Below are 57,671 nucleotides of genomic sequence, written 5' to 3' on the forward strand. Positions count from 1 at the left end.
AAATCAAGCATAATTTGCTGTCTAATTATTTAATACAGCAACTCAAACGCCCAAGTATTCCTATGTGCTTGGTTTAATTGAAATTGTCCCGTGGCGCGGCTCCCTCCGCTCCCTATTTGTGCCAGTTGCGTAAGTCCTGAATGATATTATTCATAGGGTAATAATTACCGATATTGAGATCATACTTAGATACATTTATATATCAAACAGCGATGGCCAGATATGAAAAAAATCATACCTGTGAGAGGATGTTTGTCAAGTCATGATTAGTGTATCAACTATTGTTTGACCCCACACTAACCCTCCCCTTGTAAGGGTAGGGGACTGGATTTTATTGTTTTTTGTGTGTTTCCCATTTCCCATTTCCCATTTCCCATTCCCTGTTCCCTGTTCGGTGTGTTCGGTGTGTTCCCTGTTCCCTAAGATAAAAATTACCTGTTGAAAACTTATCAAACATCCTCTGAGAAATTACAACTAACGTTATTTATTTGAGGCTATACATAAGTGATGTAGTACAAAAAAATACGCAATCCCTGAAAAAAAAGGAAGAGTTAGGAGAAAGAAGTTATATTTCAGAGGAAACATGAATGATTTACTGATAAAAACTCCCTGAAAGGACGTATAACCCTAAATATTCCTTAATATAGCTATGATTGATACTTATTTAATTTTTATTAATCCAGCCATGTCCTCAGATACACTCAATGTTTACTTAGTAGTTTAGCATACAATATTGCGTGCAATAACTAAAAAAAGATGAACCTGTTGTCTCAAATACCTGATACAGGGTAATTTTAGCTTATACAGCGGCTCTGTCTATAGGGCAATCGCCATAGTCATCTAACTAGCTTGGTAAGCAATAAAGAAGAAGATACAGATGTTTATTGAGTCTTTTGGACACATCAAATAGAGTCTTCTTAGCTAAACTTGTGAGATTTAAGAAAAATTTATTTATATTTGTTTAACTTTTAGCCGACAGATAAGAGTCAAATTTTAATATACTAAGTACATACTTGTGAGTAATCCATAGACTTAAAAATGTCTTTAGTGTAAACTTTATCAGCGATGGAAAGAATCACTATCAATGCTGAACAAAGTTATTTACACACACAGTCAAAAGAATTGGCAACATTGAGTATAAACAGCAATAAATACATAAACAATACCGAAAATTAAACTTGGAGCTTTACCAAACTATGCAGCCGATTCGCACATTTAATGTTTCCCCTTCCTTACCCTCGCGGCTCGAACCCCTGAGACGACTAGCATATAACTTGCATTGGGATTGGAATGTTGAAAGTAAAGATTTATTTCGTCGATTAGACCCTGATCTATGGGAATCTAGCCATCATAACCCCGTATTAATGCTGGGTACCATCAATCAAGGGCGGCTCTTGGAAGTTGTGGAAGATGAAGGCTTCCTAGCACAAATGGATCGGGCGGCTCGTCAGTTAGAAGATTATTTACAAGAGCGTACTTGGTATCAGAAACAGCGCAGCTCAAAGCCAAAAGAATGCTATGCCTATTTTTCGGCTGAATTCGGTCTGGTAGATTGTTTACCGGTTTATTCTGGCGGGTTGGGTGTTCTAGCGGGGGATCACCTCAAATCTGCCAGTGACTTGGGTTTACCTCTTGTGGGTGTGGGGTTGTTGTATCAGCAAGGATACTTTGCTCAATACCTGAATGCGGATGGTTGGCAACAAGAGCGCTACCCCATCAACGATTTCTATAATATGCCCTTGCACCTAGAGCGTAATCCAGATGGTTCAGAACTAAGGATTGCGGTGGATTATCCAGGGCGCAAGGTCTACGCGAGAGTGTGGCGTGTACAGGTGGGAATGGTACCACTGTATATGCTAGACACGAATATTGAACCCAATAACCCTTACGACCACGACATCACAGACCAGCTATATGGTGGTGATATTGATATGCGGATTCACCAGGAAATTATGCTGGGGATCGGTGGTGTACAGATGTTGAAAGCACTGGGTTACAATGTCACGGCCTACCACATGAATGAAGGCCATGCAGCATTCTCTGCTTTAGAACGGATCCGGATCTTAATTCAGGAAGAAGGATTAAGTTATGCCGAGTCCCGACAAGTGGTAGCTTCGAGTAATATCTTTACTACCCACACACCAGTACCAGCTGGGATAGATTTGTTTGCTCCTGATAAGATTTTGTATTACCTGGGGTATTATGCAGAAATCTTTGGTTTGCCTAAAGAGCAATTTTTAGGACTGGGGCGGGAAAATACGGGTGATTTATCGGCACCTTTCAGTATGGCGGTGTTGGCCTTGAAGATGGCGACATTTTCCAACGGTGTGGCACAGTTGCATGGTGTGGTGTCACGGCAGATGTTTAAGGGTTTGTGGCAAAAAGTCCCTGTGGAAGAAGTACCAATTGCGGCAATTACTAACGGTGTTCATGCCCGCAGTTGTGTAGCAAAGTCAACTCAAGAGTTGTATGATCGGTACTTGGGTCCTAACTGGTCATCAGCACCACCAGATAGCCCATTGTGGGAACGGATGGATGCGATCCCCGATGAGGAATTGTGGCGCAATCACGAACGCTGTCGCTTAGACATGGTTTTATATGTCCGAGAACACTTGGTGAAGCATTTGCGCGATCGCGGCGCGGCGGCTGCAGAAATTAACCAAGCTCAGGAAGTTCTCGATCCCAACGTTTTAACCATTGGCTTTGCTCGACGTTTTGCTACCTACAAACGTGCGACCCTGTGGATGCGCGATTTAGACAGAATCAAGCAGATTTTGCAGGGGAACAAACATCGCAAGCTACAATTTGTGATCGCTGGTAAGGCTCACCCCAAAGATATCCCCGGAAAAGAACTAATCCGCGACATTAATCACTTTATCCGTGAACAACACTTGGAAAAACAAGTAGTGTTTGTTCCTAATTACGACATTTATATTGCTCGGTTGATGGTAGCTGGTTGTGACGTGTGGTTAAACACGCCACGCCGTCCACGGGAAGCCTCCGGTACTAGCGGTATGAAAGCCGCCATGAATGGATTGCTGAATTTAAGTGTTCTCGATGGCTGGTGGGATGAAGCTGATTATGTCCGCACTGGTTGGTCAATTGGACATGGCGAGAATTATGATGATCCTAATTATCAAGATGAGGTAGAAGCTAATGCCCTCTACGAATTACTAGAGAAGGAAGTGATACCTCTGTTCTACGAGTATCACGATGTGGATGGCTTACCCCGTGCGTGGATTGCTAAAATGAAAGATGCAATTCGCTTGAATTGTCCTTTCTTTAATACAGCCCGGATGGTGGGAGAATATGCTCAACGGGCTTATTTTCCAGCTAGCGATCGCTATCATATTCTCACTGTCGATAATTACGCCCCTGCTAAAGAATTAGCTAGTTGGAAATCAAAACTCCGAGATCACTGGTTCAATATCAGAATTAAAGATATTGATGTATCTGAAGATACGGATATTGAGGTAAATCAAACCGTTGCTGTGAAAGCTAAGGTTGACTTGGCCACGTTGACTAATGATGATGTGCGGGTGGAGTTATACCAAGGTAGCATTGATGCTAATGGTGAAATTGTGAATGCAGTGCCTGTAGTCATGGATTACCAAGGACAGGATGCAACAGGGTTGAGTGTTTACACAGCTAACATTACTTATACTGTCTCTGGTTTGCAAGGCTTGTCTTTGCGTGTGTTACCGCACCACCAACATCTATCTAGTCCTTATGAGCCGAGATTGATTGCTTGGGCGGAATAAGCTCAAGGATGAGGGAGTAGGGGTTTCAATATTCCCCGCTCCCCACATTTGTGGGGATGACAATATAACCGGTTGTGCGATCGCCTAACACTAAGTTATGTTTTTTACCCCAATACCACCAGTGCGCTGCTACATAAGCACAAATTACACTATCTAGTTTGTCTTCAGCTGCTTTAAGTGCTGCGCCTGTGGTAGGGATTTGGGAAAATGAACCACCCAAGGGTACAGGGATCAGAGAAGGTTCTATGGTGGGTAAAATATCAATAATGTAATTGTAAAGTTTAATTAATTCTAAGCGGCGCTCACTGATGCGTCCTTTTTTATATTTCAGGATGCGTTCTAGGTTAAATAAGTTAACTATTGCGGGATGGGGAAAAACTTCTATTTGATATCTACCGGGTCTTCGGGGTTCAATTGTGGGTGCATGGACAAATCCACGAGACTCTAATTCTAAACCAAAATTTACAGTACGTTCTGCAAAGGGTAAATTTTGATTAGCTGGGTAACATCCGGCGTGATATTTGCCAAAGTATTTATGTGTGAGTTGATCGGGGAGACGACTCCCTACAGCATTGGGGATCAATGTGGGCGCGTCTACGGCCATCATCCCCGGTTGATTTGCGGGTACATGGTTATCTATCCAGGCGAAAATGTCTGTAATACATTCGCGCCGATCTAAATCGATGATGTGCAGTTTTTCTGCTATTAATTCTAAACAGCATAAGCCGCTTGGTTGGGATTTCCAGCCTAAATCAATGCCGATAAATTTCATTGACGTAAAGTTATATGCCTGGTTATTATGGCATTTTTTCTACATTTTCTCAGCAATCAGCTTGATGTGACACATCGTCCGTAGACTGATAGTCACTAGAGATTAACAATCGGTAAATGGATGAGTCACATAGATACATAACAAAAGCAGCAATGAGCAATTAGCGAGTTATCCCAGAAAGTGTCAAAATTGAAGGAGTTTTGTAACCGCCATATTCTTCGGGCGGATTTGAGATAAATTGGAAATTTATGGGCAAGCAGCGTGTTCTTTCTGGAGTTCAACCAACCGGTAATTACCATCTGGGTAACTACTTGGGAGCCATTCGCAATTGGGTAGAAGGTCAGAGCGAATACGAAAATTACCTGTTCGTGGCTGATTTGCACGCGATTACGGTACCACACGATCCCACAAGGTTAGCATCTGATACTTATACCCTGGTGGCGCTTTATCTGGCTTGTGGTCTGGATTTAAATCACTCGACGATTTTTGTGCAATCTCATGTTTCTGCCCACAGTGAGTTGACCTGGCTGTTTAATTGCATTACACCTTTAAACTGGTTACAAGACATGATTCAGTTTAAGGAGAAGGCGATTAAGCAGGGTGAAAATGTCAATGTCGGCTTGTTGGACTATCCTGTGCTGATGGCTGCTGATATTTTGCTGTATCAAGCTGATAAAGTACCAGTGGGTGAAGACCAAAAACAACATTTGGAATTGACTAGGGACATTGCAGCGCGGTTAAATCATCAATTTGGTAAACCTGATCAACCAGTGATCAAGTTACCATCCGCTTTAATTCGTCAGGAAGGCGCTAGGGTGATGAGTTTGGCCGATGGTACACGCAAAATGTCCAAGTCTGATCCGTCTGATTTAAGCCGAATTAATTTACTGGATACACCAGAGCAGATTCAATACAAGATTAAGCGCTGTAAAACTGACCCAGTTCGGGGTTTGACTTTCGGTGATCCAGATCGTCCAGAGTGTAATAACTTGTTAACGCTGTATATGCTGCTGTCTGGGAAGAAGAAGGAAGAGGTAGCAGCAGAATGTCAAGATATGGGCTGGGGACAATTTAAATCACTATTGACAGAAACGACAATTAATGCGTTAAAACCCATACAGGAAAAATATCAAGGGATAATAGAAGATCAAGCTTATCTCCAGTCTGTTTTGCGTGAGGGACGGGAGAAAGCCGAAGCCATTGCTAATCAAACTTTGGCACAGGTAAAAACTGCTTTGGGCTACTCCCTACCTCTGTAAAGGTTTCACTTTTGGGCGTAATTCGTTATACCCTTGAAGAAAAGTGAAACATTAATGTTATGCAGGATACCCAAAATACCACAATTTTAAACTCATTTCGTCGGGCAGCCCAATCCGGCGAATTTTTAGTTACCGCGGAGGTAGCTCCACCAAAAGGGGTGAATGTAGCACACATGATTTCAATGGCGGCGACCCTTAAGGGGAGGGTTCATGCTGTCAATATTACCGATGGTAGCCGCGCTGTATTACGGATGTCTTCTTTGGTAGCGTCAGTAATTCTGTTGCAAAATGGCATTGAACCGATTTGTCAGGTTGCTTGTCGTGATCGCAATAGAATTGGTTTACAAGCTGATTTGATGGGTGCTCATGCCTTGGGTATCCGCAATATTTTAGCTTTAACTGGCGACCCGGTGAAAGTAGGTGATCACCCCCATGCGAAAGCGGTGTTTGACTTGGAATCTGTGCGGCTCCTGCAAATGATTCGGAAAATGAATCAAGGCGTTGATTCTGATGAGAAGCCCTTGACAGATGGGGGGACTGATTTATTTGCTGGTGCGGCTGTGGATCCACAGTCTCCGAGTTGGTCAGGTTTGCAAAAGCGATTTGAACGCAAAATTGAAGCTGGAGCGCAGTTTTTCCAAAGTCAGATGATTACAGATTTTGAGCGCCTAGAAAAGTTTATGGATATCATAGCCTTGAGTCATAATAAACCCATTTTGGCTGGAATTTTCCTGTTGAAATCGGCAAAGAATGCTGAGTTTATTAATCGGTGTGTTCCGGGTGTAAATATTCCTCAGTATATTATTGATAGGTTGGCTACCGCAAAAAATCCCCTGGAGGAAGGAATGAAAATTGCTGCTGAACAAGTGCAGATGGCGCGACAACTATGTCAGGGTGTCCACATGATGGCGGTAAAGCGGGAGGATCTGATTGCACCAATCTTAGATTTGGCGGGAATTACACCAGTTAGTAATGTCAATTAGATTACCTCTAAATCAAGGGTTTTAACCGGCATTAAAGTCTCCCCTCTCCAAACCTGTGGAGAGGGTTTGAGGTGAGCGGAAAACAGCGAACTGACAAAAGCCCCCCATGTCATCAGCTTGGGGAGGTGCATTTATGGGGGTATGAAGCGAAGAAAGTTTGAAAAGGATATAACCTCAGATACCAGTACCAGCCACCATTTTGGTAACTGTGCCGAAAAATGACAAAAATGTCTATCACCTAAAATTTATATTTGTCCAGATTGTGGCAAAAATTTTGAAGATAGAAATATTAACGTGGTTGTCTACATCTTGCATCAGGGAATAAGTACGGTGGGACAGACTGGATAATATGGAAAGCGGAGTTTTGCTCTTGCACATTTCATGGAATTGTCAACAGTTACAGGGAGGTCATCGGTGAGTTGAAGTGAAGCGCGTAGGGTTTTCCACGCCGCTGCAAGCAGATCGCCCCGGTGGATTGGAGGAACATGAGTGTTAATGGGACTCAATGGCTACGCCACGCCAGCTATCGGGTGAAATTAATGACCACGGCATTAAGGATTTGCTCTTGTTTACCACCGTGGATCAGTTACTGGACATTGGAGTAACCAAATTTCTATGCCTATGGCTACGCCACGCAAGCTGTCAGATGCCGAACTGTCTTTGGAAGCCGGTTTAGTAGCCCTCAAACAAGGAAATTACCAAACTGCGATCGCTAAACTTACACCTGTGGCCACTAGTCAAGTAAATCCTAGAGCTAACTTACAGGCAAGGGTTGGTTTAGTCATGGCTTATGCACGCACTGGCCAAATTCGCAAGGCTACTATTCTGTGTCAGACTCTCAGAGAGAGCCAAGATACACGAGTTAAACAATGGGCTGAACTTGCTCTCACACACTTGGCAAAAAGCCGTAAAAAAAGTAGTAAATCTATGGCTACGCCACGCCAGCTATCAGATAATCCCGGAGGTGAGTTTGTAACTGGTGAGAATTCTCAAAACGCTACCGCATCAACAACTAAGACCCCTGGGGTGGTGGAGTCCCAGAAACAGAGAGTAGCAGAAACTAGTCAATATTCGCGAGCCAGTCTGAGTAGCGTGCCGAATACGGTGATCCCGCAGAATTTGTTCAGATCCTCCAGCTATATAAAAACTCCTCGGAGTGAGATTAGTCCCAGCTTTCATCGGTGTATTTATTGGCGACAAGCCAAACGTGCTAAGGTATGGCAACCCCTGGGTAAGCCTCAGTTAATTCCCTTGCGGTTGCTAGGACTGGGAACATTCATGGCTTTGCTGTGGTTACTGGGAGTAATACTCAATTTAACCACGGCATTGATTAACTTTGCTTTAGACAAATTACCTTACCTAACAGTCCAAAAGTTGCCGCACAGCAACCCTGCGCCATTGTTATTGATAGTTTTATTGATTATGATGGGACTATCACCTTGGTTGTTAGATAGGCTATTAGGAAAGTCTTATGGACAGACTGAATTGTCCAAGGATTTATTAAATCGCCACAGTCGCGAAACGGCTAGAGTCATACAACGTTACTGTCAACAGCGTCGCTGGCACTGTCCTAAACTCCGAATTTTACCCATAACAGCACCAATGGCGTTGACTTATGGTAGTCTGGCTAACAACGCTCGGATTGTAGTCACTCAGGGACTATTAGAGCAACTGGCAGATGATGAAATTGCGACTATTTATGCCACACAGTTAGGACATATTGCTCATTGGGATTTTGCGGTTATGTCTCTGGTGTTGCTGCTTTCACTACCCATTCATCGACTATATGAGCAAATATCGACATGGGGAAACAGGAAGTCAGAGGGAATTTGGTATAAGCCCATCAATGTTTTGGCGAGTGTGATTTATGGATTGTGGTATGTGCTTACTACTATTAGTTTATGTTTGTCGCGGTTGCGGCTTTACTATAGCGATCGCCTAGCTGCGGAAATTACCGGTAATCCCAACGCTCTGACTCGTGCTTTACTGAAAATTGCCATGGGTATTTCTGCTGATATCCAAAAATCAGAACAAACAAGTTGGCATTTGGAAAGTTTAAATTTCTTAATACCAGTCGGTTATGAGCAGAGCCTTTGTTTGGGTAGTATTGCTGGTCAACGCCCCTTTGAATCTCTATTGATGTGGGATAGTCTTCATCCATATCGCCACTGGTTTACTATTAATAATAGCCATCCTTTAATAGGCGATCGCATCCAACGTCTGAGCCAAATTGCTCGCCATTGGCATATAGATACTGAAATAAATCTCAATAGCCTGGGGTTGACCGTAGCCGAAGCCCAAGCAACTTATCAGGTAAAGAGTCAGTCATTCTTATTGCAAATCGCTCCTTTTTTGGGTATTCCCCTGGGTTTGGTATTTGCGGGTTTCACTTGGCTGATGTGGCAAACTGCTGTCAATCTGAGGTGGTTAAATCTCCAGTGGACATACAAAGATTGGACTGTGATTACGGGTTTTCTACTAATGGGCTTTAGCATCGGTATGGTGTCGCGGATGAGTTCATTTTTTCCAGACATCAAAACTGCTACTGTCCAGGATGATCAAAGCCTGATCAACCTCTTAACTAATCCATCTGCGCTTCCTATTGATAGTATAAGCGTGCAACTTGTGGGTAAGCTCCTGGGTCGTCGAGGTACGGGTAATTGCTTAGGACAAGACCTAATACTTCAGTGCAGCACGGGGTTAGTGAAATTACACCACATTCCTCTGGGACAGTCAGTTAATCCCCAAGATTTAATTGGTCGGCAAATTATAGTTACAGGCTGGTTTCGCCGAGGAGCAACACCCTGGATTGATATTCACACAGTGCAAACTCAAACTGGTAAAAATATTTATAGTCCTCATCCCATTTGGTCTACTTTTGTGGCTGTAGCTGCACAGGCTTGGGTTGCATACATTTTTCTCACCGGCTAGTACTACCTTGAACTCAACAGCCAAAAGCCAAACTCACCTCCTAGGGAATGTGGATAAAAATTGCACCCTGAGTCAATGAATCTTCTTTTGCTCCAGAAGCCCGGCTGAAAACCCTACTAGAAAATCCAGGGGGGTATATCCCCAAAGTTAACCCTTGTGGGGATAAGAACCTCTGGACTAGATCACCCATGCAGTCACAAATATACCAGCCAATGGCTGGTTTTTGTTTATGATGATCCCCCTTGAGGAAAAAAAAGTATTTTATGCTACGATATACAAATGTTGTTATTAAAAATGTATGCTTTGAACTAGTTACGTAGATGATACCATGGTAATATAAGAAATGGTATTTAATTCTGCGGACAGAGCTATCCTAAGCAAGCATTAAAACTTGTGGGTGATCACATCAAGATTCCTTTGGTAAACACCGTTAAACGTTGGTTCAATTTTGATAGTTTCCTATCCTAATGCCATCCAATTTGCAGTTTGAAGACATTAAGGAAGTGCGAATCTTGCCAATAAATCAGTTTTTATTGCTGATTTCGTCTATAAAAAAAGAATCCGCAATCAACCACTATCTTAATCCAGACAACGCTTTAGCAATTGACCCTGGCATCAAGAATTGGTTAAGCTGTGTTTCCAACAGTGGAAATAGTTTTATCTTTGATGGACGCAAAGTTAAAAGTCTTAACCAATGGTAAAACAAACGTCTTGCAATGCTCACACAGGTCTGTATGCAAGTTTTGACCCTTGCTCCCAGATTTCGGATCTGGGAAACGAAAACTAAAAGCGAAGTGGCAAGGTTGATACCTGTCACGTAGCAGCAGTTGACAATTCCCGGCTCTTAAGACAGGGAAGAGGTGAAGAATCTGATAATTGAGGTGCTGTTAGCTGAGTATTGTATGCGCTTTTGTATTAAACAAGCCTGATCCCAACAAAAAATTGTATTGTATAGGTTGACAGTTTGGAGTAAAAAATTTGGTTGATAGCAGTTTTGGTAAAGTAATACTTTTCTTGCCTTGCCATATTCGTTCAAATCTGGAGGTATAGTTCATGTCCATTCGCCTATATATAGGCAATTTGCCAAAAGAAGAAATAGATCGTCAAGATTTGCAAGCAGTTTTTGCCGCTGAAGGCGATGCTGTGACTACAAAACTAATTAAAGACCGCAAAACTGGCAAATGCCGTGGTTTTGGTTTTCTCACGGTCAACAATGACGAGCAAGCTGATCAAATTATTGAAAAGTATAATGGTCAATTGTTCAAAGAGACGCCCCTCAAGCTAGAAAAAGCATTACCTCGAACCAAACCTGAGGAAGCTGAAGAGCAACCTGCTAAAGCAGCTAGTGGTGTTAGTGGTCATCCGGCTCCTACACCAAAAGAAGGCGGTCGTCGTGAGAAAGGTTCTAAGAAGTCACGGCGTGGCGGCGGTGGTGCTGTGCGGGAAACCAGCACAAGTGCTGAATCAGATGCAATTCGTCCAGATCCACGTTGGGCTTCTGAATTAGAAAAGCTCAAGCAGATGTTAGCAGCACAAAGCTAATTGAGTCTAGAGGGGAGAGGAATTAAAATTAAAAATCGCGGTTTTTAGGTTTTAATTCCCTATAAATCCCCCTTTGTCGAGTTTTTCTAGGAAATGATTATTAGTGTGGTGCCAAATTTTTCTGAAATTTATCTATGATCTACGCACATGGAAAAAAATTTCACAGGATTCTTTATGCCCATGTTGTGTGAATTATATCAAGAATCGCGATGTCTACCCTGAGCTAGGCCTAGGCAATGTCAGCAGATCGGGTCATGACGGACATATCTTCATACCCTCCTCTAAGTTAACTTTGGGGGAGGGTTGCTTTTATGAGAATTAGATTTGCAGTTATCTACTGGCATTAGATATCAATGTACAGTAGATTACATCTGAGTGAGGTACAAAAGGCTGGGAAAGATGCCCAACCCACAAGATTTATAATATTAAACTGTGTATTTTATACTTCACAAGTGCTGTATACGCAAATAACTATAGACTGAGTACCCAAAAGATTAAATTGTTGGACATAATTAAATTAAAATAAAGATTACTCAAAGTTCCTAAATAATCATGTAAGAGGCGAAACTTTGACGATACATTCTCAGAATAAGCAACAGACAAACTATGAAACCTACTACCGACAAATGTATTGCCTTAATTTCTGTTCATGGAGACCCGGCGATTGAAATTGGTCAGGAAGAGGCAGGTGGACAGAATGTTTATGTGCGTAATGTGGGTGAAGCACTCGCGAAGCTGGGATGGCAAGTTGATATGTTTACCCGGCTGAGTAGAGAACAAGATAAAATTGTGCAATTGAGCGAAAATTGCCGCACTATTCGTTTAAAAGCAGGTGCTGTAGAGTTTGTACCCCGAGATAATCTGTTGGCATATATGCCGGAATTTTTGGATAATTTCCTGGAATTCCAAAGACACAATGGTATAACGTATCAGTTGGCGCACACAAACTACTGGCACTCTAGCTGGATAGGGATGCAACTCAATAAAATCCAAGGTACGGGGCAAATTCATACTTACCATTCACTGGGAGCCGTTAAGTACAGTACAATAGAAAATATTCCCATAATTGCTAGTCAGCGATTGGCAGTGGAAAAAGAAGTGTTGGAGAGGGCAGAAACAATTGTGGCCACAAGTCCCCAGGAAAAGGAACATATGCGATCGCTGGTTTCCCCTCAAGGTAATATTGAAATTATTCCCTGCGGTACAGATATTCGTAGCTTTGGTTCTATTGACCGTCAAACAGCAAGATTACAATTGGGAATTGCACCGGAGACTAAACTTGTATTCTATGTGGGACGTTTTGATCGACGTAAAGGAATAGAACACTTGGTGCGTGCGGTCAACGAATCCCAATTACGTGGTGATCAAAACCTGAAATTAATTATTGGTGGTGGTAGCACTCCCGGTAATAGTGATGGGATGGAGCGCGATCGCATCGAGAATATAATTAATGAATTGGGGATGAGTGAATTTACGACCCTCACTGGTCGCCTGAGTCAGGAAATATTGCCGACTTACTACGCTGCGGCTGATGTTTGCGTAGTTCCGAGTCACTATGAACCCTTTGGACTAGTGGCCATTGAAGCCATGGCTAGTTATACGCCTGTAGTAGCCAGTGATGTAGGTGGGCTGCAATTTACTGTAGTTCCCGAAATCACAGGTTTATTAGCTCCACCCAAAGATGTAGCCGCCTTTGCAGCTGCAATAGATCGGATTTTGTTAAATCCACAATGGCGAGACGAATTAGGTAAAGCTGGAAGAAAACGGGTAGAAAGTAAGTTTAGTTGGGATGGGGTAGCCACCCAGCTAAGTCAACTCTACAGTGAAATTTTGCAGAAAAAAGTTAAAGAACCAGCATTGATCCAGTAATTAATAGGTCATCATAACTCTTGTGCAACCAGTTGACTATACTACCCTAACTGCTGCTTGTAGCGAACTACGCGCTCACTGGCTGCCATCTCGATTAGAACAAGTTTATCAGCGCGATCGCTATACTATTGCTGTAGCATTACGCACCCTCAAACAAAGGGACTGGCTAGAGATTTCTTGGCATCCCCAAGCGGCGCATATTTGTATTGGCGAACCACCCCCAAGATTACCAGATACATTTACCTTTAGCCAACAATTAGTACATCAATTAGGTGGCTTGGCCTTGGTGGAAATTCAAGCCATCGCCCCTTGGGAGCGTGTTGTTAACTTACAATTTGCCCGCCGTCCTGGAGAGGAGGCATTGTACCATATATATGTAGAGGTGATGGGCAAATACAGCAACGTTATCCTCACCGATGCTAACAATATGATGATCACAGCTGCCCATCAAGTTGGTCAGCATCAATCTAGCGTCCGTCCCATTCAAACCGGACAACCTTATGAAACCCCACCCAAACTCACTGGACCTGTTCCTAGTTTGAATGAATCCGCTCAACGCTGGCAAGAACGGGTCAGCTTAGTACCAGGAGCAATTAAGCCTCAGTTATTAAAAAGTTATAGCGGCTTGAGTTCTGCCTTAGTGGAATCCATGTTAATTGCGGCAGATTTAGCCCCGGAAACCAGCACAGAGCAGCTCCAACCTGACGACTGGGAACGACTATTTAGACGATGGCAAGAATGGCTACAAGCATTGGATTTGAATAAATTCCAACCAGCTTGGACAGCAAAAGGATATACAGTCATGGGTTGGGGCGCAGTTGCACCAGAAAAAGATATCCAAACCTTAGTTAACAGATACTACACTGACGAATTAAATCAGCAAGTATTTTCTCAGTTACGGCATCAATTAAATCAAAAACTATATACTATATTAGTAAAAATACGTACTAAAGCGCAAACCTTTGCCCAACGCCTGCAGCAATCAGAACAAGCAGATGAATATCGCAAAAAAGCGGATTTGTTGATGTCTCACCTGCAAAAATGGCAACCAGGGATGACAGAAATTATCCTGACTGATTTTGAGACAGAACAACCAATAGCCATCGCCCTCTTACCAGATAAAAACGCCGTCCAAAATGCCCAACGCCTTTACAAACAGCACCAGAAACTTAAACGCGCTCGTAGTGCTGTGGAACCATTGCTTGGGGATGTCAACTCAGAAATTAACTATTTAGAGCAAGTAGAAGCCGCCGTCGCTCAGATAGAAAACTACCAAACAGCAGCAGATTTGCAGGCTTTGGAAGAAATCCGTGACGAGTTAATTGCACAGAAATATTTAGAAGACCCAGGATATCGCAGTCGCGGCGAAACCACAAGCACGAATTTTCATCGTTATCATACCCCCAGCGGGTTTGAAGTCTTAATCGGTCGTAATAATCGTCAAAATGACCAATTAACCTTTCGTGTGGCTGGAGATTATGATTTATGGTTCCACGCTCAAGAAATACCCGGAAGTCATGTACTACTACGTTTAGAACCGGGTGCAGTTCCCGAATCCGTAGATTTACAATTTGTGGCTAATCTTGCAGCCTACTACAGTCGTGGCCGTCAGAGTGACCAAGTACCAGTAGTTTATACTCAGCCCAAGCACGTTTACAAACCCAAAGGAGCCCAGCCGGGTATTGCTATTTATAAGCAGGAGCGCATCATCTGGGGACAGCCGCAATTAGTCATTAGTGATTAGTCCGTGAGAATTTTTCGCCATTTCCACCTGCGGGAATTTTGAATTTATGCTCTTAGATAGAGGCTGATTGTCGGGGGATATATGTTTTTTTAGAGATTTTTATCAAAAAACTGTGTTGACTGTTACAATAATGTTAAGAAAGGTTGCCCGTTAGTTTTGGGAACGTGCAATTTGGTTTTCACTCTATTGAGAAGACAACGCGGAAAAAGATATTTTAGACCAGCTGTGGAAAGCTGGTCTTTTTTGTGGGATATGAGATTGGTGATCTTTAGAAACTAAATCTAGTTCTCAGGGCACCAATCACAACATCATTATTGTTATTGTTATGATTGGGGGATGTTAACCAGATCAGACCGGGGGTAATGGTAATGTTGTCACTGAGTTGATACTGGTAGAAAGCTTCCAGGTGATAGGAGGTATCTGGATCTGTACTTACTCCTAGAATGGTGGAAGTTGTAACTTTAGGTTCTACACCAGCAATAATCCCGGCTAAGTTACCTCTTTTACCCAAATCCGGGAAGCCCAGGGTAACGGCATAATTCCAAATTTCAGCCTTTCCGGGGTTACCTGTTAACTGACTGTTGGTGTATCCAGCCCAACCACCTAAGACAAATCTTTCACTGATACCAATGGATGCTTGAAGGCCGTAGGAATTGCTGGAGAATGGTGTGTCTATGTTTTGGAAGATGGCATTAGTGCTACCACTAACTAGGGGCTTGCGGTAGGAGTTGATATAAGTTAAACCTAGGCTAATGCGATCGCTTGGTTTAAGAGTCAGCTGTGCCAAAGCGCCGTAAGGACCATTAAATAAACCGCTCCCATCTGAGGGTTCGTTAGGAGTAGTAGTTAAATATCCTAAGTTGAGTGCTAATCTGTCACCGAACTGGTGGCTGACTCCCAACCCCGCACCACCTAGCTGGTTGTAAATTGGGTTACGTGTACCAAAGGTAGACAAGGCACCACGACTACCATCACCGTCAAGTATATTGACTGTATTGGTGATGTCATCTGCAGCGCCATTATTGGCGATCGCAACTACTTGTGTGTTTGCACTGAGGGGAAATTTGTAAAATACAGTATCTATCTGGGCATCAGTAGTGCCAGTCCCACCAGCAAAGGCTAAACCACCCTCTGGTGTACTAATGTTAGGGCTGAGAAGATTGTTAGCGGCGATGCGGGTAAACAGGGTATCTTGCCCTGTAAAACTGGTAACAAATTCAATGCGCGATCGCAGTCCCAGGGTTGTATTCTTCTGTGTGATGCTTTGATCATCGCCCAAAACACCACTCATAACTGCCACTACTTCCCCTTGCAGCTTAGTAGTAGTGGAAAACTGATTTGCTTCCAATTTAGATGTGCGTGCTTCTAGTAAATCTACGCGCCCTCTTAGTGTTGCTAGTTCTGCGGAGAATTCTTCTTGCAACCTTTGTAGTCTGAGTATATCTTGTTGTGTGACTACGTTGGTAGTAGCCTCAGCAATTAATTCATTTACCCGATCTAAACAAGCATTCAAAGCCGCGGCGAACTCATATCTGGTTAAAGTGCGATTACCGCGAAAAGTGTTATCTGGATAACCTGAAATACAACCATAACGTTCAATCAATGAGCGCAATGCTTGAAAAGCCCAATCAGTAGGTCTGACATCAGATAACTGAGAAACCGAGGTAGTTTGGGCTATTACCTCACCTGTTGTCAAGTTATGAGCTTGAGTTTCTTGATTCTGTATTACTGATGTTGTCGGTATTTCCCCTGCATAGACAGAGCCACTAAACAACAGGATATTACAGGCAAATACTGGGCTAATCGGTAGATACTTCCAGAATTCTCGCATTTCCTTCCTCACACTTATTTATCGTAGATTGCACTCACACTCAGCATTTTCGAGAATAATTTGCTGAAAAAGTATATTCAGGATATTAACAGGAGTTTAAGAATTTTCCTATCACTACAACTTAACAACCTCTTTTTATACTTAAGGCAAAAATTAAAAAAAACAGTATCTTAGGTAACACTTATTAGTTATTCCCGTGCCGACAATATCAAATAATTAACATATTTTATACTCTATTCGATTGACTGCACCAAGATATTAGTTGGGTAACTCCTGCATATTGTGTGAGAATGAGACTTATTCTATAATATCCAAGTAAGTTCATTGACAAAAGTAGAGTAATCATTAAGGGTTATAAAAACCGTGATCTGGAATCTTTTAAGACCTATAACAGGTAGACACAGCCGAGGTATCCTGACTTTAATAGCTCTACTGACATTTTCAGTGGTTATTGGCTGTAACCAATCAAACACAAGTACGGTAGAAGAACAGACACCCCAAGTACAGCCAGAAAAAACCAAAGTTGTCGCTACAATTTTGCCGACTTATTTGTTTACTAAGGCTGTAGCTGGAGAAGCAGCAGATGTATCAATTATCGTGACCCCAACTACCGATGTGCATGATTACCAATCAACACCGGATGATGTGAAAGCGATTTCTACAGCCGCAATATTAGTAAAAAATGGGTTGGGATTAGAAGAATTTCTGGACAATACTATCAAAAATGCCGAAAATCCTGACTTAATCAAAATCGATGCTAGTCAAGGTCTTAAAACGTTAAATGCCATTTCCGCGGTTGATAAAACGGTAACAGAACATGGTCATAGTCACGGTCACAGTCATGACCATGGTGATGGAAATCCTCACGTGTGGTTAGACCCGGTTTTAGTAAAACAGCAGGTAGTAAATATTCGGGATGGATTAATTGCTGCGGATCCTGCTAATCAAGCTACTTATGAAGCCAATGCTGCGGCTTATCTGCAAGAATTGGATAAATTACATCAAGAGTTTGAGCAAACTTTACAGAAGACTCCGAACTGTACCTTTATTACCTTTCATGATGCCTTTCCATATTTAGCTCAACGCTATAATCTCAAACAGGTTGCTGTGGTGCAAATTCCTGAAGACCAACTTTCACCAGCAGATGTACAAAGAGCTGTTAACGCTGTGAAAAAGTATAATGCTAAGGCTGTATTTAGCGAACCAGGGGTAGATAATAAGTTATTAACTAGTCTTGCTCAAGATTTGAATGTAACTGTGCGTAACTTGGATTCTCTAGAAACTACTGGGGGTGATACAAATCCACAGTATTACTTCCAGGCTATGAGAAACAACTTGCAAATTCTTGAGGCTGGGTGTCAGTAATTGCATGGCAACGCCAGTGATATTAATGATTAATTACCGATAATCCAGGACTAATGATGTCTCCTATTTTAAAGGTCGAAGGATTAAATGTATATCAAGGCAGTTATTTGGCTGTTAGAGATGTGACATTTGAATTGCTAGCAGGAACAGATACGGCTATTGTTGGTCCTAATGGTGCCGGTAAAAGTACCTTGGTAAAAGCAATTTTAAATTTGATTCCCCACAGTAGTGGTCAGATTGAAATTTTTGGTCGCCCGATGACCAAGTTAGGAAAGTTGCGTCACCGATTGGGTTATATGCCCCAAAATTTTATCTTTGACCGCAGTTTCCCTATTTCTGTAGGCGAATTAGTGGGACTGGGATGGGAAAACCCCAACAAAAAGCAAAATTTATTTTTTCCCTTGTGGAGAAAAGATAGGCAAAAGTCCGTAGCAATAGGGGAGGCGATGCGGCGAACCGATGTTTATCATCTCAAGGATAAAGCTATTGGAACTCTCAGCGGGGGTCAGTTGAAGCGGGTATTGCTGGCTTATTGTTTGGTCACTCCTCGGCAATTATTGATACTAGATGAAGCCTTTGCCGGCGTTGATGTCCAGGGTATAACAGATTTTTACGCGTTGTTAAATGAGTTAAAGCACGAAGAAGGTTGGACTGTGCTACAGGTTTCCCATGATATTGATATGGTCAGTCATCATTGCGATCGCGTTCTGTGTCTGAACCAAACTGTTGTATGTACTGGTAAACCTGAAATTGCCCTTTCACCCCAAAATCTATTAGCAACCTATGGGCCAGGATTCAGTCCTTACCATCATCAGCATTAATATTTTCAGATGGGGTATTTATAGGCTTTTTCAGGCTCATGAAGTACACACCAATTCCCTATTCCCTATTCCCTGTTCCCTGTTCCCTCAAACTAAAAAAAAATGTACCTCACGAGCATGGGAAATGCTATATTATGGTAATTTACTGCTAATGAAATTCTGCCATAACTTTGATTTTTGTTTTTATTCTGGTTCATCTAAATGTTCAGCAACAGCCTGATAAAGATGGAAAATATGATGATCGTGGAGGTGATAAAATACATTACGCCCTTGTTTACGATAGCGGACTAGTCGCATTGCTCTTAGGTTTCTTAGCTGATGGGAAACCGCCGATTCGCTTATGTTTAGTAATCCTGCTAAATCACCTACACACAGTTCTTTGGTCGCTAAAAAAGAAAGAATCCTCAGACGATTAGGATCTCCTAAAAAGCTAAAAAATTCTGCCATACGTTGAGCTTTTTCGGGGCTGATAATTTGTTCTGCTAAGTCTTGCACAATACTAATATCTATAGTGATCTTTCTTAAATTATACTCAATGTTTTACAGTTTCAAAATTAAATCTAATTTTAATCATCTTATTTGTTTGATGGGAGTTTTTCAAGATTTACCTTATATAGATTGTCGTTATGTACTTATACTCGATTTTACTGACAAACTTAGTAGCGATCGCCCCTGGAGGTGATTTAGTAAATTTGTTACAATTTCCTTTCATGCAGCGAGCGATCGCCGGTGCTGTATTAATGGGAATACTAGGAGGATTACTGGGCAGTTTTGCGACATTGCGCCAACTATCGTTTTTCAGCCATGCTGTGGGTCATGCAGCATTAATTGGTGTGATCTTAGGGGTATTGCTACAGTTGGATCCAACTTTGATGCTACTACCCTTTACATTAGTATTTGGGGTGGTTGTCCTTTATTTGATTGATAAAACCGATTTAGCCAGCGATAGCGTTCTGGTAATAGTGCTATCAGGAGCATTAAGTATTGGCTTGCTCTTGACTAGCTTCGTCCCCGGTTATCGGGGAAATTTAATGAGAGTATTGTTTGGGGATATTCTGGCCATCGACAATACAGATTTGATTGTGACGCTAGTCTTGCTGGTAGTCAGTGGCGTATTTTTATTTTCCACCCTGCAACAGCAAATTTTGCTGACCATTAACCCGGATGTAGCTCAAGTACAAGGGGTTCCGGTGCAATTGTATCGCTATACCTTTGTAATGCTACTTTCCCTAGCTGTGGCTGTGACAATTACAGCCGTTGGTGTTTTGCTAGTCAATGCTTTTTTAGTGATTCCCGCTTCTACAGCCAAGTTGATGAGTCATCACTTTCACCGCTTTTTGGTGTTATCAATCATCATAGGTTCTACCACAAGCATTGCTGGTATTATGGTTTCGGGTGTTTTTAACCTGGCATCAGGGCCTAGTATTGTGGTGGTGCAGTTTTTGTTTTTTTTGGCTGTTTTCTTGTCAGTGAAGTTGAAGTTGAAACTAAATTGAAATCTTGGGAAATTTTTTTCCTCCAACCCCTTGCCAAACTCTTTTGCCTGTGCTAAATTAAATAATCGTTGGTTAAATAAATCAACCAGCCGGGATAGCTCAGTTGGTAGAGCAGAGGACTGAAAATCCTCGTGTCACCAGTTCAAGTCTGGTTCCTGGCATTTTATTTTATTATAACCCTTGAGGCTGATTAGTTTCAAGGGTGTAATCATAACGGTAAATCATCAGATAGGTCAGATGGGTGAATCCTCAAAAGAAAAAAACGATGGTTTTGGCAAATTTATTAAATATAGCATTTCCCATGCTCGTGAGGGACAATTTTTTTTAGTTTGAGGGAACAGGGAACAGGGAACAGGGAATAGGGAATAGGGAATAGGGAATAGGGAATAGGGAATAGGGAATAGGGAATTGGTGTGTACTTCATGAGCCTGAAAAAGGCTTTATATCAAGATATCAAGTCAGATTGGGTGCTAAAAGTTTTAATACTTGCCCCTAATTGTCTATGTAGGGGTGTAGGGAATTATATCACATCATCCATTCCGATGCGCGTTCGCCTAAATCAAGAGGAATACTCACAGCCTTACCTAAACGGGGACGCTCCCGGGTTTGGGTAATAAATGTTTGCACTTGCACAGCACCACCCAAGGCATGAAGATAATTAGCAATGCTATCAAGATGTTCTTGGTACTCCGCCTCAGTCAAGGGAAAAGAAGCTTGCTCAAGATACTTCCACATGATTTGTAGAAATATCTTGCCTTTTGTGCGGCGGAACTGCAGATCATAGGAGTATCCCCACTTGTCAAGTAATAATTTGCGTAATTCCTTTCCTGTCATAGCTTTCCTCCATTAGATTTTACATTTAGTTATGATGTTACGTTCCGTGACTCAAGTATGATAGAGATATAAAGAAATGTAATGCTAAGAGAACAGATGCTCAATATATCTTGAAATAAAGAAATTTAGCATCATTGTAGTCCTTGGCATTTCGACTTAAACAGGAGTTGCTCAAGTGTTGGTACTCTTGTAAGCATGATGAACAAAATACACAAAGAGCGCGTAGATTATGGCTCAATTTTCTGAATCAATGGACGTACCCGATATGGGGCGTCGTCAGTTCATGAATCTGTTGACTTTTGGAACTGTAACTGGTGTGGCTCTGGGTGCATTGTACCCTGTAGTCAAGTACTTTGTTCCACCTGCCAGCGGTGGCGCGGGTGGCGGTACCACTGCAAAAGACGAGTTGGGTAATAATGTTAGTGTAAGTAAGTTTCTGGAAAGCCATAACGTAGGCGATCGCCCCTTAGTTCAAGGACTCAAGGGAGACCCCACCTATATTGTGGTAGAAAGCAAAGAAGCTATTGCTGATTACGGTATTAATGCTATCTGCACACACTTAGGCTGTGTTGTTCCCTGGAATGTAGCAGAGAACAAGTTTAAGTGTCCTTGTCACGGTTCCCAGTACGATGCAACTGGTAAGGTGGTCAGAGGCCCAGCACCGCTATCTTTGGCTCTCGCACACGCCAAAGCAGAAGATGACAAAATCGTCTTGACCCCTTGGACTGAAACCGACTTCCGTACCGGTGAAGAACCTTGGTGGTCTTAATTAAGTGCCGCGACTAATCACCAATGACCAGTTAACCAGAGAATCATTGTCCTTATAGAGATGAGAAATGCCTGTACCACAGCGAGTGTGACTCGCACTGCTAAAGCAATGGTCAAAACATTGCTCATAGCGATCGCTACCTTGACATTTTACTTGACTAGCGATCTAGCCTTACCTCAAAGCGCTGCCGCTTATCCCTTTTGGGCTCAACAAACCTATCCTGAAACTCCCCGGGAACCGACAGGGCGGATTGTTTGCGCTAACTGTCACCTAGCAGCTAAACCAGCAGAAGTAGAAGTTCCTCAATCAGTTCTACCTGATACTGTGTTTAAAGCAGTGGTGAAAATCCCCTATGATACCAGCGTCCAACAGGTTGGGGCTGATGGTTCTAAAGTTGGCTTGAATGTCGGCGCTGTACTGATGTTACCCGAAGGGTTCAAAATTGCACCAGCAGACCGCATTCCTGAGGAACTTAAAGAGGAAGTAGGTGATGTTTACTTCCAACCCTACACTGAAGACCAGGAGAATGTGCTGCTTGTAGGACCCATCCCCGGTGAACAGTATCAAGAAATCGTCTTCCCAGTTCTTTCTCCTAACCCAGCTACCGATAAAAATATTCACTTCGGTAAATATTCAGTTCACCTAGGCGCAAACCGTGGACGTGGACAAGTTTATCCTACTGGCGAAAAGAGCAATAATACCATTTACAATGCTTCCGCTACTGGTACAATTACTCAGATTGCGAAACAAGAAGATGAATATGGTAGTGCCAAATATCTAGTTAACATCCAAACAGAATCTGGCGATACCATTATTGATACCATTCCCCCCGGTCCAGAATTGATTGTTTCCGAAGGACAATCTGTTACTGCTGGTGATGCTTTGACTAATAACCCCAATGTGGGTGGATTTGGTCAGAAAGATGTAGAAATTGTATTGCAAAATTCCGCAAGGGTTCAAGGATTGATTGCCTTCATTGCTCTTGTGATGTTAGCTCAAGTTATGCTTGTGCTCAAGAAGAAGCAAGTGGAAAAAGTCCAAGCTGCTGAACTTAATTTCTAAATTCTTTGCTAAATCAATGAGTATGAGGACAGGCAAAATGCCTGTCTTTTTTTGTATGTTAACTTATTTACCGGCGTAGAAAAAAGCGATTTCTTTGGGTTTGAGGGGCGCAAAACCTGCTTCTACTAGCATTTGATCTAGTTCTGGTTGTGGAATGTGTTTAGCGCCAATGCGCACAATCCGCGATCGCATGGTATTCGATACACCACTGCGTTGTCTATTGGCCTCTAATCCCATCACCTGATTATACAGTTCTAGTTTTTCTGGGGGAATGGGGGAACCATCAAAATCAATTCCCTGGGCGATCGCTTCATCGATGGCATCAGCACCTTTAGTTGTACTCATGGTATTTTATTCTCAATTCTCTGGGTAGATTTTACCAGTCTTTCCCGGATCAAGAAAAAATATCGAGTCTTGCGGATGAATGAGCTAGTTTTGAGGTAACTTTACTTCACAATCAGATACAAAAAATTACGAGGTACTAATTAAATGCCTTTGTTTGTGAAAATTGAAGCCGGTAAAGTTGATAAATCCACCTTTGACCAATATGTCCCCGCCCATAAAGCCTATGTTGAGGATTTGATTGCTCAAGGACACAAAGCCCGCACAGGCTATTGGGTAGAAGACCGGGGCGGAATGTTACTGTTTGAGGCGGACTCTAGGGATGAAGCAGAGTCCATTGTGGCTCGTGACCCATTGGTGCAGCATGGCTGTGTGACTTATCAGCTTTATGAATGGAAAATTGTTGTGGAATAACACACACTTTGGGTATTTTAGTGTTATAGTAGTCGTAGACCTGGACATACGCGACTGTAACGCCCAAATCTTGTCAGGACCGGAAGGTAGCAGCAATACGGGATGCTTATAGTAGGCGTATTATCCGGGTCGCCCTATTTTTTAGCAGCGCTGAGTAACAATGCCTGGTTTTGGAGATATTGTTCAAAAAGCTTTTTACTTGGGTGTAGGATTGGCTGCTTACGCCACTGAGAAAGCAGGGGGTAAGTTGGGTGAACTGCGATCGCAAATCCAGAACCTGGCGGATGACATGGTGGCTAAGGGCGAAATGAACACGGAAGAAGCCCGGCGTTTTGTCGAAGATATGATGAAACAAGCCCAACAGTCGCCGAAATCTAGTGAAACTCCGGCGGAGCAAAAACCAGCCTCTGAACCCCGCCGCATTGAAATTTTAGAAGAAGATGAAGGGGAAACCGTCAAAGATTCCCAAGATGCAAATAATAATGTTGATAAACTGCGTGAGCAAGTTCTCCAACTAAAAGAAGAGTTGAAAAACCTGCAACGTGATAAGTAGTATTTAATACTAGCGATACTTAAACTAGGTGTATTCTTGTTTGAGTTAAGATAAATGAATCATCCGGTTTACCAGAGATAGTGAAGTTTCACAGAAAACCGGGAATCTTAAGTGCAGAAATTTGATAATATACATTGACTAGGATGTATTATAGTGGTGCAAGCCTGGTAGCACTAAACGTCCTGTTGACATTCAGTAAGGGCGTAGGTTTATGGAAGAATGGCAAAAAAACTTAGGGGAAATCCTGGAAACTGTAGCTGATGAAGTAGAGCGTTTTTTACTGGAAGTAAGTGACATGATAGATGGATTTTTTGAAGTTAGCGAAGAATTATCTGATCAGGTACAAAATTATATAGCTACGGAAATTGACCAGTATTTACAGGAACTAACAGATCCTATTTTGGAGGTTTACTGGGAACTGGAAGATGTGATGATAGATACAGATATTGGTTTCCCCTACGGAGTAGAAGCAACACCACAAAGGAATGCTGCTTGTATAGGTTGTCAGAATTATCACGGTCAAGTTTACGGTGGTAATTTGTTAGTCTGTGCTATGCATCCCCATGGGTGGGATGATGAAAATTGTCCTGATTGGGAAAAAGAAAATTAGAGCCATTATTTATATATCTTTGAAAGTATGAACAATTATTCATCGGAAACGGTATCTGAGTCACAGTCAGAAATGAAGTATGGAGAACGGGAAATTGCAGAAGGTCAATTAATTACTTTTCCTAATCCCCGTGTGGGTCGGCGATATGATGTGAGTATCACTTTACCAGAATTTACTTGTAAATGTCCTTTTTCTGGTTATCCTGATTTTGCTACGATTTATATTACCTATGTCCCAGATCAACGGGTGGTAGAGTTAAAGGCTTTGAAGCTCTATATTAATAGTTACCGCGATCGCTATATTTCCCATGAAGAGTCGGCTAACCAAATTTTAGATGATTTTGTGGCTGCTTGTGACCCGCTAGCAGTGACTATTAAGGCAGATTTTACCCCCCGTGGTAATGTCCATACTGTGGTGGAAGTGCGTCACCAGAAGGATGTTTAAACGCAAAGGTACGCAAAGGTCAGCGCAGAGGTACGCAAAGGGTTCCTCTGTCTGCTTTTATGTTTTTGCTGGGGATGAGAGGGTTTCTAGTATTTCTAAAATCTCTTTTTCAAATGCTACTTGGGCTCGGTTGGTTTTACCTCCAATATACAGGCGATCGCTTGTTTTTAATGCCCAAATTTGGGAATGGGAAAAATAACTCATGGTTGCGCCTAACATTAATAGGGCAAATCCGCTGTATACTATGGGGATGCCAGGGTCTGATTTGATTTGTAATCCGGTACTACCTATAACATCGACTATTTTTAAGTTAACGCCATTAATGTTAGTGGACATTCCTGTGCGGACTGTATCTACTAGTTTACCTGTGGAATCATAAATTAATACCATTCCTTGCAAGTCTTTGGCGATGACGGAAACCCCCTCACTTAAGTCTGGTTTGGTGGGTATCCAACTTCCCCACAGTCTTCCTTTACCTTTTGTGTCTAAGGAAGCCATAGGTAATTGAAAGATGGGGCTATTATTAAATTTAATCTGAATCGCGGAAATTCCCCAATCGGTTTGATAAAATGTGACTCCATGGTAGCGCAGGGGTTGATTCACGAAAATTTTTTGATGATCAATTTCTTCTCCCTGGTTATTCACTACCGACATATCGGAATAAAATTGGTCAATTCCACCGGTGGGAGTGTAATCAATCCAAAACCGATTTACACGCACAGACCAATCTTTGAGGTTTTGGAAGTTTGCCCATGGTCCCGCGTCTATAATGTTTTTTACTTGAAATGTATCACCACTAGATATCATTTCTTGGGCAATAAATCCAGTCATCGCTCCCAAAATTCCCCCCAGGAGGATGGTGACAATCCCCACATGGACGATAATAGGTCCGATACGTCCCATAATTCCTTTGCGGGCGTAAAGAATATCCTGTTTTTCCGGTTCTTGAAATATTGTATACTGGCGCTTGTGTAAGATTTCCTTTAAGGATTGCACAGAAATATCATCTAATTCCGCACTCAATGCTAACTTTTGAAATTGTCGCGGTTCTTGGTAATATTTCCACCGACGAGCGGTTTTTAAAGCTGGTAGTTGACGGGTGAAGGTACAAGCTGTCAGACTAGCACCAAATACAATCAGTAACCCCAGGTACCACCAAGTGCGATATACATGGTCTAAACCCAGGACTTGAATTACTTTCCAAGTTAAGAAACCAAATAAAGCTGGGTGTTCGGGGTAGTTAGTCTGATAAAATGCCGGTGACTGACCTTGTTCGATGACTGTACCGCTAATGCTAAAAACAGCAATTAATAGTAAAAGTGCGATCGCTAGGCGTAAATTAGTGAGTACAGGTAAAACCTCCCTGCGCAATATTCGCCCCGGTACTGACCACCAAGATGCTGTAAATGCTGAATTTTCTGTAGTCATTGCTTAAAAACTGCTCAAGGGAAACCGCGAAATTAAAGAAAATACACCAAATCCCACCAATAGCACCCCACTAACTGGATTAATCCAACCAGACCACCGCCGGAGTTCCAGCAGCTTTTTGATAGTAGCAGTAAAAGTACCGGCTAAAATCAAAGGTACTACATAGCCGGCTGTGTATGATAGTAACAACACAGCGCCCATAATTAAATCTTGTGTACTAGCCACCCAACCCAGTAAACTGGCTAAAACTGGAGTACTACAAGGAGAAGCAACCAAACCAAAGGTTAAACCCAGGGAATAAGACCGCACACCCGCTGGTAAATCTGAGGAAATCCACTTAGTTTCACCTAAAGATGGAAATTGTAGGGGTAATGCTTCTAGTAAGTTCAACCCCATAAGAATGGCGATCATACTGACGATAATTGGTAAACCGATTCCCACTTGACCATAGACTTTACCAACAAAAGCTGCTACAATCCCTAAACCTGCCAGGGTAGTCGCTAAACCTAAAGCAAACCATGTAGATTGAGCTGCTGCTTGTACGCGGCCTTTAGCTTCATAACCCCCAATGTAACCAATAGTAATTGGGAGCATAGAAAGCATACAGGGGGTAAGACTAGTAAGTAAACCAGCTGCAAAAATTATGCCAATACTTAGTAGACTGATGTGGGTAAGTTGGGAAGATACTAATCCGTTGGCAAATTGTTCTAGTTCGTAAAATCGTGTTTGTAGAGTCTCCAGCATGGGATATTTAACCGGCAAATGCTTGTTATATTAGCATTCTAGTTGATTATGGGATTAATGTTGAGGCTAAAATTCAGATGGTTAACTATCACCCTACCAGCCATAAATATATTCTACTTCTAGAACAGGTAAACCTTTGCTTACCTTTGCGCGTACCTTTGCGTACCTTTGCGTTAAAAAACCCGAACCACCACCCCATAAACTCATAAGCAACACCGCCAAACCCCAACCATCACACACAGATAAGAGTGAGTACAAAATTAATTTACAACAGATGTCAAAATTTAGCAAATGATAGAATTCCCAACAGAGTCAAAATTATAGATAAATACATATAAAATCTGCCAAATTCTCTATCGCTACACACAAAAGAAAGAGAACACACATGAACCAGAACTTTGCAACCATTGACGGTAATGAAGCTGTTGCGCGTGTTGCGTACAAATTAAACGAAGTAATTGCCATTTATCCTATCACACCCTCCTCAGCCATGGGTGAATGGGCAGATGCTTGGTCAGCTGCAAACCGTCCCAACCTGTGGAATACTATTCCCAGCGTCGTCCAGATGCAGAGTGAAGGTGGCGCAGCTGCTGCTGTACACGGGGCGTTACAAACGGGTTCTTTGAGTACCACCTTCACCGCTTCCCAGGGGTTGCTGTTGATGATACCTAACCTCTACAAAATCGCCGGTGAATTAACTAGTACTGTGGTTCATGTCGCCGCGCGTTCTTTGGCTACCCACGCTTTATCAATTTTCGGTGATCATAGTGATGTCATGGTATGCCGTGCTACAGGTTTCGCCCTGTTTTGTTCCGCTTCGGTGCAGGAAAGTCATGATTTTGCGTTCATCGCCCAAGCTGCTACTCTGGAAACACGTGTATCATTTATGCACTTCTTTGATGGTTTCCGCACATCACATGAAGTGCAGAAAGTCAATTTATTATCAGATGAACAATTGCGATCGCTGATTAAAGAAAATCTAATTTTAGCCCATCGCGCCCGCGCCCTCACCCCAGACCGTCCGCTATTGCGGGGTACAGCCCAGAATCCAGATATTTACTTTCAGTCCCGGGAAGCTGCTAACCCCTATTATAACACAACTCCTGCTATTGTCCAACGCCTCATGGATGAATTTGGGGAAATTACAGGCAGATATTACCAAATCTATGAATATCACGGTGCGGAGGATGCACAACGGGTAATTATTCTCATGGGTTCGGGTTGTGAAACTGTCCATGAAACTGTAGATTATCTTAACGCCTCGGGGGAAAAGGTGGGAGTAGTGAAAGTGCGACTCTATCGCCCCTTTGATGTGGAAAGATTTATGGCGGTCTTACCTAAGAGTGTAGAGGCGATCGCCGTCCTTGACCGCACCAAAGAACCGGGGAGCGCGGGGGAACCCTTATATTTAGATGTAGTCACCGCCATTCATGAAGCAGGGGGAAACAAACTCAAAGTGATCGGTGGTCGTTATGGTCTGTCCTCCAAGGAATTTACCCCAGCTATGGTCAAAGGAGTTTTTGATCATCTGGCGCAAGCACAACCGCAAAATCACTTTACTATTGGCATTAATGATGATGTCAATCATACATCTTTGAGTTTTGACCCCAACTTCTCCACGGAAGCAGATAACGTTGTTAGGGCGATGTTTTATGGTTTAGGTTCCGATGGTACAGTAGGTGCTAACAAAAACTCTATTAAAATTATTGGGGAAGAAACTGACAACTACGCCCAAGGTTACTTTGTCTACGACTCCAAAAAGTCTGGGTCAATGACGGTTTCTCACCTGCGCTTTGGTCCGGTACCAATTCGCTCCACTTACCTCATAGACAAAGCTAACTTTATTGGTTGTCATCATTGGGGCTTTTTGGAACGGGTAGATGTATTAAAAGCTGCCATTCCGGGAGCCACTTTACTGCTGAATAGTCCCTATAGTGCGGATACAGTCTGGGAACATCTACCCCCCAAAATCCAGGAAGAAATTATCAGTAAACAACTGAAATTATACATTATTAACGCCAACCAAGTCGCCCGTGACAGTGGTATGGGTGGGAGAATTAACACTATTATGCAGGTGTGCTTTTTCGCCTTAGCAGGTGTGTTACCCCAAGAAGAAGCAATTAGTAAAATTAAAACAGCTATTAAAAAGACTTACGGTAAGAAAGGGTCGGAAGTTGTCCAGAAGAACTTACAAGCAGTAGATAACACCCTGACTAACTTACATAAAGTTGATATACCCCCAACAGTGCAAAAGTCAAAGGTCAAAACCCAAAAGCTCGAATTACTAGACAGTGCGCCGGAATTTGTCCGGGATGTCCTGGGTGAAATCATGGCTTGGCGTGGTGATGAATTACCTGTAAGTGCATTACCTGCTGATGGAACCTTTCCCACTGGTACGGCTAAATGGGAAAAACGTAACGTTGCTGAAGATATACCTGTATGGGAACCTGATATCTGCGTACAATGTGGTAAGTGCGTGATGGTTTGTCCCCACAGTGCTATTAGGGCTAAGGTTTATCTACCGGATGAGTTAATTAATGCTCCGGGTAGCTTTAAATCTGTGGATGCTAAGGATAAGAGTTTTAGTCAGCAGAAATTTACTATTCAAGTCGCCCCAGAAGATTGTACAGGATGCGCTATCTGTGTACATATTTGCCCGGCTAAAAGTAAGGTTGAACCGTCCCAGAAAGCCATTAATATGGCTCCCCAGTTACCTTTACGGGAACAAGAACGCCAAAACTGGGATTTCTTCTTGAGTTTACCTCACCCTGACCGCAGACAGTTAAAAGTGAACCAAATTCGCCAACAACAACTACAAGAACCACTGTTTGAGTTTTCCGGTGCTTGTGCTGGTTGTGGTGAAACACCTTATTTAAAGTTATTAACACAATTGTTTGGCGATCGCGCGGTGATTGCGAATGCGACGGGTTGTTCTTCTATTTATGGGGGAAACCTCCCTACTACTCCTTGGACAACCAACGCTCAAGGACGCGGACCCGCATGGTCTAATAGTTTATTTGAAGATAACGCCGAGTTTGGTTTTGGCTTCCGTCTGTCCTTGGATAAACAGGCGGAATTTGCAGCGGAGTTATTGCAAAGTTTGGGAAGTCAACTAGAAGACAAACTTGTTAATTCTATCTTGACAGCTACACAAACATCAGAGGCGGAAATCTGGGAACAACGGGAAAGGGTAGAGTTACTCAAACAACAGTTAGAGCAAATTACCACTTCTGACCCCCGTCTCATCTCCCAAGTTCACAGTCTCAAGTCCCTAGCTGACTACTTAGTCAGGAAGAGTGTTTGGATTGTGGGCGGTGACGGTTGGGCTTATGATATTGACTTTGGCGGTATTGACCATCTGTTAGCCAGTGGGCGAAATGTGAATATTTTGGTCATGGATACAGAAGTTTATTCTAACACTGGGGGGCAATCATCCAAAGCCACGCCCAAGGCTGCGGTGGCGAAGTTTGCTGCTAGTGGTAAACCCGCACCTAAGAAAGATTTAGGTTTGATGGCTATGACCTATGGTAATGTTTATGTGGCTAGTGTGGCTTTGGGTGCCAAAGATGAACATACCCTCAAGGCTTTTCTGGAAGCAGAGGCTTTTGATGGTCCTTCATTGATTATTGCTTACAGCCATTGTATTGCCCACGGCATTAATATGACTACAGGGATGAATCATCAGAAATCTCTGGTAGAATCAGGTAGGTGGTTGTTGTATCGCCATAACCCAGACTGGCAACTTCAAGGTAAAAATCCTCTGCAATTAGATATGCGATCGCCTACCCAATCGGTAGAACCATCCATGTATCAAGAAAATCGCTTCAAGATGTTGACCAAGAGTCACCCGGAACTTGCTAAACAATTGTTAGACCAAGCTCAAGGGGAAGTTAACGCCCGTTGGCAAATGTATCAATATTTGGCTAATCGGTAATATTTCCTTGTTGATGACAATTGATACCCCAACCCCGCCCCTGCTCCCTGTATGAATAATCAAACTTTTGTGGGGTGGGTATTTTTTCCGCAATATGCTGTATAATAGTTACTATTAGTTAAAATACTTTGACCCATGATGGGTATATAATAAAATATCAAAATATCGTGCTGCAATATCCAATCCGGTCTCACAAATTCTCATTTAATAGTAATTTCATATAGATGCAACAAGAAACTTTTCCTCTCTATCAGCAGCAAAAGCAAGACAAGCTTTACTATCTTCAGCAAAATTGAGAAGCCACAGTTATTAACGATACAAAATCCGGCGAAGTTTTGGCTACTTATGCTACGGTATATCGTCACTGCTCAGGCGTTTAATCCTCATGCTTTTTCAGATGAGTATTAATTGAATTGTAATTTAAATCTAATACGTAAATCATAATAAAAATGATGCTAGGTAAAATTGATTGGTTTGGTGGGGTTAATAGGAATAACATTCAAGTGAATTTTGGTTATATTACTCCCTTGGGAGAAGAAAATACACGAGGTATTCGTGTTGAGCGATATGATGTTCCATTGGATATACAAGAAATTATAGAGGGAAACAGAGGAAAGGGAGTTTATGTTCAGTTTGATACTGATTCACGGCGTAATCGAGCAATCAACCTGAAAGTACGAACCTTTATTGGTGTTATTAAGAGGTCTGAATTTGGGGGGACATGGCAGATTATCTATGATGATAACTGTCAAATCAATTACAGTAGAAACACTTACTATCAAAGTGGAAGTCTTGTTGCTTTTAACATTAAGGAAACTAAGGATAAAGAAGCTATGGAAATGGCTGAGATATTGGGAGAGGAACAAGAAATAAGATATAAACTAGTGCCATTCCTATTAAGAACAATTAATGACGTCAGAGAAGTTGATAATGATGAAGGAATAGTTGAGAAGTATGCTAATAGTAATATATTCCCAATATTTAAAAATTTTATTATTGAATATTTATTGTCTTTACCATTAGAGACAGCGGAAAATTTTGTTGTTAATAAACTACAATATGCAGATGATATCCAAAAAAAATTTATAATTAGTGAAATTGCTGTAAAACTGCCAAATATTTTAATTATTTCTTCGACATTACGTTCGTACTTAAGATTGGATTCCTCCGGTGCAAATAGTTATATTTTATTTATAAATAAATATATTAATTTAGTAGAAGAAGATGTAAGACAGAAATTAATAGATGAACTAATTACAAAAATAGAACAAGCTAATGAAAGAGAACGTCAGATTTATTGGGATCAAGTTCAATATCTACAAGAAAATTTAGCTTATAAAAATTTTCTCTGGCATATTGCACCCATAGAAAGAAAAAGAACTATTATCAGAAACCGATTTCAAAAACTACTTAATATGATTTCTCGTTTTAAGGAAAGTGATTATCCTTACAAGAGATATATTTCTCATAATTGGAATCAATTATATCAGTTGAATGAACTAGATAGGTTGTTAATAACACAATGGGATTCTAGTGTAGATTATAATAATCATACGGCAGGAAAAATGATTTCAGCCCGTGGTGCTGAGAAATTAGTAATCCAATTTTATCAAGCTTTAGGGTATCAGGTAGAAGATATTTCAATTCACCAAGTTAATTCACAAAGTCAAGACTGGAGATTGGGTGATATTAGATTAGATTCCGAATATTTACTTGATGTTAAAAATAGTAGAAAAAGCTTTAATTCAGATTCTTATTCAGAATTTTGTGTTCCCCAATTCAAAGAGTCCCGTCTTAATGATGTCAAAATCGTTGGTGTTTTATCCCCGTACCTTCAACAAAGATATATGGGTGGGACAGAAAAACCTAATTTTAATGTTCAAGATCCTCAAGTATTAGGTAGTTTTGATAGAACAAAGCTAACGGAACTAGAGCAAATCTTTAATGACCGATTGATAAGCATAAATATGCCCAGGGGATCTGATACTAATAAATACTTACCTCCTTGGCTATTTGATTATGATGAGCGTTTTTATCGGGAACAGTATACAATCTTAACAGAATTACAAAATTTACATTATCAGGATATACCTACTTGGGAAGAAGTATCATCTGTAGCTCAAAATTTTCTACCTTTATTTATTGCAGCAAAACGTCAATTACCACGGAGTTGGGTTGATAATTTACCGCAGTGGCAAGTCGAATTCATCAATCGGTTGATTAATCTTCCTACAAAACGAACTACTCTGCCATATTTATTCCTGTCTATATTGACGCATTTTTTATCAATGCTCTCTTACCAAGCAGGTGATTATAGTCCTCAAGCATATTTAAAACTTATATACACAAGCGACACAGACAGAAGCAATCCTCTCAAACTATACGACCCTTTACACATTATCAAAGATTTTTGTGATACATTAACAATCCTTTGGGATAATCGTCAATCATCACAAATAAATGAATTCAAAATATTTAAATTCTCTGGTCAAGGATTACTACAAGGAAAACGTTCAGAATTGGATAACCTAACAACAATTTTGGCATATTGTGGTGGATGGATAGATGGGAAAGGAAAATGTGGATATAGACCATTGGTAATTGGTAAGGAGAAAAATTGCCGTGAGTGTGGTCGTCTGATATGTCGTAAAGATAACTGTGGTTTTTGTAGTCATGGATGCTCTGCTATGTCACTGCGAGTGGAACGACTTAGAACCGAGCGATTGCGAAACTCGGCTGCAAGCAGATCGCAATTACTCTGGGATGAGATATGATATAGCAATCCTACCCAAATCGTGAGAAAATACGTAGATAAAAATCCTTATTTTATAAGCATTTGAGGCTTGTTGAACTCTCACGTATCATTTAGAATTGCTATATTATTGATTTTTGATTCGGATGCAGTTAGAAATATATGAATAAATCTATATCCAGTCTCCATCTCTAAAACTTATGGACATCTCCCAAGGCGTATCAATTCGCTACAAAGATACGTCTTATAACAGTAATGAAATTCGCCTGAAAACTTTCCGTATTGGGTTGAAAATATGGGACGAACAAACTAAACCGCGACAAACTGAGCTTTGATGTGTATCTAATAAAATATGGCGCTGCAATATCCACCAAATATAATTAAGTTAATACCAGAATACTTTCAGTGTCACTGCTATCAAATTGGGTAATTGTGCTCAAATTATCTCTTAAAATATGCACAATCTTTGATGTGGGACTATTACCAATACGCAGATAAATAAATTTAGGTGGATGACCATAAAGTAAACTACGTTGATGAAAGTCAGAATCTTTGGATATAATCACAAAACTATTGATTTTGGCAAATTCCCATATAATGGCATCATCAGTATTTGTAAGTTGTAAAGTTTTAACGTGTTGAGAATCAGGATACAAATCGATAATTTGATCAACAATCCGGTCTGACAAATTTTCATCTAATAGCAATTTCATATAGATGCAACAAATAACTTTTTCTCTCTATCAGCAGCAAAAGCAAGACAAGCCTTAATATCTTCAGATGTCAGTTCTGAAAAATCTGCGAGAATTTCTGCTTCTGTCATCCCACCTGCTAAATATTCCAAAACATCGTACACTGTGATCCGCATTCCTCTAATGCAAGGTTTACCACTGCGTTTTCCTGGTTCAATTGTAATAATGTTTTGATAAGTCATGATATCACCTACTGTTTAATCTTTTGTCATTATATTCTCAATGCCCAAGCCATTAACAGGTCATCTTATCCGCCCATGATCATGTAAACTACTAGTCAAACACCTGACTGTTTGAATAGGTTGGTCTTTGGGTAGAGTATAGGTTATACCTTGAGTGTTATGAATTATTCATCAGCAGTTCTTACAGTTATGTAGTTAGGTAGCGATATCCTTACCACCTAATTTGTAAGTGAGGTAAATAATTATGACATTAGCAGTCATCGCACCAGAATTTATGGTTGAATTGACCACAGAGGAGCAACAGCTGCTCTGTGGAGGAAGACGACGCTGTCCTCGGCGTGTCATCGTCCCCCGTTGTGGTTCCTACTTCCGTGAAAGAGACGGAGGTGGCGGCTTTGGCGATGGATTTGAGGATGACTTTGGTGATAGATTTTAACTTAGCTAACCCTACACACTCCCTGAGGTAATCAGGGATAGGAGATAATCTAGTGTAGAGATGTAGAGATGTAGAGATGTAGAAATACCACATCTCTACATCAAAAAAAGTCTGGATTGACCAAAAAACATTTGATGTGGGACTATTACCAATGCGCAGATAATTGACACTCTCAGGGCTGAAGCCTTGGATATGCGATCGCCTACCCAATCGGTAGAAGCATCCATGTATCAAGAAAATCGCTTCAAGATGTTAACCAAGAGTCATCCGCTTGCTAAACAGTTGTTAGACCAAGCCCAAGGGGAAGTTAACGCCCGTTGGCAAATATATCAAATTTGGCTGAGTTTAAAATCATACTAATCTCCTCCCCTGCTGTGCTGCATTAAACGCTTTTTGATAGATAACTAAATAAATCTTCATGGGTTTTAATTCTTCGTCTGCCTTGTCTTTCCCGATTATAAGTCTCAATGTAAAAAACCTACCCTTGTGAGGGGGGTTAAAGGCTTCTGATATATCTCTGATATCATTGAGTTGATCAAAAGTAACTGTCAAATTAAATCATAAAACTTAAATAAAACTTAAATAAAACTTAAAAAATCTTGAGATTATGGATCAAATATTACAAAAAAACATCAATCGCTTAATCATATTTATTGCTATTCTATTTCTGGCTTTTATTCCCACACTGTCTGTCGCGGCTGAGAATATCAGTGGTACAGTGATTAGTGTGAGTGACGGAGACACAATTAGGGTAAAAACTAGTACCGTAATTAAGACAATCCGTTTGGCTTGTATCGATGCACCAGAAACATCCCAACAACCTTGGGGAAATGAATCCACAGCCACACTAAAGCAACTGCTTCCCATTGGTCAAGTAGTCACTCTCGAACCTGTAGACGCTGATAAATATAACCGCTTAGTAGCAGAGGTATTAATTGGCGATCGCAACATTAACGTTAATATGGTAGAAGAAGGAAAAGCTGTTGTGTATCTTCGGTATCTCAAGAATTGTGTAAAGCATCAAAATAGCTTCATACAAGCTGAAAAATCCGCGAAAGAAAAAAGTTTGGGTTTTTGGAGCCAACCTGACCCCCAAATGCCTTGGGATTTTAGGCATGCAGTCAGAAATTTAGAAATTTCTGCTCAAAAGACAAGCGGCTGTGACCCTGCTTACCCAGATGTTTGCATTCCTAAATATCCACCTGACCTTAATTGCAGCGATATTACTGAACGGAACTTCAAAACATTACCTCCCGACCCCCACGGATTTGACCGTAATCACAATGGTATTGGTTGCGAAAAAAGAACTTCTTAAATCATGGAATAAATATACCATCCCATGGTCTGTGACGAAGACACTTCCCAACAGTTAAGCAGCTCATCTGTTGGGAAATATTGATTATTTTTGATCCGGATGCAGTCAGAAATACATGCATAAATCTATATGCAGTCTCCATCTCTAAAACTTATGGACATCCCCCAGCGCGTATCAGTTCGCTACAAAGATACGTCTTATAACAGTAATGAAATTCGCCTGAAAACTTTCCGCCTTGGTTTGAAAATGTGGGACGAACAAACTAAACCACGACAAACAGAGCTTTATAGTTTTATCTTATCTTGTTTAAAACAAGTTGACCGCCAAGACCGTTATATGTTTTCTTTGCTGTTTGTGGAGTTAGCTGATATCATCCGCAACTCTCGGTTAGACAGAAGCATGAAAGAGATGTTAATTAAAACTGCTTTTAGTGAATTTGCTTACGCTATAGCCGATTTGGAAGATGGGGGTAAATAACTAATCATAACTAATCCAATCGCTCCAACTACCAGCATAAAGTTTTCCGGTGTGAATATTAGCTAGTTCTAAGGAAAGTAAATTTACACAGGCAGTGACACCGGAACCACAATAAACTATAATTTCTGGGGATGTTGCTAGTTTATCCCATCTTTGGCGTTGCTGTGAGGGTGAAAGTAAATAGCCGGATGAGTCGGTAATTTCCAACCAAGGATAGTTAACTGCACCGGGAATGTGACCAGCAATTTTATCTATTGGTTCTCGTTCCCCCCTGTAGCGATCGCCTTCTCTGGAATCTACTAAGCTGACTGTGGGTAGGTCTTTGCGAGTTTTGACGGTTTCATAGTTTACTAATAAGTCCGGATTTACCATTGGTTCAAACTGTCCTGGTCTGGGTTGGGGTATGATATCGGTGACAGGATAACCAGCTTGTTGCCATGCTGTAAACCCTCCATCTAATACGACTACTTGCTGATGTCCTAGGTAGCGTAATAACCACCACAGACGGGATGCAAAGGCGAAGCGGGAATCATCATAAGCTACAACTAAAGTTTTTTGAGAATTTACCCCGATTGCTGCTAATTTCTCGGCGAAATCATGGACATTTGGTAAAGGATGTCTACCGCCATGTTGACCGACAGGACTAGAAAGGTCTAAATTTAAATCTAGGTAATAGGAACCCTCGATATGAGTGGCTTGGTATTGTTGTTTTCCCAGTTGTGGATGAGCCAGAGAAAAGCGACAATCAACAATAACGATATCTGGATCGTTAAGATGTGCAAATAACCAAGCAGGGGAAACAGCAATTTGGGTGTTATTCATGACAAGTGCAACGCCAAATTTAGAAGAATTTAAACCACAAGTAACAGCAGATGGTTCATTCACCTTTATCTCTGATGAGTTTGGTGAATTGTTTCATAGCCATTTTGGAGCTAAACAGGAAAGTTTTTTAAAGTTTGTAGTTCCTACTGGATTAGAAACCTCTGCTGTTAAACCAAGTTTGCGAATTTTAGATATTTGCTATGGTCTAGGATACAACACAGCCGCCGCTTTGCAGACAATTTGGGCAGTGAATCCCCATTGTAATGTAGAATTAATTGGCTTAGAACTGAATCCATCTGTACCACAAGCGGCGATCGCCCATGGGCTATTTGATAATTGGCACTATGAGTATACGGCGATTTTAACTCAATTGGCTGTTGAGCAGCAAGTGAAAACAAGTCGGTTTCAGGGGAAACTGCTGATTGGTGATGGGAGAAATTTAATTACCCAGGTACATCAATCAGGGTTTCTCGCTGATGCAATTTTTTTAGACCCCTTTTCTCCTCCCCGGTGTCCTCAGTTATGGACTGTGGAGTTTATGCAAAAGGTAGCTGGGTGTTTACATCCCCAAGGTTTGCTAGCAACTTATTCTTGTGCTGCTGCGGTGCGCACGGCGCTATTAGCTGCGGGGTTAGAAATCGGTTCTACTCCTCCTGTGGGCAGGCGATCGCCTGGTACAATTGCGGCATATCCTGGGAATAGTCTCCCTCCGCTTGGTGAATCGGAAAAAGAGCATTTACAAACCCGTGCTGCTGTTCCTTACCGCGACCCACAATTAATAGATGCTGCTGATGTCATCCTCAGACGACGGAACCAAGAACAGGAAGTTTCTCCCCTAGAACCTACTTCTAGTTGGCGCAAACGCTGGTTTTCAGGAAAATAGTCTCACATCAGCTATATGACATCACATTGATAAGCTGGTATGATTTGAGGCCAAATCTATGATAACTAAATTATGGTAGTTGTAGCAATTCTGGCGGCGGGACGGGGTACAAGGATGAAATCACACTTACCCAAGGTTTTACACCATTTGGGGGGGCGATCGCTAGTACAAAGAGTTCTTGACAGTGTAGAACCGCTTTTACCCTCTCGACGGATGGTGATTGTAGGGTATCAGGGTGAAGAAGTAAAAACCGCCATCAAATCCCCGGTTTTAGAGTTTGTGGAACAAACCGAGCAGCTGGGGACAGGTCACGCTATCCAGCAACTACTACCCCATTTACAGGGTTATACTGGGGATTTGCTGGTTTTAAATGGGGATGTACCTTTATTACGCACTCAGACTCTCAAAAACTTATTACAAACTCACCAAGACAATCATAACGCCGCTACTATCCTGACTTCTCACGTTCCTGAGCCCCAAGGCTATGGGCGGGTTTTTTGTAATAGTGAGAATGTAGTACAGCAAATTGTGGAACATAAGGACTGTACCGCTGCTCAAAGACAAAATCGCCGCATTAATGCGGGGGTTTATTGTTTTAATTGGCCGCAATTAGAGCAGGTTCTACCCCACCTACAAGCAAATAATGCTCAGAAGGAATATTATCTCACTGATGCTGTGACTCAAGTGGGTCAGGTGATGGCTGTGGATGTGGAAGATTACCAAGAAATTTTAGGCATTAATGACCGCCTACAATTAGCCACAGCATACGAAATTTTACAAGGGCGAGTCAAGGAAAAATGGATGACTGCTGGTGTTACCCTGATTGACCCCCACAGTATCACTATTGATGATACGGTAGAGTTACAGGCAGATGTGATTATTGAACCTCAAACCCACCTGCGAGGTCATACTTTTATTAATACCGGGAGTCGCATTGGACCTGGGTGTTTAATTGAAAATAGCCACTTGGGTGAAAATGTCAGGGTGCAGTATTCGGTAATTACTGATAGTGTGGTGCAGACTGGTAGTAAGATTGGTCCCTATGCTCATTTACGCGGTCATGCTGAGGTAGGTAGTCATTGCCGGGTCGGTAATTTTGTAGAATTGAAAAATACTCAGTTAGGCGATCGCACTAATGCGGCACATTTATCATACTTAGGCGATACAACCACCGGTCAACAAGTCAATATTGGCGCTGGGACAATTACCGCTAACTATGACGGTGTGAACAAACATCATACCACCATAGGCGATCGCACTAAAACCGGTTCTAATAGTGTTTTAGTAGCACCGGTGACTTTAGGTGATGATGTTTACGTAGCCGCAGGTTCCACTGTCACAGAAGATGTTCCTGATAATTCCTTGGTAATTGCTCGTAGTCGTCAGGTAGTCAAACCAGATTGGCAGATAAAAAAGGATGGTTAAATTAGTTAGATTAATATTTTAGCCCAAATTCTCGTCTTCAACATGGAAGAACTACTAGAACTCAGGCGACTTCTAGAACAAGGCAAAATTGAGCAAGCTTTACTGCTGGTGGATGAGTTAGAAGAAATGAGCCTCAGCGACAAAATCAATAAAATTGATAGTTATGGGGTTATTCTTCTCATCCACTTAATTAAACAGCAAGCAGAAAAACGTTTAACTCGCTCTTGGGAGATTTCCATGGCCAATGCTGTGCGGGAAATCAAAAAAATCAATCAGCGGCGCAAATCAGGGGGTAATTATCTCAACTATGCACAAATGCGCGATATTCTCCAACAAGGATATGAAATAGCACTCAAAAAAGCATCCGTAGAAGCCTTTGAAGGGCGTTATGAAGCTGAAGAATTAGCCGCTATGGTTGAAGAATCAGAAATATTAACGCAGGCTTTACAACTCATTCATGGTTGAAGTCTCACCCCTGCCTAACCCTCCCCTGACAAGGGGAGGGGACTAGATAGCCTTCCTGTCAATTTAACAATAGCCGATTAACTGGCCATCATTCCATTCTAAAGTATCACCAATCGCCTCACCATTATGATAGGCAGCAAGTAAGACTTGACTGGTTTTACCCCATGAGATTACCCCAGTCGCATCTAGTGCGATCGCCCCTAAATCCCGATGATTTTGACTCGCCTCCGTAAAGGAGCGCTGCATTGCATCCTTGAGCAACATACCATCATTTACCCGCACCACAATCTTAGCGGCTAAACACTCATCAATAATATCCTCCCCAATACCGGTACAGCTAACCCCAGCATAACTAGAAGCATAATTACCAGCCGGCATAGCAGAATCACTGACTCTACCAATGCGCTCAAAGCCTTTACCGCCGGTAGAAGTACCCGCAGCCACACAACCATAAGTATCTAAAACTACTACGCCAATGGTCCCCCGCCCTGCATTACTACTTGGGGCTAATTCCGGTTCTGCCACCACACCAGCCATAGTGCTTTGAAAATTATCCTGGCGTTCTTGTATCCATTCTTGTAATCTTAAATCAGTTAAAGCATTATAACTGGGAATTTGTAACTCCCGTGCTAGTTCCGCCGCCCCATAATCCGACAGTACCCTGTCTGGAGAACTTTGTAAAAATTGTGCCAACTCAATGGGATTTTTTACCCGTGAAACATTAATTACACCACTAAAGCGCCCCGATGCGCCATTCATCAAGGAAGCACTCATACGAATTTGACCATCCGATTGCAGTACCGAACCAGTACCAGCATTAAAGCGGGGGTTATCTTCTAACATTCTGCAACCTTGCAACACCGCCTCAGATGCAGTTGCGCCTGACAGTAGTAGAGAATAAACCGCCTCGACTATGGTATGTAGTGAACGGCGTACGGACTCTAAACCTCCTTTACCTTGGAGAGAACTACCAGCTCCCCCATGAATAATTACTTTTGGTTGCACCCTCATGATTTATCACCCTTGCGCTATGTGCGTGTGTATTCCCATTAATGTAACTAGGAAATAGTGTTTTTTGCAGTCCCTTTAATTTTGAACTTGAGAACGACGACGACGACAACGTTCTGAGCAGTATTTCACCTCATCCCAACAATCTTGCCATTTTTTGCGCCAGGTGAAGGGACGTTGACATACAGGACAGATTTTTTCAGGTAGGTCAGATTTAGATACTTTACGCCCCATATATATTCAGATTTGTAAGAGGATGTGTCAAAGTTCCGGTGTATGTATTGATGTTTTATAAAAGTTTTATAAAACATCTGGGTGTTTAGTCCAGGTTTAATTGACGATAGCATGTATCAATGTGGTGAATTAGATTATGAATGACTGTTACGGGTGGGGAAGTCAGACTAAGTTATTCTGAGATATTTATGAGTAAAACCGACAATGGATTTTTACCAAGTAATTCGTCCCGTATTATTTAATGTCATCAAGGCTGACCCAGAGTGGTTACATCAGCAAACTATTAGTACTTTAAACTGGCTCTCCCACACTCGCAACCCTTCTGCTCATTGGGTTAATCAACGTTTACAGCAGTCTTTATGTCTGCAAGACCCACGCTTAGAACAAAATTTATGGGGGCTAAGGTTTCCCAATCCTTTGGGGTTAGCTGCGGGTTTTGATAAGGATGGGGTGGGGGCAAAAATCTGGTCTAGTCTGGGTTTTGGTTTTGCAGAACTAGGAACTGTGACTTTTGTACCCCAACCAGGAAACCCCCGTCCGCGGTTATTTCGGTTACCATTGGATCAAGCTGCTCTCAATCGCATGGGTTTTAATAATAGTGGTGCTGCAGCAATGGCTACCAGAATCAGCACAGATTACCAAGATTTAGGGCGAACAATTCCCATAGGGATAAATTTAGGTAAATCTAAGGTGACACCCCTAGAGGAAGCAGGGGAAGATTATTTACATAGTTTTCGCTTACTCAAGGACTTGGGGGATTATTTTGTGGTTAATGTTTCTTCTCCTAATACTCCAGGTCTGCGATCGCTCCAAGATGCTGCAATGCTGAGTACCATCTTGGAGTTATTACAGCAGGAAAACCAGACACAAAAGCCGGTTTTTGTCAAGATTGCCCCAGATTTAACCTGGGAGGCGATCGCAGACATTATCAGTTTAGCGAAAACTTACCAATTAGCTGGGATTATTGCCACTAATACTACCATTAGCCGGGATAGATTGAGAACTCAATTAATTGAGCAAACAGGCAAATCACCCCAGGAGGAGCCTGGGGGAATTAGCGGTGCGCCGGTACGCGATCGCTCCACTGAGGTAATTAGGTATATTTGGCAGCAAACCCAAGGAACCATCCCTATTATTGGTGTCGGTGGCATTTTTACCCCCCAAGACGCTTGGGAAAAAATCACTGCAGGTGCTAGTTTAATTCAAGTATACACCGGTTGGATTTACCAAGGACCAATGATGGTGCGCCGTATTCTGGAAGGTTTGCTGTTAGAACTGGAAAAACATCAGTTAAATTCCATCACCGAGGCTGTAGGTATCAACAATTGTGAATAACTAAACATCAATCATGTTTCACCTTCCTCTAGGGGAAAAAACTCCTTAGTTTTTTCTGAGTATTTCCAAGCAATACTATCAGGGTCTCTGTTGCGACTCCACTCCGAAAAGTCTGGATCATTACGCCGTTTATACACCGTGCTAGAATACACATTTAGTCGCTTGGCTAGTTCCGATTGGATGAGAGAACCAAACATTAACTGTTGTTCTAGTGAGCGCTTAACTGCTTGATGGGTTTCTGGTGGTGGTGCTTCAGTTTCTGATTCTAAATTTACTGGTGGGGTTGCTGGTGGGGCTAAAAGAGATAGGTTTCTTTGAGTGACTGAGGAAGGTGAAACTTGTGTAACCGGTTCGCTACTGTCCAGGATATCGCCGAGAATACTGGCGCTGATAAAGTAATAAACCTCACCGCCATCCTGTGAAGGCTGTATACTTGCACCGAACTCACTAGCTTTACTATCTAAATAGCGTTTTGCCGTTGTTCCGGAAAAATTACCCTTAATTGCTAAATCCATGGCGGTAATTTTGCCTTGGGTTTCCCAGAGCAACTCATTAAAAATCGGATTAACTTGCTCAGTCCACTTTTGCCATTGATATTCTTGCACAGCCCGGAAGCCAATGATTACCATTAACATAACCAGCAAAATTTTCCAGGTAGCAACCAGGAAAATAATTAAAAACGAGATTGGCAAAAGCAGAACGAGAAAACCTTTCCCGCTGCTGTCTATTATTTTTTCACTCATGCCGACCATTGCCAATTGAAGTTTGGGGAAATAATACTATCATCTTGGCAAAAAGTGTGACCTTTTTTTGTATCTTTTAGCAAAACTCCCGGTAATTGGCTGTGAAGGGAGAGGGAAAAACTGCCTCCCCCCTTAAATTCCTGAAAATTTATGCTTGTAGCTGACAAAGCAATAAACCAAACCAGCCATCAGCATCAGTCCACCCCTGGATGGGTACTAAACCCCCGGCGGTGAGCTGTTCTTGCATCATGTTAAGATTAAACTTGCGGGAGATTTCTGTGAGGATAGTTTCCCCCGGAGCAAAATCAACGGTGAGGTTGAGGGCGCTTAATTCTACAGACTGCGATCGCAAAGAGCGTAAATGCATCTCAATTTGACTTTGAGCTTCATTGTAAAATGCCCAGTGTTCAAACTGGGTGGTGTCAAAATTCCCTTCAAACTGGTGATTTAAATGCTCTAACATATTCAGGTTAAAAGCTGCTGTCACACCTTGGGCATCATTATAAGCTGGTTCTACGATATGTTTGGGCTTTTGTAAATCTATACCCAGGAGAAAATAATCACCCACTTGTAAAGCGTTGGTAATTTGAGTAAAGAACACATCACATTCTTGGGGATTGAGATTACCTAAACTGCTACCGATAAAACTAATCATTCTGTTGGGTAATTCTGTCGGCGATATTTGTGCTAATGCTAACTCATAGGTTGCCACCAGGGCATGAACATTTAAAGAGGGATAATCTGCTAATAGCTGTTTAGCACTGGTTTCTAATATCCCTGCACTGACATCAATGGGCATATACTGCAGGGTGTGGCCTAGTTGTGCGTAGGCATCCAAGATTATACGAGTTTTAGTAGAGCTACCACTACCCAACTCTACCAATTCACAAGGTCCGGTGATCCTGGCAATTTCACCAGCATATTGCTGTAAAATTTTGGTTTCTGTACGTGTGACATAATATTCTGGTAACTCACAGATTTGTTCAAATAAATCAGAGCCACGGTCATCATAAAAATAACGAGCGGGAAGGGTTTTGGGTGTTTGAGTTAATCCCTTAATTACATCACTCCCAGCACTGGGAACAAATAGGGGGTTTTTGGGGATTAAATGCTCTATTTGTAAGCGCTCTTCAATACTATGTTCAGAAGTGAAGCTACTAGCAACCTGAGATATTGACATTCAACCTCCAACTTAATTCCTCATTGAGCATACGGGATACTGTGTATTTCGGCACTAAATAAGTTCGGGTAAGCTTTACCCCACCCAATGAAACACATATTCATAGCCCATCACATCACGCCTGAGCTAGATTAATCAAGTTTTTTTCACGACTTTACTGATTTTATATAAAAAACGAATCGAGTTGAACTAAGTCAAGTTGAAATTTATCGGATAAGTCAGTACAAACAGCTAAACTCAACATTAGACCCAACTAGTTTATGTAACATGAACCAGTTACCCCCGCAGGATTTGCTAGAGATTATTGATCAGCAACTACTACCTAGCTTAGAAATTGAAAGTGTGGACTCACGTAATCCCATCAAGGTCAGGTATCTACCACAACCCTGGCGGCTGATTGGCAAAGGGAATTATGCTGTAGTCGTTTATCATCCTCATCACCCAGATTTAGTCGTGAAAATTTATGCCCCTAATCGCCCAGGCTTTACAGAGGAAATAGAGGTCTATCGTCTTCTGGGTTCTCACCCGGCTTTCTCTGAGTGTTTATATGCTAAAGATAACTTTTTAGTTTTGAAACGGCTTTATGGCACAACTCTGTACGACTGTCTACACCAGGGATTATCTATTCCCAAACAAGTCATACGGGATATTGACCAGGCTCTTGAATATGCTCAAAGTCGTGGACTACGACCCCATGATGTCCACGGTCGTAATGTGATGATGTACCAGGGTAGAGGATTGGTAGTAGATATCTCAGATTTCCTACATCAAGAACCCTGTTCAAAGTGGAATGACCTCAAAACGGCTTATTACTGGTTTTATCTCCCTGTGTTATCCCCATTACGACTGCATGTATCATACTCTACATTAGATATGATTCGTAAATCCTATCGTCTACTAACTGCTGTGAGAAATTCCTGTCGTCAAGTACTCCTGAGATTACCTCAGTGGAAATTGTTCAAACCTTAACTAGTAGCACAGCGAAACCCAGCAAAAATTTGTCGTACATGGGGATGATACCAGTTACGAAAACTAGCACGTAGTCCCCAAGGGCGTGTAGCCCAACTCCCGCCTTTTAAAACCCGGTGCTGCTGGTCAAAATAAACCTGGGAGTAACCAATATAAGGGTAGCTCTGGAAACCATTGTAACCATCAAACCAAGTACTAGTCCACTCCCAGACATTACCGAGAGTGTCGTATAATCCATAACTACTTTTTCCCGCAGGGTAGTCATTGACTGGTGTCGTCTCACCAATGGAGCGATCGCAGTTACAATATTCAGATGTGGGGAATTTATTCCCCCAAGGATAAACGCGACTACAACCAGCTTTTGCATCCCAACTCGCCGCTTTTTCCCATTCAGCTTCTGTGGGGAGGCGTTTACCCACAAATCGTGAATAGGCTTCGGCTTCATACCAACTAACACCACAAACCGGATGATTGTCCCCATGGCGATCGCCACTCCAGTATAATGGCTGAATTACCTGCTGATTTTCCCGCCATTTCCACCCAGCGGCTGACCACCACCGAGAATCATCATAACCGCCGGCTGCCATAAATAAGCGATACTGTCCACAAGTCACCGGATAGCGGTCAATATAATAAGTTTCTAAATATCTCTTATGGGCGGGGCGCTCATTATCCAGAGCATATACATCATCGCTTCCCTGTTCAAATTCACCAGCGGGGATGAGAATCATCTCAGTAATATTGCTGATTTCACCCCCAGAAATCATCTTTGTCATCTTCACTTTTTCCCGATTCATCAATTCCAGCACAAAGCTGATAATTTCACAGTGTTGGCTTTCATGCTGAATCAAAAAGCGCCAAAGACGTTCTTCTTTTTCAAGATCAATCACTTCCAAACGTTCCAAAACCTGTTTTCTGACCGTTTCCAAGAAATAAAGTATTTCCTGAAGATGGGGTAACCGCACACGTTGTGATTTAGGTAAACCATCAGCTGCAAATAGTTTGCGGTATTGGGGGAAAGGACAAGGGAGACCCCCGCTATGTTCTAGTAACCATAAAGACTCAATAAAGCCAATATGCCCTAAGTGCCAACCCACAGGACTAAAATCAGGATGAGGTTGACTACAAAATGTCGATTCCTCCATACCCTCAAACAGGGTCTGGGTTTTAAGGCGACATTCCACCAAAGCGTTAAAAATAGCCTCTTTGAGACTAGATTGATTTAATCTGGATATCACGGTCTTCTCCCACACTGATAATGCTATTTTCTGGACAAGCAGTCCAATTACCAGTAAATAACGGTTCGGAGCTAATAATCACAGATTGGGGAAAATTGAGGTCATCTTTGAGCCAATATAGAGATGGTGCGGGGGTACTGCTAGAAAAGCGCGAAGCAATCAAACGATGACCATCACTCAAGACTATGTTGGCGGAAACCGTTACTTGATGCAGTTTTGCCATTTCTAATAAGATGACTAAGGTACTGTGTAAAGCATCTTCGGGAGGTAGCTGTTGATTGATTTGACCTTGAGACAGTAGCAGGGCGAAAATATGTTCTGAGTCCGTACTACCATGAATGTGGTCGTAAAAATCAGGAGTTAATTGATTACGGATTTTTCGGTATATTGATTGACGAAAGTTCTCAATATATCCATTGTGAATAAATAGCTGTTGTTGGTGGTGGAAGGGCTGACAATTGGCAAAATCTAGGGCTTGTCCCGGTGTGGCGCTGCGAACATAACCTAGTATACATTGAGATTCTACATAACGGCTCAGATGAGGCAGGTTTAAATCGTTCCAGATGGGTAGGGTATTTCTGTAGGTAAATGGGGCGGTATCTTTTTGGCGATGATACCAACCTATACCAAAGCCATCTGCATTCACTACCCCAGCGGTCATTTCCCGCGGTTGGTAACTCTGAACTATTAAGGAATGTTCCGGTTTATATAGTATGTCTTCTAGGGTGACGGGTTGACCCAGGTAGGCAAGTAAGCGGCACATAGGGGAATTTTACTGTATAAGAGCTAATTTTGCTCTATTCTACCCCGCCGGGTATAGACGTTCTCCCTCAATGTCTCTACTGATTAACTATATTGTCCTATTTAGTACCTTCTGCAAGATGCGATCGCTTGATTTTGCTGGACAATATCCCCGACTTCTCTGGAGATTTACAGCGCATTTTATCTGAGTGAGGTATTGAGGGGCGGGCAGGATGCCCACCCCACAAGATTTATGATGTTAAGGTGTGTATTTTATTTACTTGAAAACTGCTGTATGGTCAGAAGTGGGGGATATGAGGATTAGCTCTTAACCCCTGACCCGTCAACCGTCAACAGTCAACAGTCAACAGTCAACGGTTCGACTCCGCTCACCGACCACCCTCAACAGTCAACCGTCAACGGTTCGACTCCGCTCACCGACCACCGTCAACAGTCAACCGTCAACACCATGACCATTAACGCCCCCGCCAAATCTTGATGGTACCATCCACACTCCCAGAGGCTAAGGTTTGACCATCCGGGCTGAAGGCTACTGAACGAACCCAAGATGAATGTCCGGTGAGGGTGGCGATTGACCTCCCGGTGGCGACATCCCACAGTTTGATGGTTTCATCTCCACTCCCAGAAGCTAAAGTTTTACCATCCGGGCTGAAGGCTACTGAAGTAACAAACCTTGAATGTCCGGTGAGGGTGGCGATTGACCTCCCTGTGGCGACATCCCACAGTTTGATGGTTGTATCCCAACTCCCAGAAGCTAAGGTTTGACCATCCGGGCTGAAGGCTACTGAACGAACCCAAGATGAATGTCCGGTGAGGGTGGCGATTGACCTCCCGGTGGCGACATCCCACAGTTTGATGGTGTTATCATAACTCCCAGAAGCTAAGGTTTGACCATCCGGGCTGAAGGCTACTGAATCAACCCCATATGAATCTTCGGTGAGGGTGGCGATTGACCTCCCGGTGGCGACATCCCACAGTTTGATGGTGTTATCCCAACTCCCAGAAGCTAAGGTTTTACCTATGGCTGCGCCACGCAAGCTATCCGGGCTGAAGGCTACCGAAGTAACCCAAGATGAATGTCCCGTGAGGGTGTTAACTAAGGTAGGATTAGGCCAGGTAACTACAGTGGCGATGGTTTGTAAATTGGGTATCCTTTCCAGGGAAATACCCTGCTGGTACATATCTAGTAAGTTCGCTTGACCATAAATACCAATCACAATTCCCCACTCATTGAGGATCGGACCACCGGTTAACCCCGGTCGGGCTTGACCTTCTAGTTGCAGGTTATACTCTCCCCCTTGGTCTGGTCTTTTTTTACCTGGATGTAAAAAATAAGGCCGTTCCTGGGGATTACTCTTGCCGGGTTCGGGATAACCTGCGGTGTATACCGTTGCCCCTGTGGGGACTGCGCTGGCATCTGCCACCAGGGCTGTGTCATAGTTATTCTTACTGGTGAATTGCAATAGACCTAAATCTAAGTTGCCTAAACGCCCCCTAGGTACGGACTGGTGTTGTTGACCGTCGGGGGTGGTGAGTGTGACAGTCTGGTGTGGGGCTATGAGATGATGGGACGTGAGGACGGTATAGGTGTCACCCCGGCGATTAATAATTACCCCCGAACCCAGTGCTGTTTCCAGGCGCACGGTGATTTTTTCGGACCTGTCATTAACTAGGACATTCACCGGGGTAACAGTTTCTGCGGTGACTGTACTTTCTTGCCACAGTTTGATGGTTTCATCTCCACTCCCAGAAGCTAAGGTTTTACCATCCGGGCTGAAGGCTACTGAATGAACCCCTCTTGAATGTCCGGTGAGGGTGGCGATTGACCTCCCGGTGGCGACATCCCACAGTTTGATGGTTTCATCCCCACTCCCAGAAGCTAAGGTGCGACCATCCGGGCTGAAGGCTACTGACAAAACCGAATCTGAATGTCCGGTGAGGGTGTCGATTGACCTCCCCGTGGTGACATCCCACAGTTTGATGGTGTTATCCACACTCCCAGTGGCTAAGGTTTTACCATCAGGGCTGAAGGCTACTGAACGAACCCAAGATGAATGTCCGGTGAGGGTGGCGATTGACCTCCCGGTGGCGACATCCCACAGTTTGATGGTGTCATCCCAACTCCCAGAGGCTAAGGTTTGACCATCCGGGCTGAAAGCTACTGACTCAACCGACCCTGAATGTCCGGTGAGGGTGGCGATTGACCGCCGGGTGGCGACATCCCACAGTTTGATGTCACTACTCCCAGAAGCTAAGGTTTTACCATCCGGGCTGAAGGCTACTGAATTAACCCAAGATGAATGTCCGGTGAGTGTAGCGATTGACGTCCCCGTGGCGACATCCCACAGTTTGATGGTTCCATCCCAACTCCCAGAAGCTAAGGTTTTACCATCCGGGCTGAAGGCTACTGAATTAACCCAAGATGAATGTCCGGTGAGTGTAGCGATTGACGTCCCCGTGGCGACATCCCACAGTTTGATGGTGTCATCATCACTCCCAGATGCTAAGGTTTGACCATCCGGGCTGAAGGCTACTGAACGAACCCACTCTGAATGTCCCGTGAGGGTGTTAACTAGGCTCGAACTTGACCAGGGAACCACCCGCGCTCGTCGGGAGAGGTCAGGGATTTTCTCTATGGGGATACCCAGCACCCCATCTATGGTTACGTAGCCCAGTTCTGACTTACCATAGATGCCAATGACAAACCCCCGCTGGTCAAAAATTGGTCCCCCACTGACTCCCGGTTGGGGTTTACCGGACATAATTAAGTCGTATCCTTGCTTTTCTCCCTGACTGCGGGATGTCAGTTGATCCTCTGTAAACCTGTACTGTCTAGGATTGGTATTTTTGGGGTCATTGGCGGGAAACCCGGCATAATATAGGGGGGAACCGTTGTTCACTGTCCGGGAATCTGCTACCCCTGCCACCCTATACTCTTTAGTGCTGGTAAAAGTAATGATGGCTAAATCTAATCCTCGTAGGCGCTCCATTTGGTCAATCTCGTAGCTCTCCCCATCCCCAGTAATTACCCGATAGTCCCCTGGGTTTTCCACAACATGAAAAGCAGTCAGGACGGTATAAACGTTACCTTGGCGATTAATCATTACCCCAGAACCTTTACCATCCAAGCCACCGATTTTGACGGTGATTTGTCGGGCAATGTTATGAATTTGTATTGTTGCCAGCCTTGGTATTTCCACTGGGTTAACAGCTAAGACTGGTTGTAAATGCACCACTACCGCCGTGGTAGCGCCTAAAATTAATGCTAGTTCTGGGGTAAATCTCATGGGTAATCTCTCACCTTAAGGTAACCGGGCAAAGGAAAAATCACTGACGGGGATACCCCAGCTATATTGACTAATAGCGGCTACATCCCTGGGGTTGACAGAGGAGCCATCGGCAAATACATAGGGATTACCCCAAATGGGTTGGGCATGGAGGCCGTTAATACCCACTAGTTCGCCGCTACAATTCAACACCGGTCCACCACTCATACCCTTAAGCACATCGCTGGTGGCCAATATCCCCGACTTCTATCAAGATTTATGCCTACCCCACAATATCATGGTCAGAAGTCGGGGATATGAGAGTCAACCGTCAACTGTGGTAGCCAGGAGCGATCGCTATTTATTGTACTTATGTATTCTATACTTTAGAATCCCCTGTGTTTCAACCAGAAGATATGTCAATTATACTGTTATATCTAACACCCAGTCGGATTTATCCGACTTTAGCTTTTAGACGGGGGTTTCTAACCCCCGGTTCCCTCAAAAATCATCTCAAATTGCAAAAGAATGTTTTCATTCAACAATCAGTATTCTAGCCATTTTGTTGGAACTTCGGTAATGGTTAACTGGTGCCTTGTGCGATCTGCAGCAGCACCGGGGCGACTAATAACGAATCCGTGGGTCAATATAGGCGTTGAGAATGTCAATTAATATGCTGGCGGTAACCACAATTGCCCCAAAAAATACTAATATTCCCTGGACTGTGGGATAATCACGGTCAGAAATAGCTTGATAGAGACGATTGGCTAAACCAGGCCAGGAAAATGTTACCTCAGTTAAAACCGCACCACCCAGGAGGGAGGCAAAAGTTAATCCTAACACTGTAATTACTGGGATGAGGGCATTTTTTAGGGCATGGGATACCAAAATCTTATTTTCATGGATTCCTCTGGCTCTAGCGGCTTCTACATAGTCGGCTTTGAGGGTTTGTTTAAGATTTACCCTGACAATGCGCTCAAAAATGCCACTGAGTAATATTCCTAGGGTCAGGCTCGGCAGGGTTAAATGGTGCAAGGATACCAAAAACTGGGTAAAATTACCTGTGAGCAAACTATCAATGGTATATAGTCCAGTGATGGACACAGGAGCGGGAAGATTAGGGGGAAACCGGTTAGAAGTAGGAAACCAACCCAATTGTACAGAAAAAATCAACTGTAAAAGCATTCCCGCCCAAAACATGGGTATGGCGTAAGTAATAATACCGAATAAACGCCCGCCAATATCAAAATAAGTACCGGGACGAGATGCAGCAACAGTACCGGCGACAATACCCACAATTACAGCTACCGCCATACTGCATACCGCTAATTCTACAGTGGCGGGGAAATATTGCCCAATGATCTCCCATACATCCTGTCCCCGACTGGTTAAGGAGGTTCCTAAATCAAAGCGCAATAAGTTAATTAGATAATTACCATACTGGAGCCACAGGGGAAGATTTAAACCTAGTTCTTGGCGTAACTCTTCCTTAGCTGCTTCTGGCGCACGTCCCCCTAGAATTGCATCTGCGGGGTCTCCCGGTGTGGCTCGCAGTAATAAAAATACGATAGTAATAATAGTTAACAGTTGCAGGGGTGCTAGAAGTAACCGAGAGGCAATGTAATATTGTAAAGCCTGAGAACGAGACATATTTTAATGTGTAATTGTTAACAGAATATCTGATAGCTGGCATTGACCAGCTATATAAACTTGATATCAGCTAAAAGTCTTGTGGGGTCGCTATCCTGCCGGACTTAGTAACAAATCGCCCTTCTACTGCTTGCTGATACTCCGATAAATTAAATTTTGGGTGGGGTCAAGTTGGACGTTGTTAACTCCGTTGTGAGCAAATATATAATCTTTAGTTTGCCATAAGGGAATATAAGGGACATCATTGGCGACTTGCTCTTGAATTTCTCGGAAAATTGCCTCACGCGCTGCGGGGTTTTGCTCTTGGCGTTGTCGTGCAATTAGTTTATTCATGGTTCGGCTGTAGTAAAAGGAACCCTGACTTTGACTACCTCCATTTTGACACCCTTGAGCCTGGGAGCCTTTTTGACAAGATAAGAATGGGTATACATAATTGTCTGGGTCTAAAAAGTCGGGATACCAGTCAAGTAACGCCGCTGGATATAGACCCCTGGAAATGTCCTTAAAGAAGGTGGCGCTTTCCACATTATTAACTTCTATTTGTAGTAGTCCTCCCATTTCTCGATCAGCTAATGATTTAAGAGTTTGTGCGGCTAAACTGCGATTAGCTGAGGTGGAGGGGTGCCAAATTTCGACCTTGGCGGGTTTTTCTGCGGAGAAGCCAGCTGCGGTTAATAATTCTTGAGCTTTTTGAAAGTTACCATCGCCATATTTCTCTTGAAATACTGGCTGGGAAACTTTAAAGGTGGTAGGAATTATGCTGTACAATGGCCGGGCTTGACCAAGTAAAACTCTTTGGTTTAAAAGTTGACGGTCAATCATAGCCGCTATAGCAGCTCGCACTTCTGGTTGATCTAAGGGTGGCTGATTGCGGTTGAATACCATATAACTCACTACGCTACCCTCAGCAGTAATATTTTGCCAATCCCCTTTTTCTCCTGCTGCTTCTAAGCTGCGAATTTGCTCTGGTTGTAGGGATAGATAGGCTATATCTACTGTACCTGTACGGAAGGCGTTAAATAAATTGACTGGGCTAGTCTGTATTTGGATGTTAACCCCCTGATTGGCTGGTTTTTCCCCCCAGTATTTCTCAAATACATCTAATCTCAGGGAATCTGTGCCATATTGAGCTAACTTATATGGACCAGTCCCTACAAAGATATTGGGCTGAAATTTACCCGCCCCAATTTCGTAGGACTTGGGTGATACTGCACACAACCCAGAAAATGCTAAGAGTGAGGGAAAGGCGGCAAATGGTCTTTTGAGCTTAATGGTTAACTTATAATCATCTGTCGCTTTTACTGATTCTACTGTATCAGATAGTAAAAAAGATGGCTTACCTTTATTCTCCATAAATCGCCTCATACTAAACTCCATAGCTTGGGCGTTGAACAGAGTATCATCGTGAAAAACCACTCCCTGACGTAAGGGGATGGTATAAGTTAAACCATCAGCGCTGACTTCGGGTAATGCTGTTGCTAATTGGGGTTTAATTTCTGTGTTACCTGGTTCATAAGTGTACAGGCGATCGCTCATATTGAACACCAAACCCAAGGAAGCCAACTCGTAGGTATCTGCGGGGTCGAGGGTTCTGGGTTTGAGAGTTGTACCGACAGTAATCCGACCGTCAACGGTAGGAGTGGGTAAATTCCCTGTCTGCTTACCAGGAGCGCAACTGACAACCAAAAGTAGACAAAGAGAAAACCATGATAAAAATTTTGTGATGGCGCTCCATCGTCTCACGGTCAAGAAAAACGAGATCATACTATTGTGATTTTTCCAATTAGCGGTCAACTATCATACTATGACACATAGGCTAAATACTTAACTATTCGCAACATAGTTGGGATTAGGAGTTTCAAGAGTCTTAATGACACGCTTGCAAACAAGGGCACCAATTAGTTACACTTTTTAAAACATTCTCATTTTTTGCTTGGCAATTGCTGAGACGCTCAAAAGGTGGCTGACTTAAGGGCGGCATTTCCTGATTTACCAACGTTTTACAGGCGTTTGGCTGGTTACTCAAACACCAGTGAGGAATTTTCCACAAAGAAAAACCCTCTAAAGTCATACAGGCGATCGCCTACTCTGTAGAGTCAAGTTCCCCAGGGTCTGACAATATTGCCAAACTAGCCATAGTGTCTGAGGTAGTCCTAAACCGACTATTTTATAGACAAAACTATACTTATGTTGACAAGCATTGACATAAGTGAGTTAAGAAAATCGCCCACTTGATATATAATCCTACGATATCAAGTATTGAATTAAGACTATTGCCAAGGCGAAAACCAAGCAATGATAGCGGTAGTCTTTCTTGTAAATCTCAACTTGAGAAATATCGCGTCTGGCTAAGGCGTGCAAGTCTACTGAGGGATAACCGCTCCCATGCTCCCGTTGAAGTAGAAAGTAAAGTCTAGCTTTGTCTAGGTTTTATATAGCAGACTGGCAATAAAAAAAACTCAAAGAGTTGGCTGAATGGCGGTAAAACAGCGACATAGGAGGATTAACCCCACCTAAGCCACTGCAAACCTTAAACGGTTCCGTCCCTCAGAACCTCAGTAAGAAAATTCCTTTGTAAACATAATTCATCGAGGAGGAGCGTAGTCGATGGGACTACCCTGGTACCGAGTACATACAGTCGTTCTGAATGATCCAGGACGGTTGATTTCTGTACACTTGATGCACACAGCCCTAGTTGCAGGCTGGGCTGGTTCAATGGCATTGTACGAACTAGCTATTTATGACCCCAGTGATGCAGTTCTTAACCCGATGTGGCGTCAAGGTATGTTTGTACTACCTTTCATGGCCCGTTTAGGCGTTACCGAATCCTGGGGTGGTTGGAGCGTCACCGGTGGACCTGCAAGTGACCCTGGTTTCTGGTCTTTTGAAGGTGTAGCTGCGGCTCACATCGTCCTTTCCGGTTTATTGTTCCTAGCAGCCGTTTGGCACTGGGTTTACTGGGATTTGGAACTCTTTAGAGATCCTCGCACTGGTGAACCTGCTTTAGATTTGCCAAAAATGTTTGGCATTCACTTGTTCTTATCCGGTCTACTTTGTTTTGGTTTTGGTGCTTTTCACCTCACTGGACTATTTGGCCCTGGTATGTGGGTTTCTGACGCCTACGGAATCACTGGTAGTATTCAGCCAGTAGCGCCAGAATGGGGTCCGGCGGGTTTCGACCCATTTAACCCTGGTGGCGTTGTGGCTCACCATATCGCCGCAGGGGTTGTTGGTATTATTGCGGGTTTATTCCACCTGACAGTTAGACCCCCCGAACGGCTATACAAAGCCCTACGGATGGGGAACATTGAAACCGTACTTTCTAGCAGTATTGCGGCGGTGTTCTTCGCAGCATTTATAGTTGCTGGGACTATGTGGTACGGTAACGCTACCACCCCTATTGAACTGTTTGGACCTACTCGTTATCAGTGGGATCAAAACTACTTCACTCAGGAAATTGAGCGTCGCGTACAAAGCAGTTTGGCTGAAGGCGCTACCCTCTCAGAAGCTTGGGGAGCAATTCCTGAAAAACTGGCTTTCTATGATTATGTGGGTAATAGCCCAGCTAAAGGTGGTCTATTCCGTACAGGCCCAATGGTTAAGGGTGATGGTATCGCCCAATCTTGGCAAGGTCACGCGGTATTCAAAGATGGTGAAGGTCGGGAATTGACCGTGCGTCGTCTACCCAACTTCTTTGAAACCTTCCCAGTGATCTTGACTGATGCTGATGGAGTCATCCGCGCTGATATTCCTTTCCGTCGGGCAGAATCCAAATATAGCTTTGAACAAACTGGTGTTACCGTTAGCTTCTATGGCGGTGACCTAGATGGTCAAACCTTTACAGATCCAGCCGATGTGAAGAAGTACGCCCGTAAGGCTCAAGGTGGCGAAATCTTTGATTTCGACCGCGAAACCTTGAACTCTGACGGTGTATTCCGTACCAGCCCCAGGGGTTGGTTTACCTTCGGACACGCTGTATTTGCTCTTCTGTTCTTCTTTGGTCATCTCTGGCACGGTTCTCGGACAATCTACCGAGACGTATTTGCCGGTGTTGATGCTGACCTGGAAGAACAAGTTGAATGGGGTCTGTTCCAGAAAGTTGGTGACAAGACCACCCGTGTACGTAAGGAAGCGTAAGCAATTCCTCTGATTTCTGAGGATTAGGGGCTGGGGAATGGTTTTTGCCATAACCCAGTCCCAAGACCTACCCGTAACAAAGACGCTTGATGCCTGGTAATTAGCCACAAAAGTCGTCAAATACTCAAAAAC

The 57,671-nt window shown here is 42.7% G+C and carries 48 protein-coding genes, 1 tRNA gene, 1 other RNA gene and 1 pseudogene; 31 read left to right on the plus strand and 20 right to left on the minus strand.

Going from position 1 to position 57,671, the window contains the following annotated elements; genetic code table 11:
• Positions 1-1,196 precede the first annotated feature (1,196 nt).
• Complete coding sequence (gene glgP, locus NWP22_RS01345) at positions 1,197-3,761, plus strand: alpha-glucan family phosphorylase (protein ID WP_271732416.1); 2,565 nt, start codon at positions 1,197-1,199, stop codon at positions 3,759-3,761.
• 25 nt (positions 3,762-3,786) lie between these two features.
• Here glgP and NWP22_RS01350 read toward each other — a convergent pair whose 3' ends face one another.
• The gene (locus NWP22_RS01350; RefSeq protein WP_271732376.1) at positions 3,787-4,533 is read right to left on the minus strand and encodes a DUF429 domain-containing protein; all 747 of its coding nucleotides are present in this window, start codon (positions 4,531-4,533) and stop codon (positions 3,787-3,789) included.
• A gap of 248 nt (positions 4,534-4,781) precedes the next feature.
• Here NWP22_RS01350 and trpS point away from each other — a divergent pair, with 248 nt between their 5' ends.
• The 7 genes and pseudogenes from trpS (at position 4,782) to NWP22_RS01380 (ending at position 14,861) form a co-directional block, all read left to right on the plus strand.
• On the plus strand, positions 4,782-5,792 hold the full coding sequence (trpS, locus tag NWP22_RS01355) for a tryptophan--tRNA ligase (RefSeq protein WP_271732375.1): 1,011 nt from the start codon (positions 4,782-4,784) through the stop codon (positions 5,790-5,792).
• Between the two features lie 59 nt (positions 5,793-5,851).
• On the plus strand, positions 5,852-6,775 hold the full coding sequence (locus NWP22_RS01360; protein ID WP_271732373.1) for a methylenetetrahydrofolate reductase: 924 nt from the start codon (positions 5,852-5,854) through the stop codon (positions 6,773-6,775).
• Between the two features lie 621 nt (positions 6,776-7,396).
• Complete coding sequence (locus NWP22_RS01365; protein WP_271732371.1) at positions 7,397-9,706, plus strand: M48 family metalloprotease; 2,310 nt, start codon at positions 7,397-7,399, stop codon at positions 9,704-9,706.
• Between the two features lie 366 nt (positions 9,707-10,072).
• Positions 10,073-10,404, plus strand: a pseudogene (locus tag NWP22_RS18325) (RNA-guided endonuclease TnpB family protein); the annotation flags it as partial.
• Positions 10,405-10,759: 355 nt separating this feature from the next.
• A complete protein-coding gene (locus NWP22_RS01370; RefSeq protein WP_271732370.1) occupies positions 10,760-11,248 on the plus strand; it encodes an RNA recognition motif domain-containing protein in 489 nt (162 codons plus the stop codon).
• 606 nt (positions 11,249-11,854) lie between these two features.
• Positions 11,855-13,117, plus strand: a complete 1,263-nt coding sequence (locus NWP22_RS01375; protein WP_271732369.1) for a glycosyltransferase family 4 protein — start codon at positions 11,855-11,857, stop codon at positions 13,115-13,117.
• A gap of 22 nt (positions 13,118-13,139) precedes the next feature.
• The gene (locus tag NWP22_RS01380) at positions 13,140-14,861 is read left to right on the plus strand and encodes an Rqc2 family fibronectin-binding protein (protein WP_271732368.1); all 1,722 of its coding nucleotides are present in this window, start codon (positions 13,140-13,142) and stop codon (positions 14,859-14,861) included.
• Positions 14,862-15,129: 268 nt separating this feature from the next.
• On the opposite strand, the gene NWP22_RS01385 is transcribed toward NWP22_RS01380, so the two are convergent.
• Entirely contained in the window at positions 15,130-16,692 is a 1,563-nt protein-coding gene (locus NWP22_RS01385; protein WP_271732366.1) for an iron uptake porin, read from the minus strand.
• Between the two features lie 363 nt (positions 16,693-17,055).
• Between NWP22_RS01385 and NWP22_RS01390 the strand changes: the two genes are divergently transcribed.
• Entirely contained in the window at positions 17,056-18,057 is a 1,002-nt protein-coding gene (locus NWP22_RS01390) for a metal ABC transporter solute-binding protein, Zn/Mn family (RefSeq protein WP_417006595.1), read from the plus strand.
• A 53-nt stretch (positions 18,058-18,110) separates the two neighbouring features.
• Positions 18,111-18,878, plus strand: coding sequence for a metal ABC transporter ATP-binding protein (locus tag NWP22_RS01395; RefSeq protein WP_271732364.1), 768 nt, complete (start codon positions 18,111-18,113; stop codon positions 18,876-18,878).
• Positions 18,879-19,061: 183 nt separating this feature from the next.
• On the opposite strand, the gene NWP22_RS01400 is transcribed toward NWP22_RS01395, so the two are convergent.
• The gene (locus NWP22_RS01400) at positions 19,062-19,325 is read right to left on the minus strand and encodes an ArsR/SmtB family transcription factor (protein WP_334310751.1); all 264 of its coding nucleotides are present in this window, start codon (positions 19,323-19,325) and stop codon (positions 19,062-19,064) included.
• Positions 19,326-19,504: 179 nt separating this feature from the next.
• Here NWP22_RS01400 and NWP22_RS01405 point away from each other — a divergent pair, with 179 nt between their 5' ends.
• Together NWP22_RS01405 and NWP22_RS01410 are read left to right on the plus strand one after the other, a co-directional pair.
• Positions 19,505-20,374 carry a metal ABC transporter permease gene (locus NWP22_RS01405; protein ID WP_271732363.1) on the plus strand — a complete coding sequence of 290 codons (870 nt, stop codon included), beginning with the start codon at positions 19,505-19,507 and terminating at the stop codon, positions 20,372-20,374.
• Positions 20,375-20,462: 88 nt separating this feature from the next.
• Positions 20,463-20,535 (plus strand) — tRNA-Phe (locus tag NWP22_RS01410).
• 364 nt (positions 20,536-20,899) lie between these two features.
• On the opposite strand, the gene NWP22_RS01415 is transcribed toward NWP22_RS01410, so the two are convergent.
• Positions 20,900-21,208 carry a DUF3067 family protein gene (locus NWP22_RS01415; protein WP_271732362.1) on the minus strand — a complete coding sequence of 103 codons (309 nt, stop codon included), beginning with the start codon at positions 21,206-21,208 and terminating at the stop codon, positions 20,900-20,902.
• A 229-nt stretch (positions 21,209-21,437) separates the two neighbouring features.
• Here NWP22_RS01415 and petC point away from each other — a divergent pair, with 229 nt between their 5' ends.
• Together petC and petA are read left to right on the plus strand one after the other, a co-directional pair.
• On the plus strand, positions 21,438-21,977 hold the full coding sequence (petC, locus tag NWP22_RS01420) for a cytochrome b6-f complex iron-sulfur subunit (protein WP_271732361.1): 540 nt from the start codon (positions 21,438-21,440) through the stop codon (positions 21,975-21,977).
• Positions 21,978-22,037: 60 nt separating this feature from the next.
• Positions 22,038-23,039, plus strand: coding sequence for a cytochrome f (gene petA / locus NWP22_RS01425; protein WP_271732359.1), 1,002 nt, complete (start codon positions 22,038-22,040; stop codon positions 23,037-23,039).
• A gap of 63 nt (positions 23,040-23,102) precedes the next feature.
• Here the strand turns inward: petA and NWP22_RS01430 are convergent, their stop codons facing one another.
• Positions 23,103-23,384 (minus strand): small RNA NsiR4-regulated ssr1528 family protein, encoded by a 282-nt coding sequence (locus NWP22_RS01430; protein WP_271732358.1) that lies wholly within the window; start codon positions 23,382-23,384, stop codon positions 23,103-23,105.
• A 144-nt stretch (positions 23,385-23,528) separates the two neighbouring features.
• On the opposite strand from NWP22_RS01430, the gene NWP22_RS01435 reads away from it, so the two are divergent.
• The 5 genes from NWP22_RS01435 to queF all read left to right on the plus strand — a co-directional run bounded on the left by NWP22_RS01435 (position 23,529) and on the right by queF (position 25,402).
• Complete coding sequence (locus NWP22_RS01435) at positions 23,529-23,795, plus strand: YciI family protein (protein WP_271732357.1); 267 nt, start codon at positions 23,529-23,531, stop codon at positions 23,793-23,795.
• Positions 23,796-23,832: 37 nt separating this feature from the next.
• Positions 23,833-23,929, plus strand: an RNA gene (gene ffs / locus NWP22_RS01440) — signal recognition particle sRNA small type.
• A 26-nt stretch (positions 23,930-23,955) separates the two neighbouring features.
• The gene (locus NWP22_RS01445) at positions 23,956-24,348 is read left to right on the plus strand and encodes a phasin family protein (protein ID WP_271732356.1); all 393 of its coding nucleotides are present in this window, start codon (positions 23,956-23,958) and stop codon (positions 24,346-24,348) included.
• A 211-nt stretch (positions 24,349-24,559) separates the two neighbouring features.
• On the plus strand, positions 24,560-24,958 hold the full coding sequence (locus NWP22_RS01450; RefSeq protein ID WP_271732354.1) for a hypothetical protein: 399 nt from the start codon (positions 24,560-24,562) through the stop codon (positions 24,956-24,958).
• Between the two features lie 27 nt (positions 24,959-24,985).
• Positions 24,986-25,402, plus strand: a complete 417-nt coding sequence (gene queF, locus NWP22_RS01455) for a preQ(1) synthase (RefSeq protein WP_271732352.1) — start codon at positions 24,986-24,988, stop codon at positions 25,400-25,402.
• 57 nt (positions 25,403-25,459) lie between these two features.
• On the opposite strand, the gene NWP22_RS01460 is transcribed toward queF, so the two are convergent.
• A complete protein-coding gene (locus NWP22_RS01460) occupies positions 25,460-26,830 on the minus strand; it encodes a cytochrome c biogenesis protein (protein ID WP_271732350.1) in 1,371 nt (456 codons plus the stop codon).
• A 3-nt stretch (positions 26,831-26,833) separates the two neighbouring features.
• Complete coding sequence (locus NWP22_RS01465; protein WP_271732349.1) at positions 26,834-27,574, minus strand: cytochrome c biogenesis protein CcdA; 741 nt, start codon at positions 27,572-27,574, stop codon at positions 26,834-26,836.
• Positions 27,575-27,959: 385 nt separating this feature from the next.
• Here NWP22_RS01465 and nifJ point away from each other — a divergent pair, with 385 nt between their 5' ends.
• Positions 27,960-31,508, plus strand: a complete 3,549-nt coding sequence (gene nifJ, locus NWP22_RS01470) for a pyruvate:ferredoxin (flavodoxin) oxidoreductase (protein ID WP_271732346.1) — start codon at positions 27,960-27,962, stop codon at positions 31,506-31,508.
• A gap of 449 nt (positions 31,509-31,957) precedes the next feature.
• Positions 31,958-34,282: a hypothetical protein gene (locus tag NWP22_RS01475; RefSeq protein ID WP_271732345.1), complete on the plus strand. Its 2,325-nt coding sequence runs from the start codon at positions 31,958-31,960 to the stop codon at positions 34,280-34,282.
• A gap of 358 nt (positions 34,283-34,640) precedes the next feature.
• Here the strand turns inward: NWP22_RS01475 and NWP22_RS01480 are convergent, their stop codons facing one another.
• Both NWP22_RS01480 and NWP22_RS01485 read right to left on the minus strand, forming a co-directional pair.
• On the minus strand, positions 34,641-34,973 hold the full coding sequence (locus NWP22_RS01480) for a DUF5615 family PIN-like protein (RefSeq protein ID WP_271732344.1): 333 nt from the start codon (positions 34,971-34,973) through the stop codon (positions 34,641-34,643).
• On the minus strand, positions 34,970-35,194 hold the full coding sequence (locus tag NWP22_RS01485; protein WP_271732342.1) for a DUF433 domain-containing protein: 225 nt from the start codon (positions 35,192-35,194) through the stop codon (positions 34,970-34,972). The genes NWP22_RS01480 and NWP22_RS01485 overlap by 4 nt, the downstream gene beginning before the upstream one ends.
• 244 nt (positions 35,195-35,438) lie before the next feature.
• On the opposite strand from NWP22_RS01485, the gene NWP22_RS01490 reads away from it, so the two are divergent.
• From NWP22_RS01490 to NWP22_RS01505, 4 genes are all read left to right on the plus strand, one after another.
• Positions 35,439-35,630 (plus strand): hypothetical protein, encoded by a 192-nt coding sequence (locus NWP22_RS01490; protein ID WP_271732341.1) that lies wholly within the window; start codon positions 35,439-35,441, stop codon positions 35,628-35,630.
• Positions 35,631-35,822: 192 nt separating this feature from the next.
• A complete protein-coding gene (locus tag NWP22_RS01495; protein WP_271732339.1) occupies positions 35,823-35,990 on the plus strand; it encodes a hypothetical protein in 168 nt (55 codons plus the stop codon).
• 247 nt (positions 35,991-36,237) lie between these two features.
• Positions 36,238-36,945, plus strand: a complete 708-nt coding sequence (locus NWP22_RS01500) for a thermonuclease family protein (protein ID WP_271732338.1) — start codon at positions 36,238-36,240, stop codon at positions 36,943-36,945.
• Positions 36,946-37,098: 153 nt separating this feature from the next.
• Complete coding sequence (locus NWP22_RS01505; protein ID WP_271732413.1) at positions 37,099-37,422, plus strand: hypothetical protein; 324 nt, start codon at positions 37,099-37,101, stop codon at positions 37,420-37,422.
• Here NWP22_RS01505 and NWP22_RS01510 read toward each other — a convergent pair whose 3' ends face one another.
• Complete coding sequence (locus tag NWP22_RS01510; protein WP_280801428.1) at positions 37,423-38,244, minus strand: sulfurtransferase; 822 nt, start codon at positions 38,242-38,244, stop codon at positions 37,423-37,425.
• Here NWP22_RS01510 and NWP22_RS01515 point away from each other — a divergent pair.
• The 3 genes from NWP22_RS01515 (at position 38,243) to NWP22_RS01525 (ending at position 41,017) form a co-directional block, all read left to right on the plus strand.
• The gene (locus NWP22_RS01515; protein WP_280801429.1) at positions 38,243-39,127 is read left to right on the plus strand and encodes a tRNA (5-methylaminomethyl-2-thiouridine)(34)-methyltransferase MnmD; all 885 of its coding nucleotides are present in this window, start codon (positions 38,243-38,245) and stop codon (positions 39,125-39,127) included. The genes NWP22_RS01510 and NWP22_RS01515 overlap by 2 nt on opposite strands.
• Positions 39,128-39,199: 72 nt before the next feature.
• Positions 39,200-40,552: a bifunctional UDP-N-acetylglucosamine diphosphorylase/glucosamine-1-phosphate N-acetyltransferase GlmU gene (gene glmU / locus NWP22_RS01520; protein ID WP_280793039.1), complete on the plus strand. Its 1,353-nt coding sequence runs from the start codon at positions 39,200-39,202 to the stop codon at positions 40,550-40,552.
• Positions 40,553-40,594: 42 nt separating this feature from the next.
• Positions 40,595-41,017, plus strand: coding sequence for a DUF29 family protein (locus tag NWP22_RS01525; RefSeq protein ID WP_271762177.1), 423 nt, complete (start codon positions 40,595-40,597; stop codon positions 41,015-41,017).
• Positions 41,018-41,080: 63 nt separating this feature from the next.
• Here the strand turns inward: NWP22_RS01525 and NWP22_RS01530 are convergent, their stop codons facing one another.
• The gene (locus tag NWP22_RS01530; protein WP_280801430.1) at positions 41,081-42,028 is read right to left on the minus strand and encodes an isoaspartyl peptidase/L-asparaginase; all 948 of its coding nucleotides are present in this window, start codon (positions 42,026-42,028) and stop codon (positions 41,081-41,083) included.
• A gap of 75 nt (positions 42,029-42,103) precedes the next feature.
• Positions 42,104-42,259 (minus strand): DUF2256 domain-containing protein, encoded by a 156-nt coding sequence (locus NWP22_RS01535; RefSeq protein WP_271732329.1) that lies wholly within the window; start codon positions 42,257-42,259, stop codon positions 42,104-42,106.
• A gap of 204 nt (positions 42,260-42,463) precedes the next feature.
• Between NWP22_RS01535 and NWP22_RS01540 the strand changes: the two genes are divergently transcribed.
• Complete coding sequence (locus NWP22_RS01540; RefSeq protein ID WP_280801431.1) at positions 42,464-43,594, plus strand: quinone-dependent dihydroorotate dehydrogenase; 1,131 nt, start codon at positions 42,464-42,466, stop codon at positions 43,592-43,594.
• Positions 43,595-43,605: 11 nt separating this feature from the next.
• Here the strand turns inward: NWP22_RS01540 and NWP22_RS01545 are convergent, their stop codons facing one another.
• Together NWP22_RS01545 and egtD are read right to left on the minus strand one after the other, a co-directional pair.
• The gene (locus NWP22_RS01545) at positions 43,606-44,337 is read right to left on the minus strand and encodes a hypothetical protein (RefSeq protein ID WP_271732327.1); all 732 of its coding nucleotides are present in this window, start codon (positions 44,335-44,337) and stop codon (positions 43,606-43,608) included.
• A 148-nt stretch (positions 44,338-44,485) separates the two neighbouring features.
• Positions 44,486-45,517, minus strand: a complete 1,032-nt coding sequence (gene egtD / locus NWP22_RS01550) for an L-histidine N(alpha)-methyltransferase (RefSeq protein ID WP_280801432.1) — start codon at positions 45,515-45,517, stop codon at positions 44,486-44,488.
• A gap of 267 nt (positions 45,518-45,784) precedes the next feature.
• On the opposite strand from egtD, the gene NWP22_RS01555 reads away from it, so the two are divergent.
• Positions 45,785-46,486, plus strand: a complete 702-nt coding sequence (locus tag NWP22_RS01555) for a serine/threonine-protein kinase (protein ID WP_280793046.1) — start codon at positions 45,785-45,787, stop codon at positions 46,484-46,486.
• Here NWP22_RS01555 and egtB read toward each other — a convergent pair.
• The 6 genes from egtB to NWP22_RS01585 all read right to left on the minus strand — a co-directional run bounded on the left by egtB (position 46,483) and on the right by NWP22_RS01585 (position 55,166).
• On the minus strand, positions 46,483-47,724 hold the full coding sequence (gene egtB, locus NWP22_RS01560; protein ID WP_280801433.1) for an ergothioneine biosynthesis protein EgtB: 1,242 nt from the start codon (positions 47,722-47,724) through the stop codon (positions 46,483-46,485). The two genes, NWP22_RS01555 and egtB, sit on opposite strands and share 4 nt — an antisense overlap.
• On the minus strand, positions 47,699-48,487 hold the full coding sequence (egtC, locus tag NWP22_RS01565) for an ergothioneine biosynthesis protein EgtC (protein ID WP_280801434.1): 789 nt from the start codon (positions 48,485-48,487) through the stop codon (positions 47,699-47,701). The genes egtB and egtC overlap by 26 nt, the downstream gene beginning before the upstream one ends.
• Before the next feature lie 454 nt (positions 48,488-48,941).
• Positions 48,942-51,773, minus strand: coding sequence for a WD40 domain-containing protein (locus tag NWP22_RS01570; RefSeq protein ID WP_280801435.1), 2,832 nt, complete (start codon positions 51,771-51,773; stop codon positions 48,942-48,944).
• Positions 51,774-51,788: 15 nt separating this feature from the next.
• Complete coding sequence (locus tag NWP22_RS01575; RefSeq protein WP_280801436.1) at positions 51,789-52,007, minus strand: hypothetical protein; 219 nt, start codon at positions 52,005-52,007, stop codon at positions 51,789-51,791.
• Positions 52,008-52,376: 369 nt separating this feature from the next.
• Positions 52,377-53,402, minus strand: a complete 1,026-nt coding sequence (locus NWP22_RS01580) for an ABC transporter permease (RefSeq protein WP_280801437.1) — start codon at positions 53,400-53,402, stop codon at positions 52,377-52,379.
• A 123-nt stretch (positions 53,403-53,525) separates the two neighbouring features.
• Entirely contained in the window at positions 53,526-55,166 is a 1,641-nt protein-coding gene (locus tag NWP22_RS01585; RefSeq protein ID WP_280801438.1) for an ABC transporter substrate-binding protein, read from the minus strand.
• 843 nt (positions 55,167-56,009) lie between these two features.
• Here NWP22_RS01585 and psbB point away from each other — a divergent pair.
• Positions 56,010-57,539, plus strand: a complete 1,530-nt coding sequence (gene psbB, locus NWP22_RS01590; RefSeq protein WP_280793050.1) for a photosystem II chlorophyll-binding protein CP47 — start codon at positions 56,010-56,012, stop codon at positions 57,537-57,539.
• Positions 57,540-57,671: the final 132 nt, after the last annotated feature.

Source organism: Anabaenopsis tanganyikae CS-531 (genome assembly GCF_029891675.1).
GTDB lineage: Bacteria > Cyanobacteriota > Cyanobacteriia > Cyanobacteriales > Nostocaceae > Anabaenopsis > Anabaenopsis arnoldii.

Excerpts from the sequence above, each read along its gene's own strand:
- NWP22_RS01515 (WP_280801429.1), top strand. The coding sequence starts at position 38,243 with ATGACAAGTGCAACGCCAAATTTAGAAGAATTTAAACCACAAGTAACA.
- NWP22_RS01435 (WP_271732357.1), top strand. The coding sequence starts at position 23,529 with ATGCCTTTGTTTGTGAAAATTGAAGCCGGTAAAGTTGATAAATCCACC.
- NWP22_RS01570 (WP_280801435.1), bottom strand. The coding sequence starts at position 51,773 with ATGAGATTTACCCCAGAACTAGCATTAATTTTAGGCGCTACCACGGCG.
- egtD (WP_280801432.1), bottom strand. The coding sequence starts at position 45,517 with ATGTCAATATCTCAGGTTGCTAGTAGCTTCACTTCTGAACATAGTATT.
- NWP22_RS01375 (WP_271732369.1), top strand. The coding sequence starts at position 11,855 with ATGAAACCTACTACCGACAAATGTATTGCCTTAATTTCTGTTCATGGA.
- queF (WP_271732352.1), top strand. The coding sequence starts at position 24,986 with ATGAACAATTATTCATCGGAAACGGTATCTGAGTCACAGTCAGAAATG.
- NWP22_RS01535 (WP_271732329.1), bottom strand. The coding sequence starts at position 42,259 with ATGGGGCGTAAAGTATCTAAATCTGACCTACCTGAAAAAATCTGTCCT.
- glmU (WP_280793039.1), top strand. The coding sequence starts at position 39,200 with ATGGTAGTTGTAGCAATTCTGGCGGCGGGACGGGGTACAAGGATGAAA.
- psbB (WP_280793050.1), top strand. The coding sequence starts at position 56,010 with ATGGGACTACCCTGGTACCGAGTACATACAGTCGTTCTGAATGATCCA.
- NWP22_RS01465 (WP_271732349.1), bottom strand. The coding sequence starts at position 27,574 with ATGCTGGAGACTCTACAAACACGATTTTACGAACTAGAACAATTTGCC.
- NWP22_RS01580 (WP_280801437.1), bottom strand. The coding sequence starts at position 53,402 with ATGTCTCGTTCTCAGGCTTTACAATATTACATTGCCTCTCGGTTACTT.
- nifJ (WP_271732346.1), top strand. The coding sequence starts at position 27,960 with ATGAACCAGAACTTTGCAACCATTGACGGTAATGAAGCTGTTGCGCGT.
- NWP22_RS01460 (WP_271732350.1), bottom strand. The coding sequence starts at position 26,830 with ATGACTACAGAAAATTCAGCATTTACAGCATCTTGGTGGTCAGTACCG.
- petC (WP_271732361.1), top strand. The coding sequence starts at position 21,438 with ATGGCTCAATTTTCTGAATCAATGGACGTACCCGATATGGGGCGTCGT.
- NWP22_RS01365 (WP_271732371.1), top strand. The coding sequence starts at position 7,397 with ATGGCTACGCCACGCAAGCTGTCAGATGCCGAACTGTCTTTGGAAGCC.
- egtC (WP_280801434.1), bottom strand. The coding sequence starts at position 48,487 with ATGTGCCGCTTACTTGCCTACCTGGGTCAACCCGTCACCCTAGAAGAC.
- NWP22_RS01370 (WP_271732370.1), top strand. The coding sequence starts at position 10,760 with ATGTCCATTCGCCTATATATAGGCAATTTGCCAAAAGAAGAAATAGAT.
- NWP22_RS01400 (WP_334310751.1), bottom strand. The coding sequence starts at position 19,325 with ATGGCAGAATTTTTTAGCTTTTTAGGAGATCCTAATCGTCTGAGGATT.
- NWP22_RS01510 (WP_280801428.1), bottom strand. The coding sequence starts at position 38,244 with ATGAATAACACCCAAATTGCTGTTTCCCCTGCTTGGTTATTTGCACAT.
- NWP22_RS01360 (WP_271732373.1), top strand. The coding sequence starts at position 5,852 with ATGCAGGATACCCAAAATACCACAATTTTAAACTCATTTCGTCGGGCA.
- NWP22_RS01490 (WP_271732341.1), top strand. The coding sequence starts at position 35,439 with ATGACATTAGCAGTCATCGCACCAGAATTTATGGTTGAATTGACCACA.
- NWP22_RS01475 (WP_271732345.1), top strand. The coding sequence starts at position 31,958 with ATGATGCTAGGTAAAATTGATTGGTTTGGTGGGGTTAATAGGAATAAC.
- NWP22_RS01540 (WP_280801431.1), top strand. The coding sequence starts at position 42,464 with ATGGATTTTTACCAAGTAATTCGTCCCGTATTATTTAATGTCATCAAG.
- NWP22_RS01500 (WP_271732338.1), top strand. The coding sequence starts at position 36,238 with ATGGATCAAATATTACAAAAAAACATCAATCGCTTAATCATATTTATT.
- NWP22_RS01445 (WP_271732356.1), top strand. The coding sequence starts at position 23,956 with ATGCCTGGTTTTGGAGATATTGTTCAAAAAGCTTTTTACTTGGGTGTA.
- NWP22_RS01585 (WP_280801438.1), bottom strand. The coding sequence starts at position 55,166 with ATGATCTCGTTTTTCTTGACCGTGAGACGATGGAGCGCCATCACAAAA.
- NWP22_RS01395 (WP_271732364.1), top strand. The coding sequence starts at position 18,111 with ATGATGTCTCCTATTTTAAAGGTCGAAGGATTAAATGTATATCAAGGC.
- glgP (WP_271732416.1), top strand. The coding sequence starts at position 1,197 with ATGCAGCCGATTCGCACATTTAATGTTTCCCCTTCCTTACCCTCGCGG.
- NWP22_RS01505 (WP_271732413.1), top strand. The coding sequence starts at position 37,099 with ATGGACATCCCCCAGCGCGTATCAGTTCGCTACAAAGATACGTCTTAT.
- NWP22_RS01485 (WP_271732342.1), bottom strand. The coding sequence starts at position 35,194 with ATGACTTATCAAAACATTATTACAATTGAACCAGGAAAACGCAGTGGT.
- NWP22_RS01415 (WP_271732362.1), bottom strand. The coding sequence starts at position 21,208 with ATGACAGGAAAGGAATTACGCAAATTATTACTTGACAAGTGGGGATAC.
- NWP22_RS01480 (WP_271732344.1), bottom strand. The coding sequence starts at position 34,973 with ATGAAATTGCTATTAGATGAAAATTTGTCAGACCGGATTGTTGATCAA.
- NWP22_RS01450 (WP_271732354.1), top strand. The coding sequence starts at position 24,560 with ATGGAAGAATGGCAAAAAAACTTAGGGGAAATCCTGGAAACTGTAGCT.
- NWP22_RS01350 (WP_271732376.1), bottom strand. The coding sequence starts at position 4,533 with ATGAAATTTATCGGCATTGATTTAGGCTGGAAATCCCAACCAAGCGGC.
- NWP22_RS01385 (WP_271732366.1), bottom strand. The coding sequence starts at position 16,692 with ATGCGAGAATTCTGGAAGTATCTACCGATTAGCCCAGTATTTGCCTGT.
- NWP22_RS01545 (WP_271732327.1), bottom strand. The coding sequence starts at position 44,337 with ATGAGTGAAAAAATAATAGACAGCAGCGGGAAAGGTTTTCTCGTTCTG.
- NWP22_RS01530 (WP_280801430.1), bottom strand. The coding sequence starts at position 42,028 with ATGAGGGTGCAACCAAAAGTAATTATTCATGGGGGAGCTGGTAGTTCT.
- NWP22_RS01430 (WP_271732358.1), bottom strand. The coding sequence starts at position 23,384 with ATGAGTACAACTAAAGGTGCTGATGCCATCGATGAAGCGATCGCCCAG.
- NWP22_RS01405 (WP_271732363.1), top strand. The coding sequence starts at position 19,505 with ATGTACTTATACTCGATTTTACTGACAAACTTAGTAGCGATCGCCCCT.
- NWP22_RS01525 (WP_271762177.1), top strand. The coding sequence starts at position 40,595 with ATGGAAGAACTACTAGAACTCAGGCGACTTCTAGAACAAGGCAAAATT.
- trpS (WP_271732375.1), top strand. The coding sequence starts at position 4,782 with ATGGGCAAGCAGCGTGTTCTTTCTGGAGTTCAACCAACCGGTAATTAC.
- NWP22_RS01495 (WP_271732339.1), top strand. The coding sequence starts at position 35,823 with ATGCGATCGCCTACCCAATCGGTAGAAGCATCCATGTATCAAGAAAAT.
- NWP22_RS01555 (WP_280793046.1), top strand. The coding sequence starts at position 45,785 with ATGAACCAGTTACCCCCGCAGGATTTGCTAGAGATTATTGATCAGCAA.
- petA (WP_271732359.1), top strand. The coding sequence starts at position 22,038 with ATGAGAAATGCCTGTACCACAGCGAGTGTGACTCGCACTGCTAAAGCA.